This window comes from Dehalococcoidia bacterium (genome assembly GCA_022449765.1).
Classification (GTDB): Bacteria; Chloroflexota; Dehalococcoidia; order Lucifugimonadales; family Australimonadaceae; genus UBA2963.
The window spans coordinates 1-57,671 of the sequence record JAKUPZ010000011.1; the positions used below are offsets into that span (position 1 = coordinate 1).

The following is a 57,671-nucleotide window of genomic DNA, read 5'->3' on the forward strand; positions in this document are numbered from 1 at the left end:
AGCTGTATCGTTACATCGCCAGTCGCAGCTTTGACTAAATAAGTTCCTTCTAATGGTTAAAAAAATTTGCATGGGCGATGGCTAATTAGTAGCAAAAATCTTGGGTAAATTAAGTGCTCCGTTTATTCATTGGGCAAAGTACGTTAGAATTATCTAAACGGGGTCTGGCGCAGCTCGGTAGCGCGCCTGCATTGGGAGCAGGAGTCCCTCGGTTCGAATCCGAGCACCCCGACCATCCTCTCCAGATCAAATTTACTTAACATACAACGATTTGCGTAAATTATTTAAATTAAATTATTTCTATTTATAATTATTGCATTTTTTAAATGCGTATTTCGTATTCTTTAGTAATTTAAAAGTGCTATTCTTCTAGCGTTAGCCTTATATTTCTAGTATGGCAATGCCAAGGAGCAAATCGTGTTATCACAAAAACTTATCGGATTATTTATGTTAGTTGGCCCTTTGCTGGCGATCGCTTCGATATTTTTATACAGCCCAGGTGGTGATGATCAAACATTCGCACAAGAGCTTCAAGGAATGTCTGAAAATTATGCAATAGCTTCAATCGGTATGGTGAGTTGGTTTGTCGCTATTATGATTATTTTTATTGGGATTCACTCCTTAGCTCGTTCCATGCAAGGAGAAAGTAAACCAGGTTCTGATCTCGCTGGATTGGCATCAATCTTTGCCTTACTGATAGCCGGAATTGCTATGGTATCAACGGGTATCGAGCTAATTGCAACAGAAAAAGAGAGTAGTTGGGCTACATCGGGTGGTGACGTTGTTGCTGCATTCGCTTTAGGCGAAGCGATTACAAGAAGTATATTCGTGTTTGATGGCATAGTCATGCTGCTTCTAGGTTTAGCAATAATCAAGCAGAAAAACCTGAGTCAGATAGTGGGTGGGCTCTTCACCTTCTTCGGGGAGTGTGTTTTATTCGGAAGCATATTTTCAGCAGGTGATAATTGGGCCGGGATGCTATGGTTCGTTGGTTTCCTAGGTTTTCCTGTCACGACAGCAGCAACTGGAGTACTCATTTTACGATCAACCAGGAAAGGCGCAGCGTAATACGAAGATAATTAAGGCAATTTCATACCCTAAAAGATTCATATCAGATGTGCCAGGCAGCATAAATACCCGCCTAAGGGATGAAAAGCCATTTGTTTAGATAAGGCCCCATGGGACAGTAGAAACCTGGAAAGCGTGCAGTAATCAAAGAGTTTCACCATCTGAAACGTATTAGAGCCTAATAACAGCAATACGTTTCAGATGGTGGGCTTCTGTTTAGTAAAGAGCCATTCGACCATATTGCTATCCTTAGTTCTACAAAATTCCGTTCAATAATAGGGTCACAGGAACTTCTTTATTAGAAGAATTATGATAAAACCTACACATGAAATCCTCATCATGTAAGTGTTGTTGCTTCTAATGCAAAATTTGCCCAGCAATTGGCTAAAGATATTGCCTGGGCTCGGATTTTTCGCGCTCGTTTCTCTCTGCATAGTCCTGATTAATGAAGGAATTTCTGCAAGCTTCATTGATCCTCTGGTTATCGCTTTATTTTTTGGGATTCTATTCAGGAATTTATTTCCCAAAATCCGATGGCACAGAGCCGGTACGCAATTTTCTGCAAAATACGTCCTCGAATTTTCAATTGCTATTCTTGGGGCAAGCATTGCATTCCAAGAGGTACTTAAGTCGACTCCACAACTTTTTGCTTTAATTTTTATAGGCGTTACAGCCAGCATGCTCCTCGCCTATTTCGTCGGACATGTAGTACTAAAGCTAAGCTCCAATTTGGCAATATTAATAGGGGCAAGTAATTCAATATGCGGAAATTCCGCAGCCGTTGTAATAGCGCCTATCATAAGAGCAAGCTCTGCAGAGTTAACCTCAGCTATAGCCATCAGCGGGATACTTGGTGCTGCACAAATTGTAATCTTGCCCTTACTTGCCCCAGCTTTAGGACTAAGCGATTACCATTACGGAGTAGTTGCTGGCATGGCAGTGTATGCGGTTGCGCAGGTGTATGCGGCGTCTGCAGTGGTCAGTAGCACCTCAGCCTCAGTTGCAACATTCGTAAAGCTCACCAGGGTTTTATTACTTGTTCCTTTAGTCGTAATTATTGAGTTAATTCTGTCGAAAAAGAATATGGCTGCACAGAAGCAGCAATTAGAAATGGAACTTGACGAAGGGGGGATAAAAGCTACCTTCAAAAGCATCACTTTACAGCGATATATTCCCTGGTTTGTATTTGGTTTCCTACTATTAGGGACCTTACGGTCGGTTGGAATAATTGACGAAAACCTTGGGTATCAAATAAGAGACGTATCCCGCTATACTTTCCTTGTAGCAATGATTGCGATTGGTACCAGTGTAAATATCAGAGACATAATTCATGTGGGTTTACGTGTCGCGACAACTATAGCTGTCGTACTGTCATTCATGGTCGCAATCAGTGTTATCTGGGGCAGTTATTTATGATGTTACTTTCATCCAGATATCAATCAATGCGCTTAGTTTTAATAGCAGCCTTAGGGTTACTTCTTTACTCTGCCTGCGCAGACGCAAGCTTCGAGCCTCCAAAAGTCTCTCTACTGGACGCGATTGCACAAGAAGACATGGCAAATGTACGCCTGCATATGGAAGCAGGGACCAACCCAAACAAATCATTCATGCCTAAAGGTTTCCCTTTTGAAGGAGCGTCTGCCCTGCATTTAGCCGTATTAATGGACAATTCTGAAATGCTTTCATTACTAATAAGTGGTGGAGCAGATATAAATATTAAGTCGAAAGATTCCTACAAATCCACACCGCTAATATGGGCAGGGTATTGGGGTAAAGTCAACAGCGCAAGAACCCTTATTCAAGAGGGAGCTGACCTTAAAAAAAGTGATATTTTGGGTACTGATGTGTATGCTGTACTTAAGGTTAAAAATATTTTTGTACCGGACAGTGAAATCCCAGATTTAAACAAAAAACGTACAGAAATATACAACCTATTACCATAGTTTATAGGCCCAATAATGCTAAAGATTAATTCCCTCGCTCCGGATTTCACTGCAACATTAAGCTCAGGTGAGCAGTTCACTCTATCGGAAAATAAAGGAACCAATATAATCCTGTATTTTTACCCTAGGGCGTTTACCTATGGCTGCACCATTGAAACAAAAAGCTTTGGGGATGCCTATGAGGAAATTAAATCACTCAATGGCATAGTAGTAGGAATTAGTGCTGATGAAGTTGGTACGCTAGATCAATTTGCTACGTCGTGCTACTCCCCCTTTGAGCTAGCTAGTGATTCCACAGGGGAAATCCGCAAACTATATGACGTGCAACGTAAATTTAATTTAGGAACTTCGCGAGTAACATATGTAATTGATACTAACGGAGTCATACAAAATGTGATTCACAATGAGGTTCTTATGAATATTCATGTGACTGCGTCATTGAAAGCACTCAGGGAACTTGATACTGGTACAATCAAAGCATGAGTTACACAGCGGCAATACTTACCTGTAGCGACGCAGGTGCTAGCGGAGATCGCAAAGATACCAGTGCAGATGCAATACATGGCCATTTAAGCTCTGCAGGATATGCGGTTAATAAATATCTCATCGTACCTGATGATAAAAATATAATTACCAATACTCTGGTTACTTGGGTAGACCAAGGTGATATTGATTTAATTATTACAACGGGCGGTACTGGGTTTTCAGACAGAGATATTACTCCGGAAGCCACCGTTTCCATTATTGAGCGTCATGCTGCAGGGATTGCTGAGCTACTACGTTCCAATGGTCTTAAAAATACACCAATGGCTGCTTTGAGTCGTGGTGTTGCAGGAACACGAAACAAAACTTTAATTATTAATTTACCTGGTAGCCCTAAAGGTGTTAACGAAGGAATGGAAATTCTTTTGCCAATATTGCCGCATGCCTTAGGGCAGCTTACGGGGAAAAACCGCGGGCACTGATGCTTAAGATTGACGTCTTATCCACATTCCCTGAAATATTCCAATCTACACTTCATGTAGGCATTGTAGGGCGGGCGTTAGATAAAAAGTTAGCAGAAGTTATTACCCATGATTTGCGCGACTATGCTGTTGGTAATCATAAAAGTACAGATGATTCTCCGTTCGGCGGTGGACCCGGCATGGTCATGCGCCCCGAGCCAATTTATGCTGCCCTTAATTCACTCGGCCTCCAGCCAGGAACACCAGTCATTGCCCTCAGTGCGCAAGGAAAATTATTCAATCAAAGAGAAGCTGAGCGATTAGCACAAAATGATCGCGTTGTCCTCTTATGTGGAAGATACGAAGGGATTGATGAGAGAGTTTTGCAAAATTATATTACTGAAGAAATAAGCGTCGGTGACTATGTCGTTAGTGGTGGTGAAATACCTGCCATGCTTCTAATTGATTCATTAATCAGGCTTTTACCTGGTGCACTAGGACATGGCGAGAATGCGATATCTGACGATTCGCATACCTCCGGTATTTTGCAATTCCCGCAGTACACACGACCAGCTGTGTTTCAGGGACTTAAAGTCCCCGATATATTACTTTCTGGCGATCACAATGCCATAGCTCAATGGCGAAGGAATGAGGCGCTCAAGAGAACCCTCGAGCGGAGACCAGAGCTGCTTAATTCCGCGAGGCTCGACGAGAATGATAAGAAAAATTTAGGCGCGATTTATAAGGAAAAAGGTATTATCTAACGCTAATTGGAGAGCTTGAGCTTCGGCGTACAAGCAGTGAGTCCGAAGTAATTGCTTCCTTGGCGCGTTGCTTCTTCTTCGAAGGAATTTGTGTTTGCCCAATGCTGAAAGCCGCGAGCCCTTCTAGTTCAGAGGCGGCTACCCAAGTGTCAGACCCAACAGGAGCAACACTCCAATTTTCAACGTTTGCTTGCCTTTTCATTTCGTTTTTTGTTCTTGCGGTGGCTTCAGGGTTCCAATCCGTTGCGCAATTGACTCCTGCCCATAGATGCATCGATGTCGGGACTAAGGATCCAAGAAAAGCATACGTCGACTGTCCGTTTTGGCAAATCACTATCTGGTGCCCAGGTGTAGGTCCAACAGCTGGTTCCACCCAAACACCTTCACATACTTCAGTAGTTCCGCTAACTATTTCCATTTGATCATTTTCGAGTAAAGGCTCGTGGTCGTCAGGGCGATACAAGTGCCGGCTCCGTTCACTGGGATGCATAGCCTGCTCTAATGCATCTTTATGGACGATATAACGAGCATTCGGGAATGTTGGCAAAACTCGGCCTGATGAAGTCATATGGGTACCGCCACCAACGTGTTCGTCATGCATGTGTGTGTAAATTACAGTGGCAATATCTTTCGCCATTAATCCTATTTCTTTTAATTCACGAATAAGAGAAGAGCGGCTTCTCATCGGAGCAACATCCAAAGACAAAGGTGCTTTGTCTCCAGGTCCTGCATTAACCAATATCCATCCATCCGCATGGTCAATTAACATGCTGAAGTTACCAATAGCTATTCTGTTCTGACGATCAGGAGAAACGAACTTTTCCCAGTTTTCTTTGGGAGTGGCACCGAACAAACTTCCACCATCTATTCGAGTGGTACTAACTCGAAGAAGGCGGGCATACGGTTTGCTTGATTTAGCCATCCTTCAACTCCTTAGGTGAGAGTAGGCATATTATGTGTACCATAGCTAAGGTTTTGTCAATCCTTTTTTCAAATTTCGTTTAATATACTGACCAAGGAATTTTTTCATCCGGTTCCGATGGAACTAGCAGCTGAAGTAATACGGCCAAGTTAATCATTTCAATTGATTCTTTTTCCTGGCAGTTGCTCCACCCAAATACACTCCTAATGTTCCACTCAGTCCAAACCATACAACGAACACTAGGCTTGTGTATACAGCAAATGTTAATGAATATTCAAATAGCATTGCTACTATCAGTGTACATATAAAAATTGGCACTACAAGTTGTAGTGCCATTAAAGAGCCTAGGAAAAATGACTTATTTGCGGGGCATGCTATGCGCAAGCCTGCGATATAACCGCCAATAAAAGCACCAGGTATCGCTGTAATAAAGTGAACCAATGGGACCAAAACACAAGCAATAGTAACTACTGATCCAATAGTTGCAGCTTTAAACATTCGAACCTCAAGTTCATGTATTTATGTGATTTTACGACCCTAATACTTTGAAGTCACTATTCATTTTACAGTCGCTTTATAAAAAATATTTAAACAAATTTAATATTTATATAAATAATGAGACTTTTGGCAAAATTTTGAAAGCGAGTACAATCGAGCAAAATTATGAAAAGCGTTTTTAATTTCTTGAATGTCAGCTCTATAGCCAATCGTACATTTGATACTTTGCATAACCCTGTGTTCCGTCGCGTATGGAGCATCGGTGCCTTCTACTATACGTACAGGGCTACTGAACTAGCAGTGCTTTCATGGTTTGTCCTAGAATTAACCGATTCTGAACTACAAGTTGCGCTAATTGGTGTCAGCCGTATTGCTCCAATGTTCCTTTTCGGCCTTGTCTCCGGAGGGCTAGCTGATCGCTTCACCCGCCATTGGTTGATGAGAGGTGTCCAATCCATTAATTTCCTAGCAGGCGTACTTATGGTAATTGCGCTTTATTCAGGAATAGCCACCGCTATACATGCATACGCAATGATTTTTATAACTGGAACTACATGGTCGATTGACTACGCCGCGAGACGCGCCTTACTCGGGGATCTTTTTGAGGGTAAGGAGCTTACTAGTGCAACGGCATTAGATTCAGGCCTTGTAACAGGCTCAAACCTTATTGGCCCTCTTTTAGGAACAATCCTTATTAGGTTTGTTGATTTTGGCGGAGCATACGTAGGTATTTCATTCATGATGGCCAGCGCCTTATTACTTGTATTAAGCATGCGCGTTAACACTCCGCAGGCTTATTCATCAAAGACACAAAGCGTACTTTCCCAAGTCAGTAGCTCAATTGAACTAATGCGCACGAATCGAGCGGTGCTTGGAACGGTACTTCTGACTGCATCCTTCAATTTCTTTGGCTGGCCTTATGTGCAAATGGTTCCCGTAATCGCAAGAGATATTTTAAATACTGGAGAAATTCAATACGGCCTATTACTAAGCTCTCTTGGATTCGGAGCAATGATAGGCGCCTTGCTAATAGCATCAATCAAACCTATTCATAAGGGAAATGTGTACTCACTTGGGGCAGCGTTACTTATGGCTGCCGCTATTGCATATGCATGGTCACCCTGGTACTGGCTTGCAATTTTTTGGATGTTTATTGCAGGGATCGGGCTTGGAGGGTTTGCTGGAATGCAGCCGGTACTTGCGCTTGAGGCAGTTGGATCTGAGCTAAGAGGAAGGGCAATGGGTGCTATCGTCCTCGGTATCGGTTTTCAAGCGCCAGGTATGTTTGTCATGGGAGCAATAGGTGAAATAATTGGTCCCCGTGAAAGCGTTACATACGTGGGAGGCGTAGGGCTAGTTTCAATTGTAATCCTACGGCAGATATTCCCTGCATTGGCTGATAAAACTAAACGGCTTACTGATGGAACAGAAACTTCAACACATTTTAAAAAATAGCTTTGCTATCCGCATTGAGCACAAAGGGCGTAGAACCGGTAGAGTGCGTGTAGTTGAAGTGACTTACTATTGGAACGGTTCTGATCAAATCATTCTCTCTGGCTACCCTGGCCGCCGTGACTGGGTAGCGAATATGTCATCGGATCCAACTGTAACCATTTACACTGTGGAAGGTAATAATTGGTATCAAATACCAGGCCAATCCCGAGTAATAGTTAGTCGTAGCCAACGAAATCACTATATTTTGAAATACCTAGATAGATGGAACCGTCTTCCTGGAAATCGAAGGTCTATTATTTCGCTGGTTATTAAATCCATTCAGCTAAAAGAAAAACTACATATGCCGTGGTGGGGACCATTTTATTTCGTGCAAAAAATTTTTGACAAAATGCCTTGTGTGGAAATTATTCTTAATGGAACGCCTGAAGAGAGTAATTTCCCTCCTCCTTCAGCAAGTCCTATAAAAATGTAAGCCTAAATCTCATTAATAGCTGCTACTGGCGCATTTAAAATAGTGACCTATTACTCAATGTACTATAAAATAGGCGCGAAATCAGTTAGATTTTGTTTAGGTGCTGCATTATTCAAACGAATGCCACGAATCTGCAGCATTAGGAGCGCAATTATAATGAGCATTAACAGTGAATATTTTTTACCTGAGAGTGCTGCTGCCAAATTAGACAAACTTGTCGACCAGATTGAAGAAAGGCCTGGTCGCTTAGTTAACCCAGAAGAATTAAGGGCATCAGCAGCTTCACTAGATGTTAAAGAAGTCGTCAAGCAATTACCTGAAGGTATTACAGAAGACGATTTTATAGGCATTCTAAAACTTGCCATGCTCACTGAATGTGCTACAGACTCATACTCTGCAGTATTTAGAGAAGGTGCAACTACCTACAATGCACCATGGCTAGCGCGCTTCAATGACACTGTTTGGACCCCCGATGAATACACTCACTACACTCCATACCAGTACATGCTTCAATCTCTTGGCTACTCAGAAGAACAGCTTAAGAATGAAATGACTGATGTCCAGGGTATCCATTATGAACATTGCTGCGGAAAAACTCCTGTTGAATTAACCACATACGGCATTGCACAGGAATATTTAACTGATAACTGGCATGGCATGATCAGTATGCTATTACGTGATGTTGCGCCTTATGCTGCGCAATCTGCCACTGCAGTAAAACGCCGCGAAACTCTGCATACTATTTGGTACCGTGAAATGACTGCGCTTCAAGTGGAAGAAAACCCGGAACTCATACCTCTTGTTGCCGCAACACTCAAATCATTTCAAATGCCTGGCACAAGGCTTGTCCCCCATTTTGGCAACCGCGCATTGGAATGGATGGCCAAAGCTAACGTAGATTTCCCCCGGGTCGCATCAGATTTTGTACGTAATTTCTATGAAGTTGCAGGTAGCATGAAACGTGCAGGCTACCTCTTCGTTGATCTTGCTGCGAAACGAGGCATGAAAGTTGGCCCAGTCCCTTTGAGTTCCATCAATAAGGTTTTATCTAAGATTGGTGGTCCTGGGTACGGGATAGTAGGTGAGGCTGTGCTCGATAAATTTGGCGTACCTCGACCCTCTAACGTCAAACAGACATCGCCTATCAACATAACTCCCCGGCTATACGAATCCTTCCGTTCTAGTGTAAAGAACGTAATAGCGAGCCGAATCGATAATACTGCAATAATTGGCAAGGTATAGTGACCATCATTCACTTCTCCTACAAGAGCATATTCAGCAGATGACCTCATTTCCATTCAGCTTCATAATCCCGGATTCTTTGGCTAAGAAAACCTTCTTCTCAATGGTTCGAAATATCAAAGTTGGAAGCCTTGTTATTGAAACTGCTGATGGTTCAAGTGTTTCATATGACGGGCCAATCAATGGGACTAGGGCAACATTGATTGTGCGTGACGATTCGTTCTATAAGAAAGTGATTTTTTCAGGTGAGATCGGCTTTGGCGAAGCATATCAGTCCGGAATTTGTGATTCGCCTGATCTCGTAAAATTGCTTCAGCTCGCACTAGAAAATCGGCAATCCGTTAATCTCAATCAAGGGATTTTAAAGTTTATCTCCAAATTGAAAAACTTGCGGCAACATCATTCAAGAGCGAACACTGTTTCACAAAGCAAGCATAACATTCATGATCATTACGACTTAGGGAATGATTTTTTCAGACTATTCCTTGACGAAAGCATGACCTATTCCAGTGCTGTTTTCGCATCTGCCAAACAATCATTAGCAAACGCTCAGCAAAATAAATATAAAAAAATGTGCGAAGCCGCGCAGATATCTAAAAAAGATCACGTGCTTGAAATAGGAACCGGATGGGGTGGATTTGCGATATTTGCAGCCAAAACATACGGCTGTAAAGTAACAACCATCACAATCTCCAATGAGCAATTCAATTTAGCGCGTGACCGTATTAAAAGCGCAGGCTTGGATAAATTGATAACTGTTAAGTTAATTGATTATCGGGAAATCACAGGTACTTTTAGTAAAATCGTTTCAATAGAAATGTTCGAAGCAGTTGGAACTGAGTTTTTTGAAGTTTTTTTCCAAAAAAGTTTTGACTCGCTTAAAAAGAATGGTTTACTGGCGATGCAGGTTATTACAGTACGTGATGAAAATTATGAAGCTCAAAAAAACGGCGTCAACTGGATACAAAAATATATTTTCCCAGGGGGAGTGTTACCTTCTGTCGAAGAGATGGGGCGTGTTTCCAGCAAAGTAGGGCTGTCCCTAAAGCAAACATCCTCTATTGGCCCTCATTACGCCAAAACTTTAAATACCTGGCGCTCCAAATTTTGGGAAAATATTGATGCAGTTCACCAACAAGGCTATGACGAACATTTTATTAAAACATGGGATTATTATCTCGCGGCTTGCGAAGCAGGCTTCATTACCGGTAATACTGACGATGTTCACATAGTTTTCCAAAAAGCATAATCCTGCTCAAACCTTTTCTTTAATTTCATGTTTATGACAATTAATACTAGCGAATTACTTGTAGTTACTTAAATAATTAATTTTGCGCTTAAATTTGCTGCAATTTACTGTCTTTTTTTCAAGGAAAATTCATTGACCAATATTGCACAAAATATAGCGATGAATGCCTTGACAGACCCAACATATAGGGGTCATACTGACCGCTCTAGCCTCTTGGTTTCTAAACCATTTGAGGCATTATTTAATTATTGGGTTCATTACACTGGAAGGGGGCTTTTGTGACCTATACGCCAACTACCGATCTGACAAATCAGCAGGTCCCTGAACAACCATTGGGTGGCAGCACGGTTGCGCCATCTACCGCCATGCATGTGCGTAAGCGCCACGGTGGGTACGAGACTGCAGATGTAATGAAAATTGTTCGCGCTGTAGAACGTTCCAGCGGCGGATTAGAGAATGTTGATCCACTGCGCGTAGCTACACGTACAATTAGCGGTCTCTATGACGGTGCCACAACTCAAGAATTAGATGAACTTTCTATACGCACTGCGGCTTCATTGATAGCCGAAGAACCAGAATACTCGAGGTTAGCGGCTAGGCTACTCAACGTCTATATAGATAAAGAAGTACATAACCAGGACATTCACTCATTTTCCCAATCTGTGCGCATGGGCCATGCATTAGGATTGATGGACGATAGAGTAGCGGAGTTTGTGTCTGAAAATTCTCGTAAATTAAACAATGCAATTCAAGAAGAATGCAGTAATTTGTTTGAATATTTCGGCGTACGTACTCTGTATGATCGGTATCTGCTCAAGCACCCAGAGAACCGAAACTCATTAGAGACTCCTCAATACTTCTTTCTTCGCGTTGCTTGCGGCTTAGCCGAAACGCCAACTGAAGCTATTAGCCTTTACCAGCTCATGTCGAATTTAGACTACATGCCAAGTTCGCCTACTCTATTCAATTCAGGCACAAGGCATCCGCAAATGTCTTCTTGCTACCTGCTCGATTCGCCAATAGATGACCTGGAGGCCATCTACAACAAATACACAGATATCGCAAAGCTTTCTAAATTTGCTGGAGGCATTGGAGTCTCCTTTTCAAGGGTTCGTTCTCAAGGTTCACTTATAGCTGGAACCAATGGTCAATCAAATGGAATTGTGCCATGGCTAAAGACTTTAGATTCATCAGTTGCCGCTGTGAACCAAGGCGGCAAACGCAAAGGTGCAGCATGCGTTTATGTTGAAACATGGCATGCTGATATAGAAGACTTTTTAGAATTGAAGGACAATACAGGAGATGAAGCTAGGCGTGCACATAACCTAAATCTAGCAAATTGGGTGCCAGATTTATTTATGCAACGAGTCGAAGACGACGCTCTTTGGTCTCTTTTCGATCCAAAAGTTACTCCTGAGTTGGTAGATACTTTTGGCGAAGAATTTGAAAAACGATTCGTTGAAGCTGAATCAAAGCATTTATATGTAAAGCAGCTGCCTGCACGAGAGCTCTATGCGCGCATGATGCGTACTTTAGCTCAAACGGGTAATGGATGGATGACCTTCAAGGATACTTCTAATAAAAAATCCAATCAGACCTTAAAGCAAGAAAACGTAATACACCTCTCCAATCTCTGTACTGAAATATTAGAGGTGACTAATAACGATGAAACTGCAGTGTGTAATTTAGGCTCCATAAATCTTGGGCATTTTGTCACGCATGAAGGAAAATTTGAATTCGAAAGACTGGGAGACGTAGCTCGCACCGCGGTGCTATATCTTGATCGCGTAGTAGACATTAACTTTTACCCGACGAGCTCATCTGCCTATTCAAATAATAAATGGAGGCCTGTAGGGCTTGGAGTTATGGGGCTACAGGATGTGCTTTTCAAAATGCGAATTCCATTCGATAGTCAGTCTGCACGATCACTCGCAGGACAAATTCAAGAGGAAATTTATTTCTCTGCCCTATCTACCTCTTGTGATCTTGCTGAAAAGTATGGCCCGCACGAGACCTTCAAGGATTCGAGAGCTTCAAACGGTGATTTGCAATTTGATTTTTGGGGGGTAGAGCCTACTAAAAAAGAATGGCCTACTTTAAAAGAAAAGATCAAGCAATTCGGACTGAGGAACTCGCTACTCATTGCGATTGCACCTACAGCAACCATAGCATCAATTTCTGGTGCATACGAATGTATAGAACCACAGGTATCTAATCTGTTCAAGCGTGAAACTCTTTCAGGAGAATTCCTGCAAGTCAATAACTACCTAGTTGCTGACCTTAAAAAACATGGGCTCTGGAATGAAGAAATTCGAAATAAAATTAAAGTTGGTGACGGCTCAATTCAGCATATAGGCGAAATTCCTGAAGACATTCGACAGCTATACCAAACAGCGTGGGAATTGCCCCAGAAGGCTTTGATTGATATGGCTGCAGCTCGTGGTCCTTACATAGACCAAAGCCAATCTCTAAACTTATTTATGGCATCGCCAACTATAGGGAAATTATCTTCTATGTACTCCTATGCATGGAAATCAGGTTTAAAAACAACTTATTACTTGCGCTCTCGACCAGCCACACGCATATTACAAACTACGACTACTACGGCTGCTTCGACTCCCGCTAAGGAATACACTGACGCAGAGGCTTTAGCCTGCTCATTAGAGAACCCTGAATCGTGTGATGCCTGCCAGTAAGAATTAAGAGTTCATTATCAAATTATTGTTCCCTCCAAATCAGATGCAGTTTTCGAGTTTTAGATTAAGCTCCTCTGGTTTGGAACGCTTAAGTAAGTGAATATGCAATTAAATTAATAGACCTGGTCCTTATAAGTGCTTTGGTCAAATCTGTATTCTAGATACAATAGAGATAGTTGAGTTTAGGAAGGTAATCATGATCCTAGAACCTGGTCTTAATCTTACTTTACGTCCAATGCGCTACCCCGATTTCTACGAAATGTATAAGAATGGTATCCGTAATACTTGGACAGTTGATGAAGTTGAATTTTCCGACGATATCAAAGATCTAAACGGGAAGCTTACGGACCCTGAACGGCATTTAATTAGGAGGCTCGTTGCTTTCTTTGCCACTGGGGATTCGATAGTAGCCAATAATTTAGTCTTGAATCTATACAAGCACATCAATTCACCAGAAGCGCGCCTGTATTTATCAAGGCAATTATTTGAAGAGGCTGTACATGTCCAGTTCTACCTTACATTGCTTGATACATATATTCCTGACATAGATGAACGCCACGAAATGTTCCGAGCTATCGATACAATCCCTTCCATCAAAAAAAAGGCTGATTTTGGATTTAAATGGATTGATTCTGTCTATAAATTAGACTCTTTAGACAATATGGGCGAAAAGCGTCAATTCTTACTTAATTTAATCTGCTTCGCGACCTGTATTGAAGGGTTATTTTTCTACGCAGCCTTCGCCTATGTTTATTTCATGCGATCAAAAGGCCTATTAAACGGACTCGCATCCGGTACAAACTGGGTTTTCCGAGATGAATCTGCTCATATGGGCTTTGCTCTAGAAGTTGTGCGGCAAGTTCGTGATGAATATCCTGATCTTTTTGATCAGGATATGAAGGATCAAGTACTGCAAATGATTCAAGAAGCCGTCGATTGTGAAACACAATTTGCTGAGGATTTGTTGCACGATGGAGTTGCGGGATTGACTGTACAAGAGGTTCGTCAGTACTTAGAGTACGTTGCAGATCAACGCCTAACGAACCTAGATTTACCCATCCATTATGGTACGCGTAATCCACTGACTTTCATGGAATTACAAGATGTCCAAGAATTATCTAATTTCTTTGAGAGAAGGGTCTCTGCATATCAGGTTGCCGTAACAGGGCAGGTCTCTCTAGACGAAGATTTCTAAGCAATAAAAACTCAAGGTTATATTAAGGCTCAAGCTGCTCAAGCCCATCTTCCTCACCAACACCAGTAGCCACAGCAGCTTTGCCAACTTCATAAGCTACTCTCTGGTGGAGTGATAGATCTAATGGGTTCGGGCTTAGTTCGCCAGGTAGAGTAGATTGCCACAGCGCGCGCGATGCTGCAATTAACATATCTCGGTTAATTGTAGTTGCATGCACACCTAAGGCTCCACGCCATATACCTGGGTACCCTAAAACGTTATTAACTGAAGTGCCATCAGCTGCAAGCGCAGCGCCTGCCCCAAGTGCAACAGCAGGCAAGATCTCAGCATCCGGATTCGATAGTGCAAAAATAATTTGGCCGTTCCTAATGCTATCCTCAGGAATTAGCCCTGGTACTCCTGTAGTCGCAATAACGACGTCAGCAAGAGCCATCACTTCCTCTAGTGAGGACTGTTTGCCTCCAAGAGATTGATGGCGCACTAAACATGCCTCATCTAGGTCAGCCCCTAATACTGGCTTGTCACTAGCATCCATGAGCAATTTAGAAATAGAAAGACCTGCAGCTCCCAGCCCTATTTGCCCAATAGTCACATCACTTAAGTTTTTCCCAGTAGCCCTTAATGCACTCATTACAGCGCCTAAAACAACGGCTGCGGTACCATCTTGATCGTCTTGCATAACAGGGATACTCAATCGCTTGCGAAGCTTTTCAACTATCTCAAAACACCAAGGGGAGGCAATATCTTCTAAATGTATGCCGCTGTACGTAGGGGAGACACGTACCACCGCATCTACAAAATCATCAACGCTAGACGCGTTCACCAATAGAGGTGCTCCATTAACGCCTGCAAATTGCTGAAGTAACGCGGCTTTACCTTCCATAACAGGCATTGAAGGAGGTAAGCCAATATTCCCCAAGCCTAAAACTGCCGTGCCATCAGTAACTATGGCAACCGTATTCCCTATTGAAGTAAACCTGCGAGCTAAAATTGGGTCATCAACTATAGCACGACAAACTTCCGCAACACCGGGAGTATAAATTTTCCTGAGCATAGCTACGCTGTCAACCGGATGCCTGCTAATTATTTGGATCTTCCCTCCCTGATGGAGATCCATAACCTCATCACGTGTTTCAACAACCTTGACGCCGTGGATTCCTGCAATCGCTTTTAAAACTTCCATCAAATGAGATTCGTCTTCTACGTATACATCGATGTCTCGCAACACATGATTTTGGCTAATGTGCATAGTCTGTATGTTGCCAATGTTTGCCCCTGCACCTCCAATTGCCGTTGCTAGCGACCCAAGTACTCCAGGTACGTTTTCATTGCTCACTTGGACAGTACGAATCAAGCCATAATTCATAGTCATATACGCAGTCCTCCAGTTGGTCCTAGATAAGTATCGCACTTAGGCTTTAGAATCGGCTCTAGTTACAAGGAGATTTTCATGCCAAATGTGTGCTTAGATGACTGTCAGATTGAATATGATGATACAGGTTCAGGACTTCCCTTGATTTTCTGCCATGAGTTTGCAGGAAGCATGGAAAGCTGGGATTTACAAAAAAGCTATTTTTCTCGGCGCTATCGAGTCATTTCCTATAATGCCAAAGGCTACCCTCCATCTTCTATCCCCGATGATTGGCAAGAATATACATATGACCATCAAGTAAAAGTTCTCCTTGAGTTACTAAATCATCTAGGCATACAGCAGGCCTATATTTGCGGGTTGTCGATGGGTGCATATACTGCCTTACAATTTGGCATTAATCATCCCAATAGGTGCCTAGGTATCATATCTGCGGGAGTAGGTACAGGCAGTGCGGATCCTAAAAGGTTTTTAAAAGAATCCGAGACTCGTGCATCATTATTGGAAGAAAAAGGGATGAATGGAATGGACTCTTACTTAGCGGGGGCAACGCGAATCCGGTTCAAGGCAAAAGATCCGTTAGGATGGGAAGTGTTTTCAAATTTATTTCACCTACACTCCCCTAAGGGGTCTGCAAATACTTTACGGGGTTTTCAGGGTCGACGACCAGGCATTTTCTCATTGCAAAAAGAATTAAAAAACCTCAATGTGCCTTTATTAGTTATCTATGGTGATGAGGATGATCCTTGCATTGAACCTTCCCTATTCATAAAAAGAAATGTACCTAGATGTGGGTTGGCGGTACTACCGCAAACTGGGCACGCCTGCAATCTTGAAGAACCTGCTAGTTTCAATTACCTAGTAGCAGAGTTCTTGGCAAATACTGAATCTGGGAAATGGAATGAAATGCCAGAGGATAGTGGTGATAATTGGGCAATAAATCGTTAATTTACTACCGCAAATGCCTCTACCTCTATTAAATAATCTGGATTTGCCAAAGCTTCAATAATGACCATAGAGCTAGCAGGCGGGTCATATTCAAGGCGATATTCGTTCTGAGCCTGGCGAGCTGCTTCCACGTCAGCATTTTTGGTCAAAAAAATAGTTACTTTGACGATATCGTTCATTGTGCCACCAGCGGCCTCAATTGCAATTCGGAGGTTTTCGTTGATCTGGCGTGCTTGTGCAAGCGTATCCCCTAGTCCGACTACCTCACCTGCTTGATTTCGTGATGTTTGACCTGAGATCCAGAGGAGGTTCCCGCTACGTACAACATGTGCATAACGATCACCGGGCGGAGGTGCAAGTGCTTTCGGATTAATTCTTATAATTTCACTCATTTTAGAATTCTCTACTTTCCTAAGACTTATGGTAAACCGGAATTGATGCTCCCGATATCGCTCTTGCATCATCGGAGGCTAAAAACAAAATAACATTGGCTAAATCAAAGGGATTGACCCATTTCCCATAGTTGGCATCTGACATTGAAACTCTATTTGCAGGGGTGTCAACAATGCTTGGTAGAACAGTATTTACAGTAATATCGAAATCTTTGATTTCCTCAGCGACTGATTGTGATAGCAAAATGACTCCGCCTTTACTGACAGAATAATGTGCAACCATAGGATCTCCTCGCAAGCCGCTACGTGCAGCAATGCTAATTATTCGTCCATAGTTTTGCGTCTTCATTATTGGAATTACGTTTTTAATTGCAAGGAAAGCTGATTTAAGATTAAGTTCAATGAGAGCATCCCATTGAGATACATCCATGTCTTCAACTGTGGGGCCAAATTGAAAGCCGCCAGCCACGTTCACAAGCACGTCAACATGCCCAATAGAGTGGGCTTTGGCAAATAATGCTTTGATGGATTGTTCATTAAGAACGTCAGTTTTCACAAAAGTTACATTCTCATTGAGTTTTCCCAGAAGTTTTACATCTTCATCACGTGGAGGAACTCGGTCTGCGATAAAAATTCGTGCACCTTTTGATGCAAATTTTTGAACAACAACGCTACCAACCGCACCGCTACCTCCCGTAACAATCACTACTTTATTATCGAATTTCATTGTCCACCTAATATTTCTATATCCTAAGTGTATATACCCTTCAGAAAATAAAAAGAGGCTCTTTCGAGCCTCTTTTTATTTTCTATTTACTAAAGATTACGAAGGGAACAGGCTTCTGTACACCTTCAAAGTTTCTTCAGGTAGTCCGCCCAAACCTTCAATTAACCGTTGAGTTGCATCACCAGTACGCAATCCTACGTCGTAGTTACGTGATTTCATATCGGCTACGAATGCGTCGCTCTTAACAACGGTTTCAAATGCATCACGCATTGCGGTGACTAACTCATCCGGAGTTTGTGAAGGCATTGCAAATGTTCTACTAGATGCAGAAATGTTTACGTAAGCATCATAAGTATCGAGATGCGCTTTACTGGCCTTCAATCTTTTCTCTGCAATTTCGCGTACAGGAGCAGCCCACGCCCATTTACCGGCACCCTGTCCAGCCTTCACCCATGCTGGGTCAGTCTCTGTATAGAACAAAGGAGTTGCGTAGCCATCTGCCCATTCCGGGTTCAAAGCAACTTGTGAATCACGACAGGTAGCGGTGATATCAATTTCACCACGATTAAACGCAGCATCCATGTCAGAAGTGCCCGAATATCCGAATACGCGCTCGAATGGGAATCCCATTTGTACCAATAGCTCAGTCAATGTTGCGTATGTGTCAACTTTACCAATTTGCCCAATGGTGAACTTCTTGCCACCGGCCTTACCTGCAAAGTAGCCCTCTAGTGCGTTATCGCTCAGTACTGAACTACGTGCACAGAAAACAGTGTCTTGCGGAGTGAAATCAGGTGCTCCTAAGTAGACCACATCCTTAACAGGATCAAATCCTTCCACGCCATTCAAAATAGCCTGCTGGATAAGTGTTGAGATTATCAGCACAATATCTACTTGGTTATCGCGAAAAGGCTTGTCTATAACTGACTTAGTTGCAACAAGCGTGTTAGCGCCAGGTCGGTTTGTGACAATCACATTCGGCTTACCCTCAAGGGTAGTTTGAAGGTGTTTTGCAAAAATTCTTGCAAATGTATCAAATCCACCACCAGGGGAATATCCAACAGTAATTCGCACAGTCTTGCCTTTAAAGCTAACTGGCCCTGCAGGTTGTGCAGGAACTGGAGTTGCTGTCGGGGCCGCTGCCGCTGCCGCGGGTTTAGGCGTTGGGGTCGCTGCAGGTTTTGGTGTAGCAGTAGGCGCCGCAGCTGCCGGTGCCGCAGCCGATGTAGCCGGCTTTGGCGTTGGAGTTGGGTCCTCGCCACCACACGCAATAGCAAACATTGCGAAAGCAGCGAACAAGGCCATTAGACCCAAGGCCTTTCCTGAAAAGATATAACTGATACGCATCAGCCCTCCCTGACTACGAGTCTCACGCGGAGTCATCGCTCCAGCGCGCTGACGGATGCTAGCACGAGAAAAGCCTCTAGTCTACTAATTTCCTAATTTCGGAAAAATTCCGTAATGGTTTCTCTTCCCTTTAGCACATCTGCTATAGGAATTACGTTCTCCAATGCTGGATCAATCCATGCAATATGAATGATCAAATCAAAAAAGCCATAAATCAGAACCAAGAAAAATGCAGACCACAACAATGCAATCCACCATCTTACTCGTCCAAATATTCTCAGGAAAAGAAAAACGTATGTAGGTAGAGCTATTTGGAAACCTATAAGCCAAATTGCAAATATTAGGCCTACTGTTGTACCTAAAGCCTTGAACGTTCTAATTAATAGCACCAAGGTTGAATCATCAGTTACAGTCCTTCCAATATCTAAAATCCTTCTTTTAGATGTGGAAGGGAAAAGAAGATGCCTTGCTACATAGATAGCTACGAGGATTAAACCTGTAGTCGTTATTATTCTTGGTAGTTTTGCAGCTTCTTCCGTCCAGGAATATGAAGAGTACAAAGAGTAGCCAAAAGCAATAGCCATAAGCCCTATAAATGCACCACTAGGTGTAAGTGTAAGGCGTTCTTTCAATGATGGCTTGGGGATTGCTGTGCCTTTGCCATCAATCGATTCTCCAGTAGTGTTTTGCTGGAATTGGGCTTCTTGGGTTCTTCCCACATTCCGTTGCATCCAAAGAGTGTACCCAGCAGTACCAAGCGCAATCAGAATTATCAGCAAAACTGGAATTCGGCTAAAGAGCCCAAAATCAATACCAATGGGCTTACTGCTATCTAGGCTAATCATACCGAACGTCTTACTTGCAATTCCGTAATATTTTTCAACTATCCCACCAAGAATTACGGATATGACAATTGGAGGGCGAGGCCATCCAAAAGTTTTCATAAAATATCCTAAGCCTCCAAAACCAAGCATGACGACAAGATCTTGAATTCTGAATGATGCTTGAAATGCTGCAATCGTCATAATTGCCAAAATAATAGGAACGAGAATATTAGGAGGAACAAAGGCAATTCTTGTTAATGTTGGTGTAAAACCTAGCGCCAGGCCAGTACCTAAAATGTTTGCCAGTACCAAAGAAAAGGCAATAGTCAGAGTCAAGCTTAGGTTCTCATTGAGCATAGACGGACCAGGTTGTACATCAAGTATTACAAGTAAGCCCAAGAAAATTGCCATCCCAACGGAACCAGGAACTCCAAAGAAAAGAGTTGGAACAAGCTGGCCACCATCAACCGCGTTATTGGAAGATTCTGGTGCAATAACTCCCCTCACGTCACCCGTACCGAAAGTTTCAGTACCTCCTTTTACGGTTTGCCGGGCGGATGCATATGCTAGCCATTGAGCAAGAGAGCCACCTATGCCAGGTAAAACTCCAACAAATACTCCCAAACCTGCTGAGCGAAATACAAGAGGCCAGTTCTTCAGAACCGCACGCATCCCTTCTAGACGCTGCGATGCAGTGCTAACCTCTGCTGTAGACTGTCTAGAAACTGCTACATTTCCAATTAACATATCAAAAAATTCGGGAAGCGCGAATAAACCAATTACCACTGGTACTATATGAAATCCGTCCCACAAATAATCAAATCCGAAAGTGAGCCTTTGCACACCAGTGGAGTCGTCAAACCCTACTAATGCAATTAACAAGCCAAGGCAGCCTGCCATCAATCCGCGTACGAGTGCGCCACTACTTACAATGCCTACGACACCAACTGCAACCAGCCCTAAAACAAAAAATTCCGCAGCGCTAAAAGAGTTAACAACTGTTCTTGCAGCGGGAATAGTTATGAATAGGAAAATTCCCCCCACAATGCCACCAATCATTGAGGCAAAGTATGCAGCTGAAAGTGCTACACCTGCCTTACCTTGCCTTGCAAGTGGATTCCCATCCAATATCGTTGCCTGACCAGATGTAGATCCAGGCATTCCGAGCAGTACCGCCGGCAAAGTGTCTCCGGTAGAAACAGTAGCGACCATTCCTACCGCAAGAGGCAGCGCAATATAGGGATCTTGCCCGTAAGCAAATCCAAGAAGCACAACAAGACTTGGTACTGCACCCCCAGGCATAGCCCCGTTGAGGACGCCCACAGCAACTCCCACCATTAAGGCCAGCATAACTTGCCAGCTGGCCATTTGGTTTAATGCTTCACTTGCTGCCTCAAGCATTCCAATCTCCATTCCCTAACATTATCTATTTATTTCTACTGATCCATTGTGTTCTTTGCAAAGACTTCTTCTAGCTTAGCCAGTTTAGGAGTCAGTCCTTGCTCGAAAGAATACTGAGCAGCCGTTTCAAGTACTAACTTATTCGCACGTATACCATGTTGAACAAGAGGAGTTCTTATCGCATCTGGAGTAATTAACCCTGTCTCAACATAGTAATCAACGTGCTCCATACGTTCTCTATTAATGATGTCATTCGCTTTATTAAATGCTTTCATCAAATTGAGAATAACCCAAGGGTGTTCTTCAGCGATTTCACGTTTAATTACCATCCCGTGATTAATAGGATATATGCCTGTTTTTTCGTAATATCGAATACCTTCTGCCCTGTTGTCTGGGAAAATTGAAGATATATCAGGGTGGTTCCACAAGTCAGCGGTGCTTCTATCAATAAGGTTTGGGTCAACAATGTAAAGCAATGTCGCATCAAGCTCGCCCGAAAGCATCATTGTCCCAATATTTTTTTCCAGTGGAATCTGGTTAACGGTTACTCCTTCAGGAGGCTTGAATCCTGTGGACCCTCCATGGCTTTGCTCCGGCACTCGCTCCATAAAAAATTCCATGTCCTTCGGCTCAACACCGAATTCATGCTGAAGAATACCTCGCGTCCAAAGAGCGGCTGTCTGCTGGTATTCAGGGACTCCAACTCTTTTACCTTTGAGATCGGATGGGTCTTTAATACCGGCATCTTTCCTTATTAACATTCCCGTATGGAAAAAGCGACGAGTAGTAAAAATAGGGAGGCCAACCCATCGGTTATCCCCTGCAGCCTGTGCCATAATTAACGATGAAAATGACATTTCAGATACGTCAAAATCACCGAATTTCAATTGGCGCCAAAAAAGCTCCGATGCATGAACAGGACTAGGCACTAAATTAATACCATCAGCCTTTACTCTGCCATCAAAAATTGGCCATGTCCTCGGGTTTGATGCCATACCTAAACTAAGTTGAATATCCATTACATTTCCTCCATTGAGTATTACAGTCCTGAAATAAATTGTTCTTCCTGATCCCACTTACCGACATTGGAGCGCCATACCATATCAAGGCGCGCCATATCCTCATCGTTCAGCGCATCCGCGCCAGAACATCCCACTGCTTCTTCTAAATGAGCCAATTCTGAAAATCCGCCAAGGACTGTCGTCACTGTCTCGTCCTGGAGAATAAACCTGTAAGCTGCTTCAGATAATGTCTGTCCTTTCCTTGATAAAAAGGAAAATGGTAAAGCACGTTGAACCATTGCTTGGTACATATCAGCATTTCGAGTAAGTCCGCCTCCCGCAAGCTGATGCCTTCCACCGCCATTAACTGCGTGATCAGTAAGTACCCCTCCGGCAAGCGGGCGGATCACGGCAGTGCCAACACCTAGCTCATGCGCTCGAATAAGGAATTGCCCGTAGTCGTGCTGAACATCTAATCCATCAGGCGTCGGTAAACCCGCTGTCGGGTTCAATAGATCGTACCAGACGTTTAGCATATGGAATTCCTGTGTTTCTAGAAGAGTGAGTACTGCTTCAGCATCAGCATCTTCGTTTGCAAATCCAAAAAACCGAGTCTTCCCGGCCCTTCTTAATCTTTCCAGTCCTTCTAATGCACCTTCAGCTCCCAGATAGTCATCTAAACCAACGTGAATCCATCCTGGAACAGTAGTATCTGTCTCAATACTTGGAGGATTATGGATTTGTACAATGTCCACGTGGTCGAGCTGCAATCGCTTGAGAGAGTCTTCGACTGACTCAACTACAGCATCTGCAATATGGTCTAATTCATCTGGCATTATTTCCACTTTAGTAGCTATGACTGGGCGAAATCCTATTTCCCGCATGGCTTTACCGATATTAATCTCGGCGAGGCCTTTGCCATAATCCGGAGAAGTGTCAAAATAATTGATTCCTAGTTCAAGGGCTCTTTCGATCGCTTTTATTTGCTCCTTAGGCTCCGCCTTAACGAGCAATCCGGCATTGTCTCCTGACCCAAATCCAATTTCAGACACACGAATGCCTGTGTTTCCCATTTCACGATATCTCAATGCAATCCTCCGAATCTAACGGTCTAATGACCGCGCTATCTAACGCTGTAGAAAGAAAAGTGTCAACTCTCAATAGCGGCTATCAAAATATATAGGAAGAAAATATTTTATAAACCCCCGCCTGCCTTCCTATTCTCAACAACTGCTTGAGCACGAGGGCTAATCTGGCTCTGAACAATGATATTAAGAAGAGCAGGACCTTCGCAATTGATAGCTCTTAATAATGCAGGCTCAAGTTCTTCCGGACTCTCTACTAGCTCTCCATGTGCGCCGAGGCCTTGAGCAACTAAGTCGTACCTAGAATGGGCAAGGTCAGTGATCACGGGTTTTCCATAAAGCCCTATTTGCAAGTTTTTATCAATGCCCCATGCCGCATCATTCCCTACTAAGAATATTACTTTTAACTTATGCCTAACTGCCGTATCAATTTCCATAGCATTGAACCCGAAGGCGCCGTCTCCTGTGATGCAGAACACTCTGGCTTCTGGCCTGGCTAGTTTTGCGGCAATTGATACCGGAACTGCCTGCCCTAACATCCCAAGATTTGGAAGGTAATACCAACTGCGTGGAGCTTTTGCAGGAAGATATGCTCTTCCGTAATAGGCATAGTCACCTCCGTCAAAAACTATTACATCATCATCCTTTAATTGCTTAGCTAAAGTGTGATGAACAAACATTGATCGCAGAGGGGTTTCTTTCGTAATAAACTGCTCCAAGTATTCTCTATGATTTCTAACAGTGTCGCGGAATTTCTGAACCCAGTCGCCTGGTTGATCCCAGTTATATTTAATCGCTTCTTCCTGAAGCTGAGAAACAATTGGGCCTATATCTCCTACTAGAGATAGTTCTACTCCTCGATTCCTGCCTATTTGGATAGGGTCAGTTTCAATTTGTATCACCTTTGCTTGGTCTGGAATTACTGGTTTGGAACCAAAACCAATAGTAAAATCTAATAGTTTACCAAGGAAAAGAATCACATCCGAGTCTTTAATTAAATTGGCTGCAGTGTGCTGGCTAAGATCAAAAAAACCAAAACAAAAGGGATGTTCATCAGAAACAATCCCACGAGCTGCCTCTTCTGTCATAAATGGGATTCGAGTCGTCTCAATAAATTTCTCAAAGATTTTCGTCCAGTCGCCGTAAGATGACGGGGTGCTGGCTACGATAATTGGCCGTGCCGCGTTATTGAGAATCTGAATCGCATTCACAATCGAATCATTACTTGCAGTTATTGGTGTTACTCTTTTGTAAGTATCAGCCTGATAAAAAGTAACCTCATTCTCTTCCACTTCAGCGCTCTGCACATCTACGGGCACTGTCAAATGCACTGGACCACGCCTGCCTTCAAATGCAGTACGTATTGCAGTTGTCATTAAATCCGGAATCCTTCGAGGGTCGTGTGCAAGCCAAGCTCCCTTAGTAACGGTTCTTGCAATTCCAACCTGATCTATCTCTTGCATAATGCCACGGTGGTAATTTCTCAAATCCGATGAGCCGGCGATATTCAGTATTGGGCTTTCTGTCGACATAGCGTTAATCAGCCCAGGTATTGCATTCGCATGACCGGGTGTAGTTACTGCAACAACTCCCAAGTTGCCTGTCATTCTTGCCCAGGTTTCTGCCATATGAACTGCTGCCTGCTCATGCCTACAATCAATTAAAGTAAATCCTTCGTCATCCAAAATATCTAACAGTGGCAGGATATGGTCACCTGCAAGAGTAAAGATGGTATCAACACCTTCCATTCTCAGGGAATTCGTTATTATTTGAGCGCCGTTAATTTTCAAAAGCGGTTCCTTCAATCCTTCTAATCCATTCTTCATGGATGCTAGCAGTAGAGGATTTGTCGAGCAATTAGTTGAGTTCTTGGCACAAAAAATATGAAAATAACAATAAGAGGTGAATATGAGTTCTTTATCTAGTGAAAACTGCGTGGAAATGACATCAGGTGCGAAGCTTTGTCCTACTGATGAAGCAAAATCTTACAAAGGCGAAATCCCCGATTGGCATATTATTTTTGATGGCATGGAAAAACTTGAACGTACTTTTGAGTTCGACAGTTTTGCAGAAGCCTTGGAATTTACAAACAAAATCGGAGATGAAGCAGAGAATCAAGGTCACCATCCCAAGCTCATCACTGAATGGGGTAAAACTACAGTGACATGGTGGACTCATTTTTTAGGCGGCCTGCATAAAAATGACTTCATTATGGCAGCCCGCACTGATTCTTTAGCTGAAAAGAAGTCTTGTTAAGGAGTTCATATGTCATTAATAGAGTCAAAATTATCTGCAATGGGCTTGGAATTGCCAGAGCACGTAGCTCCAGCCGGAAGCTATCTAGTTGGATATAAAACAGGAAATTTAGTTTTTACTTCCGCAGTAGGGCCTCGTACAAATGATTCCAATATTACTGGCGTCATGGGGCTTGATTGTTCAGAAGAGGATGGATATGAGGCTGCCAGACGTACTTGCTTAAGAATTCTCAGTAATGTCAAAAGTATTATTGGTGATTTAGACAAAATCACGCATGTGGTGAAAATTTTTGGGATGGTACAAGCAGCTCCTCAATTCAACGATTACGCAAAAATTGTCAATGGTTGTTCGGACTTACTTGTTGAGCTGTATGGGGAAGCGGGTAAGCACGCAAGAAGTTCAATGGGCGTAACACGAAATCCTTTTGACGGAGTGATTTCTATCGACGCCATTTTTGAAGTTACTGATTAAATATGTTCGCATCCAGTGATAAGAAAAGACCACAGATGCCTAAATAATCTGTGGTCTTTTGCCTTAATCCTGCAAACTAAAGATGATAGAGACCTAAAGCATTATCAACTAATATTTTTTTCTTTGACTCTTCATTTACGCTGGGAAGATTCCTAAAAGTTTCTATAGCGTCAACCTCGCTTGATGTGTCAGTATGTCCATAATCTGTACCAATTACGATATTTTCATCACCAATATAGCTAAATACATATTCGAAATCATCATCTGTCTGAGCAGAAACATAAATGTTGTAATCCTTAAAAGGATTCTCAGGTATTTTCCACCCTGCCTGCTGCGCCCTTCGTGAGGTTTCGTGCATTATCCAGGGAACCCACTGGCAGGAAGATTCTATGAACCCCCAGCGCAAATCCGGGAAGCGCTTTGGCAAATCACTAAGAATCAAACCATTACAGGCGTGCACTGTCGGCATTCGGAAGGTTGGCAACCCGCCGCTTGGGTCGTAGGGTGAATTCATTGCCTTTACATAATTTTGATTGGCATTGGCAATGTGAATAGTAATGGTCAAATCATGTTCTTGTGCCGCAGCCAAATAAGGATGGAAATAAGGGTCGAGCATAAACCTGTCATCTTCAAAAGGTTTCATTACTACACCTACGGCGCCGTTCTCTTTTGCCCAAGGCATCATATCAATAGCTTGGTCTAAATCAGTGAGTGGAAGCACTGCAGACCATCGCAATCGACCATCCGACTGCTTCCAGGCTGACGCCATCCATTTATTCCAAGCCTTGCAGAGCGCACGATCAACTTCAGGTCGCCTTGTAACATCGCTGATCCATAGGGTGTTGTGGAGTATTTGAATATCAACGCCAAGATCGTCCATGTGCCTGAGTCTGAGTGAAACATCATCAAGATGACGAGCATCTGCAGCGGTAACAAGGTCACGACCCGCTCGCTCTGACATTATCTCGAGCTCACGCTCTGAAGGAGTAGGTAGTCTCAATCCTGCAATTTTTCCATCTATCACCCAATAACGACTTTGTGAATTATCAGGCGAGGAGAATAATTGAGGACGGTATTGTAAGTCTTCTTTATCAAGAAAATCCCATGTATGCTCAGATTCAACAACATGAGCATCGGCGTCAATTGCGCCAAATTTTACGGCTGTAGTCATGGTTCCCTCCATTAGTACTGCCTCCAGTATCGTTCTATGGCTTTCACAAGGCAATATTTGTAATACCATGCTACATAGAAATTACAAAAATGAAAAAGAATTTATCTAAAACAGCAGCAATTGTAGGTGTCGCAGAGTCTAATGAACTTGGAACAGTTCCAGGTAAATCAGCGCTGGCGCTCCATGCAGAAGCTGCTAGCAATGCCTTAGCTGATGCGGGTGTCGAACGTGACGAAGTAGACGGTCTTTTGACAGCCGGTTATTGGAATTATGACTTAGCAGATTATCTCGGCATAAAACCCCGTTATACCGATACAACTACCGTTGGTGGTGCATCGTTTGTAATACATGTTGGACACGCGGTTTCCGCGATAGCCGCTGGTTTGTGCGAAGTTGCTTTAATTACACATGGGCAATCTGGCCGTAATACTCGCGCACCGATGCCAAGAGACCCTAATGTCCCTTCTGCAATGTATGAAATCCCATACGGAATGATAGGAATGCCGATAAATTATTCTATGGCAGCCACGCGGTATATGCATTTATATGGGGAGGACAGAACAAGGCAGGCAATGGCGGAAATTGCGGTTGCAACTAGAAAATGGGCTCAAATGAATCCTAAAGCTTCAATGCGAGACCCCATGAGTTTCGATGATTACCATAATTCACGATGGATATCATGGCCATTTCATCTTCTGGATTGCTGTCTGGTAACTGATGCCGGTGCGGCAGTTGTAGTGACTTCAAAAGAAAGAGCTCAGAGCCTTTCTAAAAAGCCTGTATGGATTTTAGGACACTCGGAATACCACGACCATGCCGGTATCTCGACTATGGAAGATTTAACTATTACTCCTGCTAGAGTGACAGGTCCTGAAGCTCTAAGCATGGCCGGTGTTTCTCATAAAGATATCGGATTATCTATGATTTATGACTCATTTACATATACAGTCCTTGCAAGCTTAGAATCCTTAGGCTATTGCAAGCCTGGAGAAGGACCCGATTTCGTAGCCAATCAACGAACTGCACCTGGAGGAAATTTCCCTTTGAATACTAGCGGAGGCGGGCTCTCTTACACCCACCCTGGAATGTATGGAATTTTTCTCATTGTTGAAGCCGTCAGGCAGCTCCGAGGAGAGGCAGGGGAAAGGCAAGTACCTGATTTGAATCTAAGCTTAGTCAATGGCACAGGTGGTGCGCTTTCTGCGACCGGGACTATTATTTTAGGAGTTGACTGATGGGCACTCAATATCAAGGGCCATTACCTGTACTACAGCCTGAATCAGATTTTTATTGGGAGAAGGCAAAGGCTCATGAGCTCTGGTTGCGTAAATGCGTTGACTGCAACAAAGCTTATTTTTATCCACGCGATTTTTGCCCTAAGTGCGGTAATTACAATGTAACGTGGATACGAGCAAGCGGAAGAGGAACGCTGTATACGTTTGCAATCGTTGAACGAGCACCGATTCCTTCTTTCCGTGATAGTGTACCGTTTATTGTGGCCATGGTTGATCTTGAAGAAGGCCCAAGATTCCCTACAAATATAGTTGGCGTTAACGCAAAACCGGAAAATCTATTGATTGGGATGGAAGTTGAAGTGACTTTTCGGGATCTAAATGATGAGGTTACATTACCGCTTTTCAAACCCGTCTCTAATGAATTTCCCGACCACCATTAACAACAATCATTTGCCCAGTGATAAATCGCGCATCATCACTAAATAGAAAAGCCATAACACCTGTAAGGTCTTCGGGAACACCCCTACGCACCAGAGATGCTTCAGGTTCAGGGTAAGCCTCATCAGCTCCTATAGGCTCTTCGGTATCTGAGGTTGTAGAACCAGGAGCAACAGTTACGACGTTGATATTATGCTGACCTAGCTCCCTGGCAACTGCACGGGTTATTCCAGTGATTGCAGATTTTGAGGCAACGTAATGTGGGTTCATCGCATTAGGCCCTCTTGCAATGCGGAGTGTGCTTCCAGAGCTCACATTGACAATAGTTCCACTATTTTGCTCACGCATATAGGGAAATACTGCTCGAACTCCCAGGAAAGTACCTCTTGCGTTAACTGCAAATACACGGTCCCAAGTTTCCATATCCACATCAAGGATTGATTTTACTTCTAAGCCTCGCATCATACCTGCATTATTGAGCAATCCATCAATTCTTCCGTATGTGTCATGCGTTTGCTTTGCCATGTCTAACATTGCTTCTTCAGAAGATACATCCACTTGAAGCGCAAGAACTTCAGCGCCCTCAGATCTGCAAAGCTCTGTTGTTTTTTCTAAATTCTGGACATCTGCAATAGTTAATTTCGCCCCTTCCTTAGCGAATCGAATTGCATACTGTCGTCCCAGCCCAGCAGCAGCTCCAGTTACTATGATTACTTTTCCTTCAAGACGCATATCTCCTCCATTTATTAGGTCAAAGTATTTCTAGGAACCTACGGCTTGTGGGGCCTTAAGGCCATAGAGCTCAGTAGTCCCCTTCCATATAATCCGGTCCTTCTGTTCCTGAGTAAGATCAGTCCTGTTCATAAGGAATTTAGGTGAATCTGGAATTCTGTGAGCATGAGGTATATCGCTAGCATAAACCCAGCAATCAGTTCCGTATTTACCTACCATGTAAGGCAGTAATTGATCATCAACCTCAAATCCAATAAATATCCTTCCATCTTTGATGTACTCAAGAGGAGTAGCCTGAGGGAGCCCACGATCAATAATAGGTTGATGCTCAGATCGGATCGTACCGAGTTCCATTCGGTCTTTGACGTTGTCCAAAGTAAAATCCATTACTGCAACAGCAAAATCAACCCAAGTACAACCTGTCTCCAAAAATGAAACTTTCACTTTAGGATATCGATCTAATATTCCTGACCCACATATAGTCTTGAACCCGCGCACGACAGAAGTAAGAAATTGGTCTCCTGCGATATTCTTCCAATCTTTAAGAGCATCTTTTGCCCCCATCCCAGGATGAACATTCACCGGTAGTTCTAGATCTTGAGCTGCTGCCCATATAGGCTCGAAATCAGGATGATCCAAAGCTTTATTGCCGTAATCACCGAAGACCATTATTCCCAATGATCCCATTTTTTTCGTACGCTCCATTTCCCTGACAGCCTCACTTGGGTCCCTTGGGTCAATAACTGTGACCCATTTAAGCCTTTCCGGAGATTGATTAGAAACGTCAGCTACCCAATTGTTATAGGATCGCGTAAGGCCTGCATTCAAATCAGGATCTTTAACTATCGGCCAATGCAACAATAAGGTTGGGTAGTTTACTGAGAGGTAAGTACTTTCAGCATCCATTACAGCAAGCCTATCTTCGGCTGAATGAAATTCACCGCTTTCGTGAGGACCACGCCATTTTGCCATCAATTCATATTCAGTAGAAACCACACCATCTCGGCTTGATGGAGATCCACCTACTCTGATTCGCTCTCCGTCGATTTCCCAAATATAATCGTGCTCAAATTCGCCTGTCTCAATTACTTTTGGTCTACGGTCACGATATTTGGGCTCAAGATATTCATCGGACCAGGTAGCCTCCCATTCTTCCACATGTCCGTCGCCATCGAGCGCTTGGATGTCATTCATTCGTAAATCTCCTTCTTGCACTGTCATCAAAGCATAATCCCACCGTATATAGCTACATGAACCTAGTCAATAGTGGTCTGGTCCATGTGCAAGCTTTCTAGTAGAGTCTCAACCCACGGGAGATCACGATGGATACTGATAAAATCATTAATTTTGGGATAGTAGGCTTGGGGACTGCTGGAAGTGCACTTGTACAACCAGTACTCAAAAATAAAAATTTCAGGATGGCTGGTGCTGCAGACCTTGATAAAGAGACGCTAGCCCGTTTCAAATCCGACTTCCCCGAAGCTGGTATTTTCGATAGTGCAGAAGCAATTGCTGAGGCAGATGGGATAGATGCACTCTTTATATCTACTCCTACTCAATTTCATACAGGGCATGTACTCGCTGCAATCAATAACGGAAAACATGTCGTAACGGAAAAACCCATTGCCACTAATCTTGATGATGCTGATGCCATGATTGAAGCATCTGAAAAAGCAGGTGTCACTTTGATGGTTGGTCATTCGTTTGGCTACGAAACACCAATAAAAGCAATTCGAAATACCGTCAACAGTGGTGAGCTCGGCCCTCTTCGAATGCTACACAACTGGTACTTTACAGATTGGATGTACCGTCCTCGAAATCCTGAAGAGCTAGACACCTCTCTTGGCGGAGGAGTTACATTCCGTCAAGGATCTCATCAGTTCGACATTATAAGATTAATTGGTGGGGGTCTGGTTCGTAGCGTACGTGCTATGACCGCGAAATTCGACGTCTCTCGGCCTGCGGAGGGAGCCCATACTGTATTCCTTGAATTTGAAAACGGTGCAGTTGCAACTGCTATTTACAGTGGGTACGACAGGTTTCGTTCAGCGGAGCTCGGATATAACGTCGGAGAAGGCGGGCTACCTTTCAATCTGGAGAAGTACGGTGCGGCTCGAAATGCGTTGAAAAATGCAAACCCTGAAGCCGAACTAGAACTAAAGAAAAGTGTTAGATATGGAGGTTCAAGCTCAAGAAATTGGGGCGAAGTTCCTGATAGCCATCCTTTTTACGGGCTAACCGTAGTCAGTTGTGAAAATGGGGATATCCGGCAATCACCTGATGGACTGCTAGTCTATTCAGAGAATGAAAAGCGAGAGGTTGCAATACCAAAAGGAACTTCAGGTAGGGACAATATCCTGACCGAACTAAAAGCTGCAATATTAGATAAGATACCTCCATTACATGACGGAAGATGGGGTAAAGCTAATTTAGAAGTGTGCCTTGCTGCCTTAGAATCCTCACATAAACGTAAGGAAATATATTTAAGCCACCAAAAAATGGTTCATGACTAGGAGGAATAATGACCAGAGAATGGGATGAGATAAAATATGAAGTTGCTGTAGCCAATCGGGTTCTTGCTGAAGTCGGTCTTGCTACCGGGTTTCGAGCCTCGTTAGGACATGCAAGTATGCGCCTACCAAATGACCCGGATAAATTCGTTGTAAAAGGAAGGGGCTATACGGTAGACGCTCTGCATTCAATGCGACCACAAGATATGATCGTTGTAGATATTGAGGGTCATAAAGTTGATGGACCAGTAGGTTCTTCGCAGCCGTTTGAAGTCATTATGCATTCGTCTATCATGAAGTTGCGACCTGAGATTAAGTCGGTTGTCCACGTACATCCCCACTACACGATTCTTGCATCTACGCTGAATAAGCGCTTGCGTCCAATGAATCAAGAAGGCGCACAATTGGTACAAAAAGAATTGCCAATGTGGAATCATGTCAAAACCGTCCAGACTGAAGATGAAGGCCTTGAAGTTGCTCAGCTGATGGGTGACTCAAAAGCTATTTTGCTAAGAGGTCACGGCGCTACCACAGCCGGTAGCAGCCTTGAAGATGCGGTAATGACAATGATGCAGCTTGAAGAGCAAGCAAAAATGAATTACTGGGCATTTTCCGCAATGGGTGCAGATCATCCATATCTTGAAGATGAAATAGTAGATGAGATGTCGGGTCGAACACCCTTGCCTGAGCTGCCTCACTTTAAGCAAGTTCTTCCTCCCGGATGGCGACCAAACGTAGGCGGTGTATGGCAATATTATACGAGAATCGTAACGGAAAACCCGGATGCTGCGCCTACAATTCATAGGCCATAAAAGAAAGGCTAATTTCGTTGACACGCGTTGCTATCGATTCTACTCTATGGTAAGCGCGGTTTTAGGGGGAATTTATGTTAAATCAAGCTGAGAATGATGCTATTACTAGGGTAAGCCCCGGCACGCCAATGGGTGAACTCATGCGTCGTTACTGGCATCCCATTGCTGCTGCTTCTGAATTGGATGAAAAGCCTACGAAAGCTGTTCGGATTCTGGGAGAAGACCTTGTTTTGTACAAGGATAAATCCGGCACCATCGGCTTGATTGATCGTTTCTGTCCGCATCGACGTGTCGACCTTTCCTATGGAATACCTGAAGAAAATGGTCTCCGGTGCATGTACCACGGATGGATGATGGACGAGACCGGCCAGTGCGTAGAGCAACCGTTTGAGGAAACTGTTCGCCCTGACGGCAGATTCAAGGAGAAAGTCAAAATTGCAGGATACCCTGTTCAAGAACTTGGCGGGCTTGTATTCACATATATGGGGCCACAGCCTGCACCGTTGCTACCCAATTACGACATTTTAGCTCAAAAAAACGGCGTCTTACGCGAATTATTTGTCGCAGAGTTACCTGTAAATTGGCTTCAATGCATGGAAAATTCTGTTGATCCCGTTCACCTTGAATGGCTACATGGAGTGTATGGCGCATGGTCTGCAAAACTAGAAGGCCGTCGCGATGCAGTAGCTGAAAGTCTAGCCATATATGACAGGCATAAAGAAATCGGTTTTGATCAGTTTGAAAGAGGGATAATTAAGCGACGGGTTTATGGGAATACCACAAAAGAATCACCTAAATGGAGTGTTGGGCATCCATTACTCTTCCCTAATATCTTGCAACAAGGTGGTGGTGGCAGGTATTTCTTTCAATTTAGGGTCCCCATCGACGATGAGCATACTTGGCACGTTGAATTAACTAGTTATTGGTTTCCAACCGACGTTGAAGTGCCTGCCCAAGACGTAGTCCCTTATTCACAAATTGAGTTAACCAGACCTGATGGGCATTGGCGTAGCGACGATACGATGGCACAAGATCATATTGTTTGGATCCTTCAAGGTGCAATTATGGATCGCTCTGCAGAGACACTTGGGGAATCTGATCGAGGGCTCATCTTCTATCGGAAAATGCTTAGCGAACAGATGCAAATTGTCATGGATGGCGGGGAACCAATAAACATTGTGCGCGATGTAAATGAAAATGTGATGATTCATGTCGAGCAGGAAGGATGGACAACTCTTGGAAAGACTTCTGATATCGACGAGATTGCACGGTATGGAAGTAAATTGAAGCCATTGATTCAAGAAATGCTTGATAAAACTGGGTATGCATCAAAAGAAAGTGCAACGGCATAGCGAAGCGTTGAGGAGGCGACATGGCAGGAGTTAAACCAATTAATTTTGGGATCATCGGGCTTGGAGCAGGCACGATGAACATGATCCCAGAACTCAGCACGAACCCAAATGCAAATATCGTTGCTGCCGCTGACACACGCAAAGATGCACTCGATAGGTTTACAAGAGATTTTGGAGGGCGCATCTACAGCAATGCCGAGGATCTATGTAAAGATCCTGATGTCGAAGTCATCTACGTAATGACTCCCGATGAAATGCACGCAGAGCATGCTGTTCTTGCGGCCGAGCATGGAAAACAAGTCATTTTAGACAAACCAATGGGACTTACTCTGGAGCAATGTGATGATGTTATTGCAGCGACAGAAAAGAATGGGACGCGTGTGATCGTCGGGCATTCCCAAAGCCTAGATCTCGTAAATCTAAAGATCGCAGAGATAGCAAATAGTGGGCAATTAGGCAAAGTCGTAATGATCCATACCATGTTTTATAGCGACTGGATTTATAGACCTCGAGCAAAAGAGGAGCTAATTCAAGAGCGTGGCGGCAGTATTGTTAGGCGACAAGGTCCAATACAGGTTGATATTGTCCGAATGATTGGTGGAGGAAAGGTAAGATCGGTTAGAGGGAAAACAAATATAGTTGATGCTAATCGACCTATCGATGGAAGCTTTAATGCGTTTGTAGATTTCGATAACGGATCCTCGGCCACCATAATTTATGACGGTTATGGGCACTTTAATAGTGCAGATCTTACTTACGGTTATACCTTACAAGGATTCCCAATGAATCCTGATTTACACATAAATTCCCGTAAGCGAATTGAGGGTTTTGCAAGCATTAGCGAGGAGGAGCAATATAAAGACACTACTCGCTACGGTGGCTCTATGAATCGGTCGCTGGCTCATCAGGTATCTCCTGATAGGAGACATGCTTTTTTTGGTTTCACCCTTGTCTCATGTGAAAAAGGCGATATTCGGCAAACGCCAACCGGAGTATTGATATATGGCGATAAAGAAAATATCGAAATCCCTGTAGCTGCCGGGGAAGGGTACAATCGTCGGTACTGCGCGGTAGAAGTTGATGAAATGTGCCGCGCAATTCGTGATGACACTCCGGTACGAATTCACGATGCCTACTGGGGTAAAGCTACTCAAGAAGTAGTGTTAGGAATCATTGATTCTTCAAATGAGAGGCGTGAAGTTTTCATGAAATACCAAGTCCCTTACACGGGTCAGGGCGTGAGTTAAATTTATACTGAAGGACAAAAAAATGACTGAAGAAATTGGGTTATTTGAAGCAATGTACACACAGAGGGCTATTAGGCATTTAAAGCCTGATCCAATTCCCGATGAACTAATACAGCAAATCATTGATGCAGGCATACGTGCTCCCAATGGAGGGAATTCACAGCAATGGGGTTTTGTTGTTATAAAAGATGAATCAACAAAAAAAATAATTAATGAACATTATGCTGCTGTGGTACGTCCCAACCATGGGAAAGCTTCCACGTTATCTGAACAAAGAGCTGCTGATTCTGCTGATTATTTAGGTCAGCACATTATGGACGTTCCTGTTTGGATATTAGCAGTGACTAATCATCCTGGAACTGATATTCATCACGGCGCTTCGATTTACCCTGCAGTACAAAACATGCTTCTTGCTGCACGAGCCTTGAATATAGGAAGTGTTCTGACAACTCGTGTACGAAGGGGTTTTGAGGATCACATTCGCTCTGCCATTGGTCTGCCTGAAGGATGGGCAACCGCAGCAATGATACCCCTTGGCTGGCCTATGGAAGGCTACAGGTATGGACCGACGACACGAAAGCCAGCGTCCGAAGTTACACATTGGGATAAATGGGGAACACGCTCGCAAAATACTTAATTTAGTTGCGCAAACGATCCCACGCGAGGTTACAAGCACGCGCTGAAATCACTTTAGACAAATGAAGTCTATATTCTTCTGAACCATGAATATCAGAAAGCACTTCTATATTTTTTATTGATTTTTGGATTGCTGTATCAATCGCCTCAGTCGACAATAGTGTTCCCTGTAAGTATTTCTCAGCCATTAATAATCGTTGGGGCTTGGGGCCTGCGCCTGTTAAGCTTATTCGAACATGATTACAAATGTTGTCCTTCGTAGTTGCAATCACTACAGCTGCACCCACTATTGCAAATCTTGAAGCCTTATTTGCAAATTTTACATAAGCAGTCCCAGAATTTTGGGGAAGAGATGGCATGATTATTTCAGTCAAAATTTCAGATGGATGCAAGTCAGTTTCGTACGCATCCACAAAGAATTTTTTTGCTGAGAGGTTCCTAGAGCGAATTCCACCTTTTATTAGAAATCTTGCATCTAATGCAGATAAGACGGCTGGCAAATCAGCTGCAGGATCCGCGTGCGCTGCAGATCCTCCAATAGAGCCGCGATTTCTTATTTGGGTATCTCCAACCAGTGACGCTGCTTCAGCCAAAAGGGGTAATTTTTTCAGGACTATTTTAGATTCGATTAAATCTCTGTAAGTTGTACCTGCTCCAATAGCAACACCATCGGACATATTCTTTATATATCGAATTTCTTTTAATTTTCCGATATCTATCAAATGATCAGGTTGGATAAGTCGAAGTTTCATAGCAGGCACTAAGCTCATTCCGCCAGAAACAACTCGACCATCACCGTCGAATTGCCTCATTAGTGAAAGGGCATCAGTTAATGATTTTGGCTGATGGTATGTAAATTGAGAAGGGATCATAATTAAACGCCTCGTTGCTTAGATGCTGCAAGAGCAGATTCAACTATGTTTTGGTATCCCGTGCACCTGCACATGTTGCCAGCAAGTGCCGTGCGTACTTGCGTCTCTGTTGGGTTCGGATTTTGGCTTAAATAGTCATGCAGTGTCATGATCATACCTGGCGTACAAAATCCACATTGCAACCCGTGTTGCTCGTGAAAAGCTTGCTGAATTGGGTGCATCTCTCCGCCTTTTGCAAGCCCTTCAATTGTAATGACTTTCGCACCGTTCGCTTGAAGAGCAAAAATTGCACAGGACTTAACAGCCTGTCCGTCTAATAAAACTGTACATGCCCCACACTGGCTAGTATCACAACCAATGTGCGTGCCAGTCAGACGTAGTTTTTCACGCAGAAGATCTACCAATAATTCTCGGTCTTCTACCTGAGCTTTACGTCGGATTCCATTAACTTGCAGTGAAACTTGTTTCATATTAATCGAAAGTAATTACTCCTCGTCCAATAACACCTTTGTCTAGTTCAATATAGGCTTCATTTATTTGATCTAGTTTGTAATGTCTAGTGATTAATCCGTCTACGTCAATTTGCCCTCGCTTGTAAAGGTCAACCATCTCGTAGAAATCGATTGCAGGTCTAGATGTACCATAGTAGGAACCTTTTAAAGTTTTTTCCTGGCGAACCAATGCTACAGGATCAATACTAGGAAAATCGTCTATAGCAGCCAAGCCGACGATTATTGCAGTTCCACCTTTATTCACTGAGTCATATGCCAATGTAAAAGTTTCAGAGGAACCAAATGCTTCAAAAGCGTAATCTACACCTCCTTCAGATAGTTCCTTAATGCTTTTTAATGCATCACTATCGCGAGCATTAACGGTATCAGTTGCTCCGAATTTGGTAGCAAATTCCAATGCCGCGTCATTGATGTCGACTGCAATTATCTTGCCTGCACCAGCTAAACGAGCCCCTTGCACAATGTTCAAACCCACTCCACCACAGCCGATAATAGCAACGGTGCTTCCAGGCTTTACTTGGGCGTTGTAAAGAACTGAACCAACTCCAGTAGTAACGCTGCACCCGATTAATGCTGCTTGTGGCAATGGAAATTCAGGGTCTATTTTTATACAACCTGTTTCTGGCACTACTGCCTCCTCTGCGAAGCAGGCAACCTTACCCATATGCGCGAGATCTTGCCCATTAGCATGTAATCGCCTAGTACCGTCAAACATATTTGGCCCAGTTGCCATATGCGTATCACAAATATTAGATCGTCCAGTTAAGCAGGACTTACATTGCCCGCAAAATGGAGCGAAAGCCAATATCACATGATCTCCAGGAGCAACTCTTGTAACACCCTCCCCTATTTCGAGAACTACTGCGGAACCTTCGTGCCCTAGCACCGCAGGTTTAGGAATAATCGCTTCACCTTTCATAAAATGAAGATCGCTTCTGCATACTCCTGCAGCCGCAATACGAACTCTGACTTCGTTTGCCTTCGGTGGATCCAGCTCTACGTCCTGGATTATTAAAGGTGAATTAGCCTCGACCAATATTGCAGCTTTCATTGTTACTCCTAAATTTACCTAATTTAAATTTCCATGCTTCATTATTTAGCCTTCACCTGAGTGAGTCTGCTGGCTCAAACGATTGTAAGTTACAGGGCTCGTTACAAGCAGTCCAGCATCAACCGGTAAAACTATACCCGTAACCCAACGAGACTCATCGCTAGCTAAAAATAAAGCAGCCCATGCAACATCCCACGCAGTTCCTTCGCTTCCCAAAGGCGCTGCATTTTTGCGAATTTGACGTAAATCATCATCCATCCTTGGTGCAACCATAGGGGTGTATACCAAACCTGGGGCTATACAATTGACTCGAATTCCGTCTGGACCATGGTCCCCTGCCATAGATTGGGTTAACCCTATCACTGCAGCCTTAGATGTCGTATATGGAGTGCTACTGTTTGCCCGTAATCCTGCAATAGAAGAAATATTAATTATTGATCCCGAGCCTGAGTTTTTCATATGTGGTATGGCATATTTTGAAGCGAGAACAATACTTTTTACATTCACTGCCATTATGTGATCCCATTGCTCTTCTGTTACTTCCAAAACATCAGCTCTCGTTGAAATCCCGACATTATTATGCAATATGTCAATTGCCCCGAACTGAGAAATCGCGGTAGCGGCCATTCGTTCACAATCTTCAGCTCTAGTAACATCTGCGGCAATTGCATAAGCAACCCCGCCTTCATTTTCTATAACTGCCTGGGTTTGCTGAGCTCGTTCTAAGTCCATATCTACTAATAGAACTTTTGCTCCCTCTCTTGCAAATATAATTGCTGCAGCTTTGCCGTTACCAACGCCATCACCACTAGAGCCTGCCCCGGTTACCACAGCAATTTTGCCCTTTAATCTATCAACCATTCATATCTCCCATTTCATCAGGATTTACCAGTGAAGAAATTGCAGAATTACCAACTATTAATTCAGACATTTCTGTCACAGGGCCTGAAAAAATCTTGCCTTCAATAGCTGATTCAATATTCGCATACCAAGAGTCTTCGAGCCTAACCAATCTGATTGTTAAGTGCCCATCCTTGACAAGGATTTCATCAGTAGGTGCAGGAATATTTCTTCGCCATTTAGGCTCCATATTCAAAAGGCATTGGAACCTGATGGGATAATTGAATATCCCTCCCCGTAAGTGAAGATTCCATTATTGCAGTGATTAATTCTAATGTAGCCATTCCCCATTGCCCGTCATGATACACAGGTGCATCATTTCGGACCGCGTTAAACAATTCCATAAGGTCTTCTCTGCCCGCCTGGTATTTTGTGATGGATAAAGGCCTATCTTCTACGCCACCATCTTTATAAACATACAAACCATGGCGGGATTGACGTAAGTCGCCTCGCTCACATGTAGCCACAAGGATCCCTAAATTTGCAGGCTTCCAAGGTGGAATTTCTGAAGGCGTTTCTCGCCAAAATCTACGCTCATGATCCGAGCCAATTCGTAAGTCATGCTTAGCTGCAAATTCGTCTCTACTTCCGGACTTCAATTGCTCCCTAATCTCGACGCGTTCATCGTGCGTATAGCCAAGAATCAAACCTTTGCCAAGCTCATCACTCCATGGGGTTAAATCTGAAGTCATGGAATAGCCATATCCATTATTTGTAACGTTAGCGGTGACACCATCCTCAAATTCCATGAATGCCGAATAGTAACCAACGCCGTTACGTTCAGGCCACCATCTGCCAGTAGTGCCTCGGATAGTTTTGACCATACCTCCACCAAGTAGTCTTAAACTATCCAATTGATGTGGTCCTTGTCTGTACAAAACGCCTCCGCCAAGGCTTTCGTCTAATTCATCAGGCTCTCTGGCTTGAAGCATCCAATCTGTAAAGGCCCAATTGTTTAGAGCCTTTAATGGGCCAAGTTCGCCCGATAAAATAATCTTTCTCATTTCCATTACAGGGGGGCTAAAGCCCAAGGTATGACCGCACAATAGCTTTACATTATTTGCTAATGCAGCCTCCACCATTGCTTCAGCTTCATGCATATTCAGAGCCATGGGTTTCTCTGACACTACATGCTTGCCTGAATTCGCAACCATTACAGTATGCGGACAATGCAGCGCATTTGGCGTGGCGACCCAAACCGCTTCAATCTCAGGGTCATTACATAGTTCTTCAGCGCTGCCAAACACGTGAGCTTCTGGGAATCGGTTCTGAAACGCCTCTCTTACTAACGGATTAGTGTCCGCTGCAGCCATCAGGTCAATTTCTGGCATCTCTTCCATGTTTGGCATTATTTGTGTTGCACCCACACCTACACCAATAATGCCCATTTTCAATGGCTTTATATTTTGATTTGCCATACGATTCCTTTTAACGAATTTTTAACCGATAGATCCTAGAATATCTTGTCGATCCATCTCTTCTTCCCGGTAGAGGCCCATTGCCTCGACTACAGGCAAATCGCTCATCGAAAATAGAACAGCATCCTCGTTGGATTCAGTTCCATGTTCATGTGTAACCCAAGCAGGCAATACGAATGTATCGCCTTTAGACCAATCTAATCGCCTACCATCAACTATTGAGAAACCCGAGCCTCTAGCAGCATGATAGACAACGCTAGAAGTATGCCGATGTGCATCAGTATGAGAATTTGGTGCCAGCCGTTGAAGTTTTAGAGCCAGAGTTGGCATGCTATGGCCACCCGTAACTGGATTTGAGTATTCCATTATTACACCATCAAATCGATCTTCTTCTCCGAATCCCAATAATGCACCATATGCATCATTCCATTTGTAGGTTATAGGGAGCGTCCCACCAACAACGTCTTTTAAATTGGCACGCATCAAGCCGTTACCAATAGCTGCATTGGTATAGCCATTGGGTTTGGTGACAGGTTGCACATCTTCAGGGTATGGCTCTTGAAACATTCCATCGAAATAACCAACCATAGGGGCATCTAAGCAATCAAGCCAAATGACAGGTTTTTCTTGAGGATTATTGTGGTCATGCCAGACCCAGCTTGGAGTTAATGTTAAATCACCTTCTTCCATTCGGAATCGTTCTCCATCTTGCACAGTAAAAGCGCCTTCGCCTTCAATGACAAAACGAATTGCCGCTGCACTATGCCTATGCGCTTCAGCAATCTCACCTGGCCAAACGATTTGGATGGCAGCTGACATAGTTTTAGTAGCTCCTGCTTGAGGGTTATTTAAACCAGGATTACGCATTGTTAGCGCACGTCGGAACCCATGCCCCTTCAAGCTTTCAAGTTCTCCCGCTTGATAAGCTAAATCACGCATTTCAGTCCATCTCCAAACATAAGGTTCCAGTTTGGGTCGCTCGGGGGGGTATGCATGCATTACCCATAATGGATTTATATTGGCATCATCCAGTTTCTGGTGATAGGCCTTTTCATTTTCGGGCATAATCCAGGACATAATAGCCTCCTAGTAACGAGCTTCAGCACGAGCAGATAATTCTCCAACATCACTAATATTGATAGTGACAAGGTCCCCTGGTGCAATAGGTCCTACACCTTCAGGTGTTCCAGTAAATACAAGATCCCCTGGTTCCATTTTTGCAACCCAGGACATATTTGCTATCTGGTTTTTGCAATCAACAATCATGTCTTTAGTAAAAGCATGCTGGCGCAATTCTTCATTGATCCAAAGATTTATTTCCAAGTCTTGAGGATCAGGGATTTCATCAGCCGTGATAATGTAAGAACCAATTGGAGCAAAAGAATCAAACGATTTACGCTTACTTCGATCTTCCGGTCCTCGTACAGTTATATCCAATCCGCATGTATAGCCAAAAACATGACTGAGGGCTTGTTCGGCAGGTATCATGCTGCCAGCTTTGCCAATGATCATCACTAATTCTGACTCATGATGTATAACTCTATCGGAATACGGCAACAGTATAGGATCATTAGGACCCGATACTGAACTAGAAGCCTTTAAGAACATTCCTTGCTCGGAAGATATTTGCGGCGCGGAACCAGACCATGGGCTCGCCTGCATTTCATCAGAATGAGCTTTGTAATTCGATGGCTGGGCGTAAACTTTCCTTGGTGCAGGTACTGGTGCAATCAAATTTACTGTATCAAGCCCTACAGGGTCTTTAGTCTCAATATAATCTTTGATTTTTGGCAAGAGAGAATCCCATCGCTCTATCAAGGAAAGCATTCGGAATGAGCGAAGTTCATCAGGCAAATCAGGAAGTAGGTCTGTAATTTCTATAACGCTATTATCGCTAGTCAAAACACCTATTTGATAATCATTGAAGCTAATTAATTTCATTTGTACTCCTTCTATTTGGGACAGTATCACCGCTACACGTAAGGGTCAAACCTAGTGAAGAGGGGAAAATGATGAAGGGACCATATGCCTTACTAGCTGCTGTACAGGACGTTCATCTGTGTGAGGTGGCCATATACCTTGAGTGTAAATTTTTCGAAGTTCATCGCGATGATCCCAGTCTCTGTATGGCCATAATTGGTAAAAGCGATTGAGTTGCCCTAGTTCGCTTGCAAAAAAACAACCTGGTGAGATTTCCAGTCTCTTAGGAGCCTGTTCGGTAAATTGCTTCATCACCGAGCTGATTGCTCCAGAAGGATAGGTATACATTCGGAGTTCATACAAATTCCCCCACTCTCTAGGTCCATCAAGTGGGTCGTTAATTGGTGACGGGGCAAGGATATCGCTCTCCATTGAGACAGCAAATTCAGTAATATCTGGTGGCCATATACCATCCGCAATTACTTTTGCACGTGTATCCGATCTATGCTGCAATGATTCGTAGCCCCACAAATGTACAATTTGGTTCAAGGGTCCGATATCTGTATGCCAAAAACCAATTAAAGGTGAGACTTTTACCCTAGCCTCGATTTTTTCTGCAAATCTACGTTCAACTTCAGGTACTGAATTTGCAGTCAAGTTATACGTACGCAATTCGTAAATCAAAACAATTACCTCGCTTTAGTAATGTGCGCAGTCTAACCTTAATTTGATTTTCTAGAAACTTGCCTTTCAAAAGTTTCAGGAGCCATCATCGCAAAGATTAAAGTGCAGAGAACTATCGCGCCGCATATTAAGAAAAATGTGGTTTGTAATTCAAAGTATGTTGCAAGCAATCCGGCACTCAACGGTCCGATTACTTGCCCAAAACTAAGCATGAAATGGTACGCCCCTATAAAAGCGCCTCTATGATCAACGGGAGCCAGATCCATAGCATATGTCAAAATAGTATTCGAATTGGTACCTTCCGCAACTGCAAACGCCGTAACTGCAAAGAATGCCGTTACCAAGCCTGCAACCGTCCCTAACAAGAAAGTAGCTAGGATCGTTGCAAGTAGACCGGCAATAATAAGTTTTTTGCGACCGTACCTATCAAGCAATACACCTATAGGCATAGTCAGAATTAAGGTTATAAGGCCTGCCACTCCAACTAAATTACCGATGGCTGTAGGATCAAGTCCTCCTGCATTTTGAGCATGAATAGGGAAATATGTTCTGAAAACACCAGGCCCGAGACCTACGGTACCGAATGCAAAAGTAGCTGCAACTAATCCCGCAAATGGACGATTTGCAAACATACTTAAGGAGCTAAGCCCTTTCCTTGCAGCAATATGTTCGTTCAAGACAGGTGCTTCACTCTTAATAGGCTTTGTTTCCGGAATCATTGTCAGCGTGACCAGCAAAACAACTAAGCGAGTGAGTGCAATGAAAATAAAAACCCACCGAAGATCAAATAAGCCTGCAATAATACCCCCAACCACTGGCCCAGCTAATAACCCAACCCGTTGCGCCGTATTCCTTAAGGCAACTCCTCTTCCGCGGTTACCGGCGTTCGTTACATCTGCTACCAATACACCGGACGAAACTACCCAGAAGGCTATAGCTAGTCCGGCAAAAACTTCTAGCACCGCGTATTGAAAAAAATTTGTTGAGAAAGCCTGTAAAACTAATACAGTTCCATGGCCGATTGCACCAATCATTATTAATGGTTTTCTACCCCATCTGTCGGAAAGATAGCCAGTTATAGGTCCAGATATCATTCTTGGACCAGCGCTCAATGAGGAGATCAAACCGACGAAAAATAACGATACTCCAAAGGAAAGTGTAAAAAGAGGCCTAGCTACCCATAGAGCACCAGTTCCAAAACCCCAGCTAAAAAAAATAATGACTATTGGAAGTGCAAGGCCTGATAGATTACCTTCAGTCTCAAATTTTGATTTTTTAAAAATCAAATTGCTTCCACTGCTTCCAATGACTTAATTTCAGCAACAGAATAGCCACAAATATTCTTCAAAATCTCTTGGGTGTGCTGGCCCAAAAGCGGTGGCGGGGAAAAATTTTCATCTTGGCCAGTTTTTATAGGATTCCCGGAAGTCTTTATACTACCTATCGTCGGGTGTTCAATCTCTACTAGCATGTTACGGTGCAAAACCTGTGGGTCAGAAAAGACATCACTCAAATCATTAATGGGAGCTCCAGGGATATCCCAGTCAACAAATAATGATTTCCATTCTTCTTGATTTTTTGTTTTTATCGCACCATCTAATATTTCTTCCAAGTCTTTTCGGTTTTCCATTCTTCCTGTGGCTGTTGTAAAGCGAGCATCATTAGATAAATCTGAATAACCAGGGACAGTTGCAGATACCATTTCTGCAGTTTTGAACCAAAACGGCTCAGTTGAGCAATGAATCTGAACCCATTTATTATCTTTAGTCTTAAACGATTTGGCAGGAATATTGCTAGGGTGACCAGAACCAATTGGTTCTGGTACTACTCCAGAAGCCAAATAGAACGCTCCTAAATGAGCTTGAAATGACACCTGCATATCCAGCATGCTGATATCAACACGCTTGCCTTTGCCAGTCCTCGCTCTTTCATGAAGAGCAGCAAGCACACCAAATGCAAGTCCCCATCCGCCACCAACATCTCCCATGGGAAATCCCATGTAGACTGGATCCTCATTTTTTCTACCGGTTACGCTCATTGCACCGCCCATAGCTTGAACAACACCGTCAAATGCGGGTCTTTGGGAATAAGGCCCGTCTTGGCCAAACCCAGAAAGCGAGGCAGAAATAATTGCTGGATTAATTTGATTTAATATCTCAAAGTTAATTTTGAGCCGTTCTAATACTCCTGGCCTAAAATTATCTAGTACCACATCAGCATGTTTTGTCAGTTCATAAAAAACAGATAAGCCTTCTTCAACCCGCAAGTTTAAAGTCATACTTTTTTTATTTCTATTAAAGCCTAAAAAATATGCACTCTCGCCTTCTAAAAAATATGGGCCTAATTTACGAGAGGAGTCTCCTGAACCTGGCTGTTCAATTTTTATGACTTCTGCGCCTAAATCGCCAAGCAAGCGACCTGCTAAGGGTCCCCCGAGGACATTTGTTAGCTCCAAAACCCTAATATCGCTTAATGGCATACTCATAATTGAGACTCGTAAATAAAATCACCAGATGGATAATTTTTTAAGATATTCCTAGCAATTACTTGCCTTTGTATTTCGTTAGTACCTTCACCTATTATCATAAGCGGAGCGTCTCTGAAATAACGCTCAACAGGTAAATCTTGAATATACCCTGCCCCTCCGTGAATTCTCATTGCTTCAGTAGCAACATTAAGGCAGGTTTCACTTGCAAAAAGCTTCGCCATCCCAGCTTCAAGGTCCGCCCTGACACCTTCATCTTTTTTCTTGGCAGCATCCATAACTAAAAGATGAGCTGCTTTCACCTGTGTCGCCATTTCAGCAAGCTTCTGCTGAATGGCTTGGTGCTCAGCAATTGGCTTACCAAAAGTTTGCCGCTCTTGAGCGTATTTGACAGCTGCTTCAAGTGCTGCACGTGCAACGCCTACTGCTCTCGAGGCAACATTAATTCTTCCAAGCTCGAGGCCCGACATCACATGTGAAAAGCCATGACCTTCAAGTCCACCAAGTAAATTAGTTTGCGGAACCCTGTAATCGTCCAAAGCTATCTCTGTCGTCTCAACACCACGGTAGCCTAATTTAGGTATATCTCGTAATACACTCAAATTCTCAGATTTCTCCCCAAGTAAGATACTTATGCCTTTATGCTTAGGCTCGATATCAGTATCTGTCTTGCAAACAATGGCGTAAATTGAGCTATATCGGCCATTAGTAATGTACATTTTGCGTCCATTTAGGACATACTCATCTCCATCCAATATGGCTGTGGTCTGAATTGCCGCAACATCAGTTCCTGCCTCCGGCTCAGTTATGCATAAAGCAGCGCGCTTCTCGCCAGATGCCATTAATGGTAGGAAGTTTTGCTTTTGGTCTTCTGTACCTGACATTTGGATCATATTGGCGACAAGTAGATGCGTATTGAGTATACCTGTAAGGCTCATCCAGCCCTTGGCTAGCTCTTCAATCATTAACGAATATGACTCAACTCCAATCCCACTGCCCCCATATTTTTCAGGTATAGTTGCACCGAAAAATCCAAGTTCTTTCATTTGTTCAACTAAGTGTTCAGGGTACTTATCGGCATGCTCTAGTTCACTAGCTACCGGAATTACCTCTCGCTTTACGAACTCTCTGACAGTAGCTATTAGGCTTTTTTGGAATTCTTTATTCTCGATCATCTCAACTCCATGGGCGAGTATATCCGGTTTTAGTAATATGAGCGCACTGATGATGTTTGGACAAAATGAATAGCAGACCCAATATACGACCGCGAATATCAATTTTCTGGCCATTTCGCAAAATTTATTATGGATGGGCAATTGTCACTGCCAGCATGTTTTCTGCAGCTGCTAGCGTCCCAATGCAAGGACCTATCATGGGCGTATTTCAGAGGCCCATTCAAGATGATCTTGGATGGACTTCAACCTCGATTTCCATAGGTTTTGCAATTGGGTCAGGTATGGGTGGTATAGGATCAATATGGGTAGGAAGGATTCTAGATAACAGAGGAGCAAGAGGCGTAACTGTCATCTCAGGAGCAATAATAGTCGGTTGCATGATTGGCCTAGCTTCAATGACACAAGTCTGGCATTTTTGGGGCTTATTCGGCTTAGCAAGAGGGACAGCAGCAGCTGGTGCACAACTTGCAACTATGGTTGCACTAGCTTCATGGTTTGTGAAGAAACGTGGCCGAATTGTTGGATTGTTAGGAGTAGGGCAACGTGTCGGGCAAGTAATAATGCCTATTCCAATTCTTGCAATTATTGTAACGCTGGGTTGGCGCGAAGCCTGGCTCGCACTGGCAGGGTTTGCGTTTTTAGCAATTGTTATTCCAAGTGCAATTTACATGAGACGCCGACCAGAGGATTATGGCCTCATGCCCGACGGGCAGCACGCCGCTGAGAATCTGCCCGCTAATTCCGTATCCGAATCAGCAGGTGAAGAGCTGTGGACACTTGCTGAAGCAAAGCGTACAAAGACGCTTTGGGCACTGATTATTGGTCAGGCTGCCGTAATTTTGGCGGTAAATGCAACAAATTTACACATCACAGCAAGCTTTATTGACAACGGGCTTACGCAAAGCGCGGCTGTAACAGCGACCACAATTTACCTAGCTGTTGCAGCACTTTCAGTTTTTGGTTGGGGTCTTGTCATGGAACATGTTCATACAAGGTTATTAGCAGTAATATCTGTGGCTTTATATTTTGTTTCAATGATATTAGCGATAGCAGCTAATTCGTTTTTAATTGCAGTATTTTTCAGCTTAGCCTATGGGTCTGCACTTGGAGTATGGACCGTAGTGAGCAGAATGCTATTCGCTAATTATTTTGGCAGAAAATCTTTTGGTACGATACGTGGTTTCGCAGCACCCATAATGTCTGGTGTAAGCATGATCGGGCCAATTTTCGCTGGCCTTATAAGGGATTTCACCAATGATTATGATTTTGCATTTTGGGTGTTCTCGTTAGTTTTCGTCATTGCATTAATTGCGTTTTCCGTTGCAAAACCGGTCAGTAAAAATTCATAATAAAAGCGATGGCGCTCTTGGGCGCCATCGCTTTTATTATGAATTAATGAGTACCTACCGGGTACATTTCTGGTTTAAGTGCTGACCAATGTTGATCTGCCGGAAGAATACGATCAATAGCACGAATACCGATAAATTCTCCTTGGCTACCTCGAGGCGACCCTCCATCACCAGCAACTTTTATAGACTCCAGAAGCAATTTTCGCATTGCAATGATTGCCCGATCGCTTGTTCCTAGTCGCTCTTGAGTTCTATCAGCTATAACACCCATCGTTTCCTGTAATGCACGATCTTGAGTATTCACTCCCACTATCCCAGTGAAATTTTTCGTGCGTTGCATGTCCCGATCCAGCATCCAATCATTACCTTTATTTCGCTGAGCAATAAAGGTAGTACGATCAATGTCTACATCCCATTCATTGCCCGTACCTTCAAGGGCTTTATCCTTAGCGTTCAACGGATTGTCATCCCATGTAAATGTCCAGTTGAAGACCATTGTGGTTTCGTCATCAATGGGAACCCAGCAATGTCCAGAGCTACGGGGTTGTACTTTTTCACCACTTCTACCAACTTGCCCCGCCCGAATTTGGTGAAAAGGCAATACGTAATGATATGTACGTATGTAATTGCCCTCATCTTTTGAAAGTGGCCGGGTAGAACTGTAGGTATATCCATAGTCAGTTGTTTCAACTTCCAAATAAGGAGCAGTGGAGCGAGATCGAAGAAGGGTTTTATCCGATAGGTCGTTGTTATGAAGGAAAGAAGAATGGGAAGTATCTATCCCACCTTCAACTGCTTGAACCCAGTTACATGTCTGGACCAATTTAGTAATTCCCCGATGTGTATCAGGCACTGTAGTCCATTCAAACATTGGAGGTGTGGGTACTCGGTCTGCCGGGCCGAGGTAAGCCCATATAACATTACCACCTTCCCATGTTTTATATGCCTTCGTTTTAACTTTATGCTTAAAGTTACTTTCTACAGGCTCATTCGGCATATCAACGCATTCACCGTTTACATCAAATTTCCACCCATGGTAGACGCAGCGCAATCCTTCTTCCTCATTCCTTCCAAAATACAAACTAACGCGGCGATGAGGGCAAGCGTCAGGAAGCAACCCAATCCGGCCTTTTGAGTCGCGAAACGCTACCAGGTCTTCGCCAAGGATTCTTACTCTTACTGGATCACAATCAGCATGTGGAAGTTCGAAATCCATCATAATTGGAATCCAGTAGAGCCTCATTGTCTCTCCCATAGGGGTTCCTGGTCCAACTTTAGTGATTAAATTGTTATTTTCTGCAGAGAGCATATTTCCTCCCAAAATCTGAATAATCTACGCCATCCAAGTTAATTTGCTTGAAAGGCATTCCACCATTCTACAACCAAAGGTGTATTCCACTCAGCCATTAAAATGTCTCCATAAATAAATATCATTATGGCTTCGAAAAAAATTGCAGGCAATATTGCCCAGTACCATTTTGCTCCTGCAAAAACCATTAGGTAAAGGATGGTATAACCCGGGACTGCAACATGAAATCCAAATAGCCATATGCCTATTAACAAGCCAGCGGTACTTCCAACCAACTTAATCCAACGCTTTGCTACTACATTGTTGTCTGCATCTGCTTCTAAGAACCCTGTGTCCATAATTTGCGCATCGGGGTCCGAAATTCGAGTTCGAAAGAGGCTAACAATCCTCCAAACCCAAAAGGGAATACCGAAGGCTATAGTTATTCTTGGTAATAACCACGCCCCAGTTCCCCATTCTTGTGAATCCCAAAGCATGTATGCAAAAACCGCACCAACTACAGCAAGAAGTACGACTTCACCAAGGAATTCAACTGAAAGAAATTTTTGACTATTGGTTTTTTCTGAATCAGAGGTAGTCATTTGTACCTAATCCTCGGAGCCAGAAGCGGCTTGAGAAGCCTGTATTTTTGCTGCGTTCCGCTGTACGCGCATTCCTATAACTGCGCCAATAAGCACGACTACTAGGATCGCGATAAATTGCGGACGTTGAAACATTGTCCACCCGTAAGTATTCACGGATAGCCAAAGGTATTTTTCAACAACTTCAGCCAAAACTATCGCAATTACAATAGGCGGGCGAGGCCAGCCATAGGCCTTCATAAAGAGCCCTAAAATACCGGCAATTGCAAACAAAGCCAAATCTCCTAGGGACTGGGACGTCTGGAATACTCCAATAACGATGATCGCCATAACCAAAGGAAACAATACATTCGGGGGAATTATTGTAACTCGTGCAATCAGCGGAGCGAACCGCAGTACTATCGGTACTACGATTATGTTCGCAAGTGCGATTGTCCAGACTAACGCGATTGTAAGGTCCAAATGCTGATCTAGCATTGGAGGCCCTGGTTGAATCCCGACCAAAATTAGCATTGCCAATATTAACGCCATTTGCGGGCTTCCCGGAATAGAGAAAAATAGAGTTGGGACCAAAACCCCGCCATCAACAGAATTATTCGAAGCTTCAGGTGCAATAACTCCTCTAATATCACCGGTACCAAATGTTTCGGAAGCACCTTTTTCAGTCTGGCGTGCCTGCGCATAAGCAATCCAATGAGCTGGTACCGCACCCAATCCCGGCATCATTCCCACAAACGCTCCGATCAATGATGATCTAACAATTAACCATTTATGGCGAAGAGCAGCGCGCATGCCTTTCTTTACGTCCCCACTTGAACCAGCTAAAACTTCATCGAGTCTATCTGTAGCAATAGAAGTATTACTAACGACCAAGTTTGCTAATTCAGGAATCGCGAACAAACCTAAAAGCATGGGGACCAAAGGCAAACCTTCCCATAAATAGCCAATACCCAAGTCTGCTCTTACTTCGCCACTAATGGGAGAAAAGCCGATTAAAGCAATTGCAAGTCCAAAAGCTGCGGTAAGTAGCCCTTTCACCATTGCTCCTGTACTTAGAAGAGCAACTGTGGCGATTCCCAATAGCCCCAAAAGGAAAAATTCAGCTGACCCAAAGACTTTTAGAATTTCACGAGCCACGGGCAAAACGGCCATCAGGCATGCTGCGCCTACTAATCCACCAATAAGGGAAGATAAATATACGGCGCCTAAAGCTTCACCAGCTCTCCCTTGCCGGGCCATTGGATATCCATCAATAATTGTCGCTTGTGATCCACGTGAACCTGGAACTCCGATTAATATTGATGGGATAGGCTCCGTAGCATCATTAGCAGCAGCGTAAAAAACAGCAGCAGGCAAAGCAATGAATGGATCAAGCTGAGAAGCAAAGCTTAACAAAAGGATAAAAACAGGTACTCCGCCAGCAATCATCACTCCATTAAACAGAGCTATTGGCGTAATGATTGCAAACGCAATTAACGGGCCTGGACTGAATAATTGTTGAGCAGCACTAACAGATGCTTCCCACATTCATCCCTCCTGGATGATATAAATACGCTCGGTACAGGAAATTCCTATACCGAGCGTATTTAATATTAATTAACTACTAACTTACCAACACCGCTCATTTCAAGAACCAATTCCCTTGTTGAAGGATCTAGATCTCGTACGCGTCGAACGATATCAAGCATTTCTCCTGATTTACCATACCCATAACTATCGGTATAACCAGCGATTCCAAGTGATTCTATAAATCCGTCGTCAACCATGATCTTGTCAAATTGATCCTGCCAATATTTTCTAACATCAGCTGGTACTCCCTCTGGGAGAATGAATACTCGCGAAAGATCAGTAACAAGCAAATTAGCCTGCAAAGCCTCTAGCTGCTTCGGGTCTACCGTTAATCCGGGAAGGTCGAGGAAAGATGGCAATTTACCTGTGTATCCCAATGTCGCTAAGTAGTCTGAGGATACTGGCTTTTTCTCGTAAAACAGTGGCACTAAACGGCCTTCCTCTGCCCATTCAGGAAATAGTCGTCCCGCTGTGCTAGGTCCGCATCTGTTCGTGAAATCTAACTCGCCTCGGTCAAATGCAGCCATTATTTCAGAAGTACCACCGTATCCATAAACTAACTTGAATGGGCCACCGTTCTTTGCCATAAACTCAACGGCAGGCTCGTTACCAGGGCCGGCCGCTCCCATGAGTAGAGGCCGTCCAAGAGCGAGAACTTCTTCCCAAGACGATGCAACTTTTTTGTCTACACAAAACACGTCACCTCTAGGCGAAAAAGTAGGTGAACCGAGGATGTATATTTTTTCCAAATCAAAATCGGTAATATCCCCTACAATAGCCTGCCTCTGGAACCATCGAGAGTGGACGGGACCAGTGGTCAAGCCGTCTGGGTCAGCATCCAGCAAAGCTCTAAGCCCTCTGTACTGGCCTCCTCCAGGTAAATTCTGAACTACAAATCGTGTACTTTCAGGGAAGTATTTCTCTGCGGTGGCTGAAACCAACCGGCTGAAAACGTCATACCCTCCACCTGGGCTAGTACCTGTTATAACCCTGATAGTCTTATTGCCAAAATATGCCTCTGCATCAAATTTAGGCTCTGGGGTTGCAGTAGGCGGTACAGGCGTTGCTGTAGGAGCAGCACTTGAAGAGCCGCTACTAGAAGGAACCGGCGTCGCTGTCGGAGCGGCTGCTGGAACCGGCGTCGCGGTAGGGGCGGGCTTAGGCGTAGGAGTAGGATCTTCTCCGCCACAGGCAATGCCAAAAGCTAGCAACGCCATAGAAATCATTGCAATACTAATAAAGCGATATACTCGCATTCTTATCCTCCTTTGATGCAGGCCAAATAGGAAGGTTTTGCACCAATTCGTGTCGGGCAAACTACCTATATCGAGCTCACATGTCAAATATTTCCGTAAAAGAGATATTATTATTTGGAATTTAGCATATTTTGCTAAATAAGAGGAGGTTTTACTATGGCGACTCTAACAATTGATGCGGACGGCCATGTTCGCGACACAGACGAAGGCATCAGGCCCTTCCTGGAAGCTCCATATAATGAGCGTCCTCGTTTAAGCGCAGGTGCGCCAAGAGATGGGTTCGATAATACACTTGGCAACCGTGCTGGTACTCGTGTAGTTGATACAGCTGTTTGGGTTGATGCTCTTGAGCGAGGAGGGCTGGATTTTTCAGTTCTCTACCCTACCGGGAGCTTGGGAGCCGGCTGGATCCGAGAGTCTGATTTTGCTGAGGCGCGCGCATCAGCCTATAACAATTGGCTTCATCACACATACATGCAAACTGATTCACGATTCAAAGGTGTCGCGATGCTCCCAATTCAAAACCCTGTTAGTGCGGCCAAAGAGCTTGAAAGGTGCGTTACCAAACTGGGTATGGTAGGAGGAATGCTACCTGAAGGTCCATATCTTTATGGGGATAAAAAATTCGACGTTATTTTTGAGACAGCCCAATCACTCGACGTCCCTCTTGCAGTGCATGCAGGAGGGAGACTTACTGGAAGTTACGATGAATTTCTTTTCGAAAACCTCGCTCAAGTCCATTCGCTCGGGCACGCTTTTTTCCAAATGAAACAATTTGTAAGCATCGTTCTATCTGGTATCCCAGAAAAATTCCCTAACCTAAAACTTGCTTTCCTTGAAGCAGGATGCGGATGGGTCTCATATATGTTAGACCGAATGGATGAGCGATTTCATATACGTGGGCATGTAGATGCTCCATTGTTATCAAAAAAACCAAGCGATTATTTAAAATCCCGCAATATATTTATTTCTTGTGAAGCGGAAGAACGTTTGCTTCCCGCTACATTAGATATTATTGGCGAAGACATAGTAGTGTTTGCTTCTGATTTCCCGCACTGGGATACTGAGTTTCCTGCAAACCTAGAACATTTGCGGAACCGTCAAGATCTCAGTGATTCACAAAAAGAAAAAATTCTTGGATTGAATGCTAAGCGACTCTACGGTTTTGAATAGAGGAATATCATGTATGACTTATCTGGAAAAGTGGCATTAGTTACTGGAGCGGGAGGTGAGCACGGCTTTGGGCGTGCAATTGCCAATCGGTTAGCTAAAGAAGGAGCGGATGTTGCAGTGAATGATGTTTCAATCAATCCCTATTCAACAAAAGCGAATTCATGGTCAGGCCTAGAAGATGTTGTTACTGAAATCAAGGCAAAAGGCAAAAATAGTATTGCGCTTGTCGGTGATGTATCAGACAGCGCTCAGGTAGATGAAATGGTTCAGGAAACAATTGATCATTTCGGAAAAATCGACATCTTAATAAACAATGCAGGATCACGGCCTGGGCCTGATCGGGTGCTTCTTGTAGACCTTACAGAGGAAGCATTCGACGAAGTTCAACGTATCAATGTTAAGGGAACGTTCCTTTGCACAAGAGCAGTTGCCCGGCATATGGTGCAAAGGCAAGGGCCAGGGAAAATAGTTAATATTTCATCGACTGCGGGAAAAAGAGGGCTTCCAAGATACGCCGCATACACCGCTTCAAAATTCGCTTTAGTCGGGTTTACTCAATCGGTTGCCCATGAGCTAGGTGAGTACAAGATAAATGTAAATGCCATCTGCCCTGGGCTTGCAGAAACCGAAAGAGTGATTCACATAGCGAATGCAGTTAAGCCTGAAGGTACTGATACTGATTTGCATCTGAGGAAAATGATAGAACAGAGAGCCACCGTGAATCCGTTAGGAAGGATCACAGAAACGGAAGATATAGCCAAAATGGCAGCGTTCCTCTGTTCTGAGGAAGCAAACTATCTCACTGGACTAGCGCTGTCAGTATCGGGCGGAGATGTTATGTATTAGAAGCGCAGGGGGCAATATTGGTCAGGCCCCCCGAGCTCCTTAGTGACAAATCGTCGAGTTATCCCATCTGAGCGATGGTTTTACCAATAATGTTAAGTCCAGTGTTGCAAACACCGCACGTACCTTTAATGATTGGCTTACCATTTTTTGTCTGCTCGTCACGAGGACCGGACATATCACGCTTATCCCTACATTTAACACAGTATGCTTGCATGGTGCCTCCTTAGGGGCTATCTCACCCCAACTGCGCTCCCAATAATACGTGCAATAACTCTTTCTGCAACTCTTTTTATAGCGCTTTTTTATCGATTTTTTGTCAATTTCAATAGATTCATTGATTCCAGAGGTGATTTTTCATGGCCGTTATCAATTAGTGGGGCCAAAAAACTGGACAAATTACGTATTTTCAGTCATGGTGAGTAATAGACCCTTCGCACTCGTAATTGAGCAAGATTTTATTAGGAAGTTATTATGGCTGAAATAATCGACGCAGATACCCATATAATTGAACACCCAGGTGTTTGGGAATACTTTTCCGAAAAAAATTACCACCGCAGGCCGCAGCTTGCGTCGGTTGAGGCAACTGAAGCGGGGGGAAATAGGGATTTCGTGTGGCTAATCAATGGTAATGCTGTGCCAAAAAAACACGGAAAAGGAAGCTATGCAGTAGCCGTTGGTGGTTCTGATTCTGAAAACAATCGTACGGACATCAGAAATGAAGTTCGTTACATTACAGATCCTAAAGCGCGTGTTGAAGATATGGATAAAAGAGGTGTAGATAAAGAAATTGTTTTCCCTACTGTTTTACTAGCCTACATCACTGATGATGTTGAACTAGAAATTGAAATTTGCAAAAGCTACAACACTTATATGGCAAATGCATGGCGCGAAGCAGGTGATCGCATGCGTTGGGTTGTAGTGCCACCGTTGCGCAATATCGAAGAATCAATCAAGCAAATTGAATATGCTCATGACAATGGGGCGGTCAGCGTTTTCTTTAGAGGTGTAGAGGGTGATCGTTCCCTTGCAGAGTCTTATTTCGCTCCCGTATATGAGACGGCAAATCGATTAAACATGGCCATCAGCATTCATACCGGAGGAGGATCACCAGGAATGCTCCAAGTATTCGATAGGTCATTTTCTCATAATCTCCCGCACGTTCGGTCTTTACCATTATTCGCATTCCGCGACTTAGTGGCTCATAAAATCCCTGAAAAATATCCAAATCTTCGATTTGGCTTTATTGAAGCATCTGCTTCTTGGGTACCCTATGTAATACACCACATGAAACGTTCAGTAAGAGGAGCAACATTAGGAGCTAATCCAGATGCAGCGTTGGAATACGGTCCACAATTGTTTAAGGATTACCGCCTCTATATCGCCTCTGAGACTGACGAAGATATTCCTTACTTACTAAATTACATTGGTGAGGACAATATAATCATGGGCTCCGACTATGGGCATCAGGATCAATCCAAAGACAATGGAATGGTAGCCGTCATGCGCAATCGAAACGACATTGAACCGCATGTCATTGAGAAAATATTAACCAGCAACCCTGCAAAATATTACGGTATATAAATTACCCGTGCCTCATAGTTTCAAAAGTCTGCGAGCATTCAACTCGTAAATTTTTTCTTTATCTTCAATTGAGGCAGTTATTCCGTCCATCACACTGAGCGTGGATCTTATATATCCGGAACCTTTTTCGGGGTCAAATGGCGCATCTGAAGCAAAAAGGACATGATCTGCACCAAAAAATGCGAGCCCACATTCAGTCGCTGGAATAGAACCAAAGGTTGCGGTATCGGCATAGAACATCCGGAAATAATCATAAGGACGTTTTTCTAATCGAGCTAAAGTACCAGCCTCATGAGGGTCATCGCTACGCCTTCCAAGCTGGTCCAGCCCAGGGCCTACACGGCCTTCGAAAAACGGAACCATTCCGCCCAAGTGATGAGTAATTATTTTGATATCAGGGTGCTTATCAAACAATCCAGACATCACTATTCGACCCATAGCAACGCTTGTCTCATATGGCCATCCAAAAGCCCACCACATGTCATACCATGATCGGTCTTCATCTACATAATCAGCAAATTGAGCAGAACGAGTAGGATGCAGCCATATCGGAAGATCGTATGCAGCCATTTTTTCAAATATTGGCAT

The 57,671-nt window shown here is 43.6% G+C and carries 57 protein-coding genes and 1 tRNA gene (1 of these 58 running past the window's edge); 27 read left to right on the top strand and 31 right to left on the bottom strand.

The window, feature by feature from the left end; translation table 11 throughout:
• Positions 1–158 precede the first annotated feature (158 nt).
• The 7 genes from MK127_05965 to trmD all read left to right on the top strand — a co-directional run bounded on the left by MK127_05965 (position 159) and on the right by trmD (position 4,719).
• A tRNA-Pro gene (locus MK127_05965) sits at positions 159–235 on the top strand.
• A 182-nt stretch (positions 236–417) separates the two neighbouring features.
• Positions 418–1,068, top strand: coding sequence for a hypothetical protein (locus MK127_05970; GenBank protein ID MCH2532337.1), 651 nt, complete (start codon positions 418–420; stop codon positions 1,066–1,068).
• A gap of 369 nt (positions 1,069–1,437) precedes the next feature.
• A complete protein-coding gene (locus MK127_05975; protein ID MCH2532338.1) occupies positions 1,438–2,484 on the top strand; it encodes a putative sulfate exporter family transporter in 1,047 nt (348 codons plus the stop codon).
• A complete protein-coding gene (locus tag MK127_05980; protein MCH2532339.1) occupies positions 2,481–3,011 on the top strand; it encodes an ankyrin repeat domain-containing protein in 531 nt (176 codons plus the stop codon). The genes MK127_05975 and MK127_05980 overlap by 4 nt, the downstream gene beginning before the upstream one ends.
• Before the next feature lie 15 nt (positions 3,012–3,026).
• Complete coding sequence (locus MK127_05985; GenBank protein ID MCH2532340.1) at positions 3,027–3,494, top strand: peroxiredoxin; 468 nt, start codon at positions 3,027–3,029, stop codon at positions 3,492–3,494.
• Positions 3,491–3,976 carry a MogA/MoaB family molybdenum cofactor biosynthesis protein gene (locus MK127_05990; GenBank protein ID MCH2532341.1) on the top strand — a complete coding sequence of 162 codons (486 nt, stop codon included), beginning with the start codon at positions 3,491–3,493 and terminating at the stop codon, positions 3,974–3,976. The genes MK127_05985 and MK127_05990 overlap by 4 nt, the downstream gene beginning before the upstream one ends.
• Positions 3,976–4,719 (top strand): tRNA (guanosine(37)-N1)-methyltransferase TrmD, encoded by a 744-nt coding sequence (gene trmD, locus MK127_05995; GenBank protein ID MCH2532342.1) that lies wholly within the window; start codon positions 3,976–3,978, stop codon positions 4,717–4,719. Before MK127_05990 ends, trmD begins: the two co-directional genes overlap by 1 nt.
• Here the strand turns inward: trmD and MK127_06000 are convergent.
• Both MK127_06000 and MK127_06005 read right to left on the bottom strand, forming a co-directional pair.
• Complete coding sequence (locus MK127_06000; GenBank protein MCH2532343.1) at positions 4,712–5,641, bottom strand: MBL fold metallo-hydrolase; 930 nt, start codon at positions 5,639–5,641, stop codon at positions 4,712–4,714. The two genes, trmD and MK127_06000, sit on opposite strands and share 8 nt — an antisense overlap.
• Before the next feature lie 153 nt (positions 5,642–5,794).
• A complete protein-coding gene (locus MK127_06005; protein MCH2532344.1) occupies positions 5,795–6,139 on the bottom strand; it encodes a hypothetical protein in 345 nt (114 codons plus the stop codon).
• Between the two features lie 165 nt (positions 6,140–6,304).
• On the opposite strand from MK127_06005, the gene MK127_06010 reads away from it, so the two are divergent.
• From MK127_06010 to MK127_06035, 6 genes are all read left to right on the top strand, one after another.
• A complete protein-coding gene (locus MK127_06010) occupies positions 6,305–7,594 on the top strand; it encodes an MFS transporter (GenBank protein ID MCH2532345.1) in 1,290 nt (429 codons plus the stop codon).
• Entirely contained in the window at positions 7,560–8,066 is a 507-nt protein-coding gene (locus MK127_06015) for a hypothetical protein (protein MCH2532346.1), read from the top strand. The genes MK127_06010 and MK127_06015 overlap by 35 nt, the downstream gene beginning before the upstream one ends.
• Positions 8,067–8,222: 156 nt before the next feature.
• A complete protein-coding gene (locus MK127_06020) occupies positions 8,223–9,308 on the top strand; it encodes a hypothetical protein (GenBank protein ID MCH2532347.1) in 1,086 nt (361 codons plus the stop codon).
• Positions 9,309–9,348: 40 nt separating this feature from the next.
• Positions 9,349–10,557 (top strand): cyclopropane-fatty-acyl-phospholipid synthase family protein, encoded by a 1,209-nt coding sequence (locus MK127_06025; protein ID MCH2532348.1) that lies wholly within the window; start codon positions 9,349–9,351, stop codon positions 10,555–10,557.
• A 365-nt stretch (positions 10,558–10,922) separates the two neighbouring features.
• On the top strand, positions 10,923–13,253 hold the full coding sequence (locus MK127_06030) for a ribonucleoside-diphosphate reductase subunit alpha (protein ID MCH2532349.1): 2,331 nt from the start codon (positions 10,923–10,925) through the stop codon (positions 13,251–13,253).
• A 196-nt stretch (positions 13,254–13,449) separates the two neighbouring features.
• Positions 13,450–14,448, top strand: coding sequence for a ribonucleotide-diphosphate reductase subunit beta (locus tag MK127_06035; protein ID MCH2532350.1), 999 nt, complete (start codon positions 13,450–13,452; stop codon positions 14,446–14,448).
• 22 nt (positions 14,449–14,470) lie between these two features.
• Here the strand turns inward: MK127_06035 and MK127_06040 are convergent, their stop codons facing one another.
• A complete protein-coding gene (locus MK127_06040; protein ID MCH2532351.1) occupies positions 14,471–15,814 on the bottom strand; it encodes an NAD-dependent malic enzyme in 1,344 nt (447 codons plus the stop codon).
• A gap of 84 nt (positions 15,815–15,898) precedes the next feature.
• Between MK127_06040 and MK127_06045 the strand changes: the two genes are divergently transcribed.
• Positions 15,899–16,765 carry an alpha/beta hydrolase gene (locus MK127_06045; protein ID MCH2532352.1) on the top strand — a complete coding sequence of 289 codons (867 nt, stop codon included), beginning with the start codon at positions 15,899–15,901 and terminating at the stop codon, positions 16,763–16,765.
• Here the strand turns inward: MK127_06045 and MK127_06050 are convergent.
• The 7 genes from MK127_06050 to MK127_06080 all read right to left on the bottom strand — a co-directional run bounded on the left by MK127_06050 (position 16,762) and on the right by MK127_06080 (position 25,368).
• Positions 16,762–17,157 carry a RidA family protein gene (locus tag MK127_06050; protein ID MCH2532353.1) on the bottom strand — a complete coding sequence of 132 codons (396 nt, stop codon included), beginning with the start codon at positions 17,155–17,157 and terminating at the stop codon, positions 16,762–16,764. The genes MK127_06045 and MK127_06050 overlap by 4 nt on opposite strands.
• 19 nt (positions 17,158–17,176) lie before the next feature.
• Positions 17,177–17,884, bottom strand: a complete 708-nt coding sequence (locus MK127_06055) for an SDR family oxidoreductase (protein MCH2532354.1) — start codon at positions 17,882–17,884, stop codon at positions 17,177–17,179.
• A gap of 96 nt (positions 17,885–17,980) precedes the next feature.
• Positions 17,981–19,231: a hypothetical protein gene (locus MK127_06060; GenBank protein ID MCH2532355.1), complete on the bottom strand. Its 1,251-nt coding sequence runs from the start codon at positions 19,229–19,231 to the stop codon at positions 17,981–17,983.
• A gap of 92 nt (positions 19,232–19,323) precedes the next feature.
• Positions 19,324–21,456, bottom strand: a complete 2,133-nt coding sequence (locus tag MK127_06065; protein MCH2532356.1) for a tripartite tricarboxylate transporter permease — start codon at positions 21,454–21,456, stop codon at positions 19,324–19,326.
• A gap of 35 nt (positions 21,457–21,491) precedes the next feature.
• Entirely contained in the window at positions 21,492–22,475 is a 984-nt protein-coding gene (locus MK127_06070; GenBank protein ID MCH2532357.1) for an ABC transporter substrate-binding protein, read from the bottom strand.
• A 20-nt stretch (positions 22,476–22,495) separates the two neighbouring features.
• The gene (locus tag MK127_06075; protein ID MCH2532358.1) at positions 22,496–23,545 is read right to left on the bottom strand and encodes an aldo/keto reductase; all 1,050 of its coding nucleotides are present in this window, start codon (positions 23,543–23,545) and stop codon (positions 22,496–22,498) included.
• Positions 23,546–23,652: 107 nt separating this feature from the next.
• Positions 23,653–25,368: a thiamine pyrophosphate-binding protein gene (locus MK127_06080; GenBank protein MCH2532359.1), complete on the bottom strand. Its 1,716-nt coding sequence runs from the start codon at positions 25,366–25,368 to the stop codon at positions 23,653–23,655.
• A gap of 82 nt (positions 25,369–25,450) precedes the next feature.
• Here MK127_06080 and MK127_06085 point away from each other — a divergent pair, with 82 nt between their 5' ends.
• The gene (locus tag MK127_06085; GenBank protein ID MCH2532360.1) at positions 25,451–25,798 is read left to right on the top strand and encodes a 4a-hydroxytetrahydrobiopterin dehydratase; all 348 of its coding nucleotides are present in this window, start codon (positions 25,451–25,453) and stop codon (positions 25,796–25,798) included.
• A gap of 9 nt (positions 25,799–25,807) precedes the next feature.
• On the top strand, positions 25,808–26,269 hold the full coding sequence (locus MK127_06090) for a RidA family protein (protein MCH2532361.1): 462 nt from the start codon (positions 25,808–25,810) through the stop codon (positions 26,267–26,269).
• Positions 26,270–26,345: 76 nt separating this feature from the next.
• Here the strand turns inward: MK127_06090 and MK127_06095 are convergent, their stop codons facing one another.
• A complete protein-coding gene (locus MK127_06095) occupies positions 26,346–27,440 on the bottom strand; it encodes an amidohydrolase family protein (protein ID MCH2532362.1) in 1,095 nt (364 codons plus the stop codon).
• An 89-nt stretch (positions 27,441–27,529) separates the two neighbouring features.
• On the opposite strand from MK127_06095, the gene MK127_06100 reads away from it, so the two are divergent.
• Positions 27,530–28,675 carry an acetyl-CoA acetyltransferase gene (locus MK127_06100; protein MCH2532363.1) on the top strand — a complete coding sequence of 382 codons (1,146 nt, stop codon included), beginning with the start codon at positions 27,530–27,532 and terminating at the stop codon, positions 28,673–28,675.
• The gene (locus MK127_06105; protein MCH2532364.1) at positions 28,675–29,115 is read left to right on the top strand and encodes a Zn-ribbon domain-containing OB-fold protein; all 441 of its coding nucleotides are present in this window, start codon (positions 28,675–28,677) and stop codon (positions 29,113–29,115) included. The genes MK127_06100 and MK127_06105 overlap by 1 nt, the downstream gene beginning before the upstream one ends.
• On the opposite strand, the gene MK127_06110 is transcribed toward MK127_06105, so the two are convergent.
• Both MK127_06110 and MK127_06115 read right to left on the bottom strand, forming a co-directional pair.
• Positions 29,090–29,845, bottom strand: coding sequence for an SDR family oxidoreductase (locus tag MK127_06110; GenBank protein ID MCH2532365.1), 756 nt, complete (start codon positions 29,843–29,845; stop codon positions 29,090–29,092). The two genes, MK127_06105 and MK127_06110, sit on opposite strands and share 26 nt — an antisense overlap.
• 30 nt (positions 29,846–29,875) lie before the next feature.
• Entirely contained in the window at positions 29,876–31,066 is a 1,191-nt protein-coding gene (locus MK127_06115) for an amidohydrolase (protein ID MCH2532366.1), read from the bottom strand.
• Between the two features lie 101 nt (positions 31,067–31,167).
• Between MK127_06115 and MK127_06120 the strand changes: the two genes are divergently transcribed.
• The 5 genes from MK127_06120 to MK127_06140 all read left to right on the top strand — a co-directional run bounded on the left by MK127_06120 (position 31,168) and on the right by MK127_06140 (position 36,403).
• Positions 31,168–32,358, top strand: a complete 1,191-nt coding sequence (locus MK127_06120) for a Gfo/Idh/MocA family oxidoreductase (GenBank protein ID MCH2532367.1) — start codon at positions 31,168–31,170, stop codon at positions 32,356–32,358.
• A gap of 8 nt (positions 32,359–32,366) precedes the next feature.
• Positions 32,367–33,167: a class II aldolase/adducin family protein gene (locus MK127_06125; protein MCH2532368.1), complete on the top strand. Its 801-nt coding sequence runs from the start codon at positions 32,367–32,369 to the stop codon at positions 33,165–33,167.
• A 74-nt stretch (positions 33,168–33,241) separates the two neighbouring features.
• Positions 33,242–34,519, top strand: coding sequence for a Rieske 2Fe-2S domain-containing protein (locus tag MK127_06130; protein MCH2532369.1), 1,278 nt, complete (start codon positions 33,242–33,244; stop codon positions 34,517–34,519).
• 20 nt (positions 34,520–34,539) lie between these two features.
• Positions 34,540–35,766, top strand: coding sequence for a Gfo/Idh/MocA family oxidoreductase (locus MK127_06135; protein MCH2532370.1), 1,227 nt, complete (start codon positions 34,540–34,542; stop codon positions 35,764–35,766).
• Positions 35,767–35,788: 22 nt separating this feature from the next.
• Positions 35,789–36,403, top strand: a complete 615-nt coding sequence (locus tag MK127_06140) for a nitroreductase family protein (protein MCH2532371.1) — start codon at positions 35,789–35,791, stop codon at positions 36,401–36,403.
• Between the two features lies 1 nt (position 36,404).
• Here MK127_06140 and MK127_06145 read toward each other — a convergent pair whose 3' ends face one another.
• From MK127_06145 to MK127_06200, 12 genes are read right to left on the bottom strand one after another with little or no spacing between them, the layout of a single operon-like run.
• Entirely contained in the window at positions 36,405–37,274 is an 870-nt protein-coding gene (locus MK127_06145) for a xanthine dehydrogenase family protein subunit M (GenBank protein MCH2532372.1), read from the bottom strand.
• Positions 37,275–37,276: 2 nt separating this feature from the next.
• Positions 37,277–37,744 (bottom strand): (2Fe-2S)-binding protein, encoded by a 468-nt coding sequence (locus MK127_06150; GenBank protein ID MCH2532373.1) that lies wholly within the window; start codon positions 37,742–37,744, stop codon positions 37,277–37,279.
• Position 37,745: 1 nt separating this feature from the next.
• Complete coding sequence (locus tag MK127_06155) at positions 37,746–38,837, bottom strand: Zn-dependent alcohol dehydrogenase (protein ID MCH2532374.1); 1,092 nt, start codon at positions 38,835–38,837, stop codon at positions 37,746–37,748.
• Positions 38,838–38,882: 45 nt separating this feature from the next.
• Positions 38,883–39,698, bottom strand: a complete 816-nt coding sequence (locus MK127_06160; GenBank protein MCH2532375.1) for a glucose 1-dehydrogenase — start codon at positions 39,696–39,698, stop codon at positions 38,883–38,885.
• Complete coding sequence (locus MK127_06165; GenBank protein ID MCH2532376.1) at positions 39,691–39,927, bottom strand: hypothetical protein; 237 nt, start codon at positions 39,925–39,927, stop codon at positions 39,691–39,693. Before MK127_06165 ends, MK127_06160 begins: the two co-directional genes overlap by 8 nt.
• Positions 39,917–41,155, bottom strand: coding sequence for a Gfo/Idh/MocA family oxidoreductase (locus MK127_06170; protein ID MCH2532377.1), 1,239 nt, complete (start codon positions 41,153–41,155; stop codon positions 39,917–39,919). The genes MK127_06165 and MK127_06170 overlap by 11 nt, the downstream gene beginning before the upstream one ends.
• A 21-nt stretch (positions 41,156–41,176) precedes the next feature.
• Positions 41,177–42,232 carry a cupin domain-containing protein gene (locus MK127_06175; GenBank protein MCH2532378.1) on the bottom strand — a complete coding sequence of 352 codons (1,056 nt, stop codon included), beginning with the start codon at positions 42,230–42,232 and terminating at the stop codon, positions 41,177–41,179.
• Positions 42,233–42,241: 9 nt separating this feature from the next.
• Positions 42,242–43,096 carry a fumarylacetoacetate hydrolase family protein gene (locus MK127_06180; GenBank protein ID MCH2532379.1) on the bottom strand — a complete coding sequence of 285 codons (855 nt, stop codon included), beginning with the start codon at positions 43,094–43,096 and terminating at the stop codon, positions 42,242–42,244.
• Between the two features lie 51 nt (positions 43,097–43,147).
• On the bottom strand, positions 43,148–43,759 hold the full coding sequence (locus tag MK127_06185; GenBank protein MCH2532380.1) for an NIPSNAP family protein: 612 nt from the start codon (positions 43,757–43,759) through the stop codon (positions 43,148–43,150).
• Positions 43,760–43,797: 38 nt separating this feature from the next.
• Positions 43,798–45,045 carry an MFS transporter gene (locus MK127_06190; protein MCH2532381.1) on the bottom strand — a complete coding sequence of 416 codons (1,248 nt, stop codon included), beginning with the start codon at positions 45,043–45,045 and terminating at the stop codon, positions 43,798–43,800.
• Positions 45,042–46,244: a CoA transferase gene (locus MK127_06195; GenBank protein ID MCH2532382.1), complete on the bottom strand. Its 1,203-nt coding sequence runs from the start codon at positions 46,242–46,244 to the stop codon at positions 45,042–45,044. The genes MK127_06190 and MK127_06195 overlap by 4 nt, the downstream gene beginning before the upstream one ends.
• Complete coding sequence (locus tag MK127_06200) at positions 46,241–47,419, bottom strand: acyl-CoA dehydrogenase family protein (GenBank protein MCH2532383.1); 1,179 nt, start codon at positions 47,417–47,419, stop codon at positions 46,241–46,243. The genes MK127_06195 and MK127_06200 overlap by 4 nt, the downstream gene beginning before the upstream one ends.
• Positions 47,420–47,484: 65 nt before the next feature.
• Here MK127_06200 and MK127_06205 point away from each other — a divergent pair, with 65 nt between their 5' ends.
• The gene (locus tag MK127_06205; GenBank protein ID MCH2532384.1) at positions 47,485–48,768 is read left to right on the top strand and encodes an MFS transporter; all 1,284 of its coding nucleotides are present in this window, start codon (positions 47,485–47,487) and stop codon (positions 48,766–48,768) included.
• A gap of 43 nt (positions 48,769–48,811) precedes the next feature.
• Here MK127_06205 and MK127_06210 read toward each other — a convergent pair whose 3' ends face one another.
• The 4 genes from MK127_06210 to MK127_06225 form a co-directional block, all read right to left on the bottom strand.
• Positions 48,812–50,077: a Rieske 2Fe-2S domain-containing protein gene (locus MK127_06210; protein MCH2532385.1), complete on the bottom strand. Its 1,266-nt coding sequence runs from the start codon at positions 50,075–50,077 to the stop codon at positions 48,812–48,814.
• Between the two features lie 38 nt (positions 50,078–50,115).
• Positions 50,116–50,658 (bottom strand): hypothetical protein, encoded by a 543-nt coding sequence (locus tag MK127_06215; protein MCH2532386.1) that lies wholly within the window; start codon positions 50,656–50,658, stop codon positions 50,116–50,118.
• A gap of 6 nt (positions 50,659–50,664) precedes the next feature.
• A complete protein-coding gene (locus tag MK127_06220) occupies positions 50,665–52,185 on the bottom strand; it encodes a tripartite tricarboxylate transporter permease (protein MCH2532387.1) in 1,521 nt (506 codons plus the stop codon).
• A 65-nt stretch (positions 52,186–52,250) separates the two neighbouring features.
• A complete protein-coding gene (locus tag MK127_06225; protein ID MCH2532388.1) occupies positions 52,251–53,483 on the bottom strand; it encodes a hypothetical protein in 1,233 nt (410 codons plus the stop codon).
• Positions 53,484–53,639: 156 nt separating this feature from the next.
• Here MK127_06225 and MK127_06230 point away from each other — a divergent pair, with 156 nt between their 5' ends.
• Positions 53,640–54,656, top strand: coding sequence for an amidohydrolase (locus MK127_06230; GenBank protein ID MCH2532389.1), 1,017 nt, complete (start codon positions 53,640–53,642; stop codon positions 54,654–54,656).
• A gap of 9 nt (positions 54,657–54,665) precedes the next feature.
• The gene (locus MK127_06235; GenBank protein ID MCH2532390.1) at positions 54,666–55,502 is read left to right on the top strand and encodes a 3-oxoacyl-ACP reductase FabG; all 837 of its coding nucleotides are present in this window, start codon (positions 54,666–54,668) and stop codon (positions 55,500–55,502) included.
• Positions 55,503–55,560: 58 nt separating this feature from the next.
• On the opposite strand, the gene MK127_06240 is transcribed toward MK127_06235, so the two are convergent.
• Entirely contained in the window at positions 55,561–55,716 is a 156-nt protein-coding gene (locus MK127_06240) for a DUF5679 domain-containing protein (GenBank protein MCH2532391.1), read from the bottom strand.
• A gap of 257 nt (positions 55,717–55,973) precedes the next feature.
• Between MK127_06240 and MK127_06245 the strand changes: the two genes are divergently transcribed.
• Entirely contained in the window at positions 55,974–57,083 is a 1,110-nt protein-coding gene (locus MK127_06245) for an amidohydrolase (GenBank protein MCH2532392.1), read from the top strand.
• Between the two features lie 12 nt (positions 57,084–57,095).
• On the opposite strand, the gene MK127_06250 is transcribed toward MK127_06245, so the two are convergent.
• Positions 57,096–57,671, bottom strand: partial view of an amidohydrolase gene (locus tag MK127_06250; GenBank protein ID MCH2532393.1) — the 3' portion only. It continues 435 nt past the right edge of the window; the window shows 576 of its 1,011 coding nt (coding positions 436–1,011); its start codon lies beyond the right edge, outside the window; it ends in the stop codon at positions 57,096–57,098.

Coding starts and splice junctions, on each gene's coding strand:
- MK127_05980 (MCH2532339.1), top strand. CDS start 2,481: ATGATGTTACTTTCATCCAGATATCAATCAATGCGCTTAGTTTTAATA.
- MK127_06155 (MCH2532374.1), bottom strand. CDS start 38,837: ATGAAAGCTGCAATATTGGTCGAGGCTAATTCACCTTTAATAATCCAG.
- MK127_06175 (MCH2532378.1), bottom strand. CDS start 42,232: ATGTCCTGGATTATGCCCGAAAATGAAAAGGCCTATCACCAGAAACTG.
- MK127_06135 (MCH2532370.1), top strand. CDS start 34,540: ATGGCAGGAGTTAAACCAATTAATTTTGGGATCATCGGGCTTGGAGCA.
- MK127_06150 (MCH2532373.1), bottom strand. CDS start 37,744: ATGAAACAAGTTTCACTGCAAGTTAATGGAATCCGACGTAAAGCTCAG.
- MK127_06030 (MCH2532349.1), top strand. CDS start 10,923: ATGCATGTGCGTAAGCGCCACGGTGGGTACGAGACTGCAGATGTAATG.
- MK127_06105 (MCH2532364.1), top strand. CDS start 28,675: ATGGGCACTCAATATCAAGGGCCATTACCTGTACTACAGCCTGAATCA.
- MK127_06115 (MCH2532366.1), bottom strand. CDS start 31,066: ATGACAGTGCAAGAAGGAGATTTACGAATGAATGACATCCAAGCGCTC.
- MK127_06100 (MCH2532363.1), top strand. CDS start 27,530: ATGAAAAAGAATTTATCTAAAACAGCAGCAATTGTAGGTGTCGCAGAG.
- MK127_06085 (MCH2532360.1), top strand. CDS start 25,451: ATGAGTTCTTTATCTAGTGAAAACTGCGTGGAAATGACATCAGGTGCG.
- MK127_06120 (MCH2532367.1), top strand. CDS start 31,168: ATGGATACTGATAAAATCATTAATTTTGGGATAGTAGGCTTGGGGACT.
- MK127_06005 (MCH2532344.1), bottom strand. CDS start 6,139: ATGTTTAAAGCTGCAACTATTGGATCAGTAGTTACTATTGCTTGTGTT.
- MK127_05985 (MCH2532340.1), top strand. CDS start 3,027: ATGCTAAAGATTAATTCCCTCGCTCCGGATTTCACTGCAACATTAAGC.
- MK127_06045 (MCH2532352.1), top strand. CDS start 15,899: ATGCCAAATGTGTGCTTAGATGACTGTCAGATTGAATATGATGATACA.
- MK127_06195 (MCH2532382.1), bottom strand. CDS start 46,244: ATGAGTATGCCATTAAGCGATATTAGGGTTTTGGAGCTAACAAATGTC.
- MK127_06065 (MCH2532356.1), bottom strand. CDS start 21,456: ATGCTTGAGGCAGCAAGTGAAGCATTAAACCAAATGGCCAGCTGGCAA.
- MK127_06200 (MCH2532383.1), bottom strand. CDS start 47,419: ATGATCGAGAATAAAGAATTCCAAAAAAGCCTAATAGCTACTGTCAGA.
- MK127_06050 (MCH2532353.1), bottom strand. CDS start 17,157: ATGAGTGAAATTATAAGAATTAATCCGAAAGCACTTGCACCTCCGCCC.
- MK127_06205 (MCH2532384.1), top strand. CDS start 47,485: ATGAATAGCAGACCCAATATACGACCGCGAATATCAATTTTCTGGCCA.
- MK127_06110 (MCH2532365.1), bottom strand. CDS start 29,845: ATGCGTCTTGAAGGAAAAGTAATCATAGTAACTGGAGCTGCTGCTGGG.
- MK127_06235 (MCH2532390.1), top strand. CDS start 54,666: ATGTATGACTTATCTGGAAAAGTGGCATTAGTTACTGGAGCGGGAGGT.
- MK127_06020 (MCH2532347.1), top strand. CDS start 8,223: ATGAGCATTAACAGTGAATATTTTTTACCTGAGAGTGCTGCTGCCAAA.
- MK127_06145 (MCH2532372.1), bottom strand. CDS start 37,274: ATGATCCCTTCTCAATTTACATACCATCAGCCAAAATCATTAACTGAT.
- MK127_06080 (MCH2532359.1), bottom strand. CDS start 25,368: ATGAAGAATGGATTAGAAGGATTGAAGGAACCGCTTTTGAAAATTAAC.
- MK127_06160 (MCH2532375.1), bottom strand. CDS start 39,698: ATGGTTGATAGATTAAAGGGCAAAATTGCTGTGGTAACCGGGGCAGGC.
- MK127_06140 (MCH2532371.1), top strand. CDS start 35,789: ATGACTGAAGAAATTGGGTTATTTGAAGCAATGTACACACAGAGGGCT.
- MK127_06070 (MCH2532357.1), bottom strand. CDS start 22,475: ATGGATATTCAACTTAGTTTAGGTATGGCATCAAACCCGAGGACATGG.
- MK127_06090 (MCH2532361.1), top strand. CDS start 25,808: ATGTCATTAATAGAGTCAAAATTATCTGCAATGGGCTTGGAATTGCCA.
- MK127_06025 (MCH2532348.1), top strand. CDS start 9,349: ATGACCTCATTTCCATTCAGCTTCATAATCCCGGATTCTTTGGCTAAG.
- MK127_06055 (MCH2532354.1), bottom strand. CDS start 17,884: ATGAAATTCGATAATAAAGTAGTGATTGTTACGGGAGGTAGCGGTGCG.
- MK127_06095 (MCH2532362.1), bottom strand. CDS start 27,440: ATGACTACAGCCGTAAAATTTGGCGCAATTGACGCCGATGCTCATGTT.
- MK127_06165 (MCH2532376.1), bottom strand. CDS start 39,927: ATGGAGCCTAAATGGCGAAGAAATATTCCTGCACCTACTGATGAAATC.
- MK127_06180 (MCH2532379.1), bottom strand. CDS start 43,096: ATGAAATTAATTAGCTTCAATGATTATCAAATAGGTGTTTTGACTAGC.
- MK127_06130 (MCH2532369.1), top strand. CDS start 33,242: ATGTTAAATCAAGCTGAGAATGATGCTATTACTAGGGTAAGCCCCGGC.
- MK127_06015 (MCH2532346.1), top strand. CDS start 7,560: ATGGAACAGAAACTTCAACACATTTTAAAAAATAGCTTTGCTATCCGC.
- MK127_06210 (MCH2532385.1), bottom strand. CDS start 50,077: ATGCTCTCTGCAGAAAATAACAATTTAATCACTAAAGTTGGACCAGGA.
- MK127_06125 (MCH2532368.1), top strand. CDS start 32,367: ATGACCAGAGAATGGGATGAGATAAAATATGAAGTTGCTGTAGCCAAT.
- MK127_06225 (MCH2532388.1), bottom strand. CDS start 53,483: ATGCGAGTATATCGCTTTATTAGTATTGCAATGATTTCTATGGCGTTG.
- MK127_06230 (MCH2532389.1), top strand. CDS start 53,640: ATGGCGACTCTAACAATTGATGCGGACGGCCATGTTCGCGACACAGAC.
- MK127_06240 (MCH2532391.1), bottom strand. CDS start 55,716: ATGCAAGCATACTGTGTTAAATGTAGGGATAAGCGTGATATGTCCGGT.
- MK127_06035 (MCH2532350.1), top strand. CDS start 13,450: ATGATCCTAGAACCTGGTCTTAATCTTACTTTACGTCCAATGCGCTAC.
- MK127_06220 (MCH2532387.1), bottom strand. CDS start 52,185: ATGTGGGAAGCATCTGTTAGTGCTGCTCAACAATTATTCAGTCCAGGC.
- MK127_05990 (MCH2532341.1), top strand. CDS start 3,491: ATGAGTTACACAGCGGCAATACTTACCTGTAGCGACGCAGGTGCTAGC.
- MK127_06040 (MCH2532351.1), bottom strand. CDS start 15,814: ATGAATTATGGCTTGATTCGTACTGTCCAAGTGAGCAATGAAAACGTA.
- MK127_06170 (MCH2532377.1), bottom strand. CDS start 41,155: ATGGCAAATCAAAATATAAAGCCATTGAAAATGGGCATTATTGGTGTA.
- MK127_06000 (MCH2532343.1), bottom strand. CDS start 5,641: ATGGCTAAATCAAGCAAACCGTATGCCCGCCTTCTTCGAGTTAGTACC.
- MK127_06010 (MCH2532345.1), top strand. CDS start 6,305: ATGAAAAGCGTTTTTAATTTCTTGAATGTCAGCTCTATAGCCAATCGT.
- trmD (MCH2532342.1), top strand. CDS start 3,976: ATGCTTAAGATTGACGTCTTATCCACATTCCCTGAAATATTCCAATCT.
- MK127_06245 (MCH2532392.1), top strand. CDS start 55,974: ATGGCTGAAATAATCGACGCAGATACCCATATAATTGAACACCCAGGT.
- MK127_06215 (MCH2532386.1), bottom strand. CDS start 50,658: ATGACTACCTCTGATTCAGAAAAAACCAATAGTCAAAAATTTCTTTCA.
- MK127_06060 (MCH2532355.1), bottom strand. CDS start 19,231: ATGCGTATCAGTTATATCTTTTCAGGAAAGGCCTTGGGTCTAATGGCC.